Origin of the sequence: Acinetobacter sp. 1000160 (genome assembly GCF_000588715.1) — a bacterium.
Taxonomy (GTDB): domain Bacteria; phylum Pseudomonadota; class Gammaproteobacteria; order Pseudomonadales; family Moraxellaceae; genus Acinetobacter; species Acinetobacter courvalinii.
On the sequence record NZ_JFWP02000003.1, the window covers coordinates 115,344 to 173,014 of the forward strand.

The 57,671-nt window shown below is 43.0% G+C and carries 55 protein-coding genes (2 of these 55 cut by a window edge); 36 read left to right on the forward strand and 19 right to left on the reverse strand.

The genetic code is table 11. The features are described from left to right. The 4 genes in view from J699_RS11755 to J699_RS11740 are tightly spaced (at most 29 nt apart) and all read left to right on the forward strand, a layout consistent with a single transcriptional unit that may run on beyond the window. A protein-coding gene (locus tag J699_RS11755; RefSeq protein ID WP_032867764.1) for an SAM-dependent methyltransferase crosses the window boundary here: on the forward strand, positions 1–121 show its 3' end. Its footprint begins 1,079 nt before the window's first position; only the last 121 of its 1,200 coding nucleotides appear in the window; the start codon falls outside the window, past its left edge; it ends in the stop codon at positions 119–121. 28 nt (positions 122–149) lie between these two features. Further along, complete coding sequence (locus J699_RS11750) at positions 150–929, forward strand: DUF1295 domain-containing protein (RefSeq protein WP_032867763.1); 780 nt, start codon at positions 150–152, stop codon at positions 927–929. An 8-nt stretch (positions 930–937) separates the two neighbouring features. Then, positions 938–1,987 carry an SAM-dependent methyltransferase gene (locus J699_RS11745; protein ID WP_032867762.1) on the forward strand — a complete coding sequence of 350 codons (1,050 nt, stop codon included), beginning with the start codon at positions 938–940 and terminating at the stop codon, positions 1,985–1,987. A 29-nt stretch (positions 1,988–2,016) separates the two neighbouring features. After that, on the forward strand, positions 2,017–3,342 hold the full coding sequence (locus tag J699_RS11740) for a sensor histidine kinase (protein ID WP_032867761.1): 1,326 nt from the start codon (positions 2,017–2,019) through the stop codon (positions 3,340–3,342). Here J699_RS11740 and J699_RS11735 read toward each other — a convergent pair. The 3 genes from J699_RS11735 to J699_RS11725 form a co-directional block, all read right to left on the reverse strand. Next, positions 3,339–4,031: a response regulator transcription factor gene (locus J699_RS11735; RefSeq protein WP_032867759.1), complete on the reverse strand. Its 693-nt coding sequence runs from the start codon at positions 4,029–4,031 to the stop codon at positions 3,339–3,341. The genes J699_RS11740 and J699_RS11735 overlap by 4 nt on opposite strands. A gap of 13 nt (positions 4,032–4,044) precedes the next feature. After that, on the reverse strand, positions 4,045–4,539 hold the full coding sequence (locus tag J699_RS11730; protein WP_032867757.1) for a chalcone isomerase family protein: 495 nt from the start codon (positions 4,537–4,539) through the stop codon (positions 4,045–4,047). Between the two features lie 93 nt (positions 4,540–4,632). Beyond that, the gene (locus J699_RS11725; RefSeq protein WP_032868266.1) at positions 4,633–5,202 is read right to left on the reverse strand and encodes a nuclear transport factor 2 family protein; all 570 of its coding nucleotides are present in this window, start codon (positions 5,200–5,202) and stop codon (positions 4,633–4,635) included. Positions 5,203–5,449: 247 nt separating this feature from the next. Here J699_RS11725 and J699_RS11720 point away from each other — a divergent pair, with 247 nt between their 5' ends. The 3 genes from J699_RS11720 to J699_RS11715 all read left to right on the forward strand — a co-directional run bounded on the left by J699_RS11720 (position 5,450) and on the right by J699_RS11715 (position 8,295). Beyond that, on the forward strand, positions 5,450–5,788 hold the full coding sequence (locus J699_RS11720; RefSeq protein WP_032867755.1) for a hypothetical protein: 339 nt from the start codon (positions 5,450–5,452) through the stop codon (positions 5,786–5,788). Positions 5,789–6,282: 494 nt separating this feature from the next. Further along, positions 6,283–6,438 (forward strand): hypothetical protein, encoded by a 156-nt coding sequence (locus J699_RS19620; protein WP_153561898.1) that lies wholly within the window; start codon positions 6,283–6,285, stop codon positions 6,436–6,438. An 84-nt stretch (positions 6,439–6,522) separates the two neighbouring features. After that, positions 6,523–8,295, forward strand: coding sequence for an amidohydrolase (locus J699_RS11715; protein WP_032867753.1), 1,773 nt, complete (start codon positions 6,523–6,525; stop codon positions 8,293–8,295). A gap of 953 nt (positions 8,296–9,248) precedes the next feature. Here J699_RS11715 and J699_RS11710 read toward each other — a convergent pair. Further along, positions 9,249–10,760: a hypothetical protein gene (locus tag J699_RS11710; RefSeq protein WP_032882790.1), complete on the reverse strand. Its 1,512-nt coding sequence runs from the start codon at positions 10,758–10,760 to the stop codon at positions 9,249–9,251. Positions 10,761–11,112: 352 nt separating this feature from the next. Beyond that, entirely contained in the window at positions 11,113–11,640 is a 528-nt protein-coding gene (locus J699_RS11705; RefSeq protein ID WP_212750248.1) for a GNAT family N-acetyltransferase, read from the reverse strand. A 168-nt stretch (positions 11,641–11,808) separates the two neighbouring features. Between J699_RS11705 and J699_RS11700 the strand changes: the two genes are divergently transcribed. Continuing rightward, complete coding sequence (locus tag J699_RS11700) at positions 11,809–13,164, forward strand: PQQ-dependent sugar dehydrogenase (RefSeq protein ID WP_032867747.1); 1,356 nt, start codon at positions 11,809–11,811, stop codon at positions 13,162–13,164. A gap of 155 nt (positions 13,165–13,319) precedes the next feature. Next, positions 13,320–13,760: a hypothetical protein gene (locus tag J699_RS11695; RefSeq protein WP_005229162.1), complete on the forward strand. Its 441-nt coding sequence runs from the start codon at positions 13,320–13,322 to the stop codon at positions 13,758–13,760. 499 nt (positions 13,761–14,259) lie between these two features. On the opposite strand, the gene J699_RS11690 is transcribed toward J699_RS11695, so the two are convergent. Next, positions 14,260–14,619, reverse strand: coding sequence for a hypothetical protein (locus J699_RS11690; protein ID WP_005229164.1), 360 nt, complete (start codon positions 14,617–14,619; stop codon positions 14,260–14,262). 249 nt (positions 14,620–14,868) lie between these two features. Then, positions 14,869–15,573 (reverse strand): FMN-dependent NADH-azoreductase, encoded by a 705-nt coding sequence (locus tag J699_RS11685; RefSeq protein WP_032867744.1) that lies wholly within the window; start codon positions 15,571–15,573, stop codon positions 14,869–14,871. Positions 15,574–15,696: 123 nt separating this feature from the next. On the opposite strand from J699_RS11685, the gene J699_RS11680 reads away from it, so the two are divergent. Next, the gene (locus J699_RS11680) at positions 15,697–16,548 is read left to right on the forward strand and encodes a LysR family transcriptional regulator (RefSeq protein ID WP_032867742.1); all 852 of its coding nucleotides are present in this window, start codon (positions 15,697–15,699) and stop codon (positions 16,546–16,548) included. Between the two features lie 69 nt (positions 16,549–16,617). Here J699_RS11680 and J699_RS11675 read toward each other — a convergent pair whose 3' ends face one another. Continuing rightward, complete coding sequence (locus J699_RS11675) at positions 16,618–17,010, reverse strand: hypothetical protein (protein WP_032867740.1); 393 nt, start codon at positions 17,008–17,010, stop codon at positions 16,618–16,620. Between the two features lie 401 nt (positions 17,011–17,411). On the opposite strand from J699_RS11675, the gene J699_RS11670 reads away from it, so the two are divergent. The 4 genes from J699_RS11670 (at position 17,412) to J699_RS11655 (ending at position 22,034) form a co-directional block, all read left to right on the forward strand. Further along, complete coding sequence (locus tag J699_RS11670; RefSeq protein WP_005284157.1) at positions 17,412–18,755, forward strand: spinster family MFS transporter; 1,344 nt, start codon at positions 17,412–17,414, stop codon at positions 18,753–18,755. 86 nt (positions 18,756–18,841) lie between these two features. Further along, the gene (locus J699_RS11665) at positions 18,842–19,852 is read left to right on the forward strand and encodes a helix-turn-helix domain-containing protein (protein ID WP_032867736.1); all 1,011 of its coding nucleotides are present in this window, start codon (positions 18,842–18,844) and stop codon (positions 19,850–19,852) included. 84 nt (positions 19,853–19,936) lie between these two features. Next, positions 19,937–21,043 carry an NAD/NADP-dependent octopine/nopaline dehydrogenase family protein gene (locus tag J699_RS11660; protein ID WP_032867734.1) on the forward strand — a complete coding sequence of 369 codons (1,107 nt, stop codon included), beginning with the start codon at positions 19,937–19,939 and terminating at the stop codon, positions 21,041–21,043. 1 nt (position 21,044) lies between these two features. Then, positions 21,045–22,034, forward strand: coding sequence for a 3-hydroxybutyryl-CoA dehydrogenase (locus J699_RS11655; protein WP_032867732.1), 990 nt, complete (start codon positions 21,045–21,047; stop codon positions 22,032–22,034). Positions 22,035–22,091: 57 nt separating this feature from the next. On the opposite strand, the gene J699_RS11650 is transcribed toward J699_RS11655, so the two are convergent. Continuing rightward, positions 22,092–22,559 (reverse strand): MarR family winged helix-turn-helix transcriptional regulator, encoded by a 468-nt coding sequence (locus tag J699_RS11650; protein WP_032811936.1) that lies wholly within the window; start codon positions 22,557–22,559, stop codon positions 22,092–22,094. 148 nt (positions 22,560–22,707) lie between these two features. Between J699_RS11650 and J699_RS11645 the strand changes: the two genes are divergently transcribed. From J699_RS11645 to J699_RS11585, 13 genes are all read left to right on the forward strand, one after another. After that, positions 22,708–23,820 (forward strand): amidase, encoded by a 1,113-nt coding sequence (locus J699_RS11645; protein WP_032867730.1) that lies wholly within the window; start codon positions 22,708–22,710, stop codon positions 23,818–23,820. A gap of 18 nt (positions 23,821–23,838) precedes the next feature. Continuing rightward, positions 23,839–25,005, forward strand: a complete 1,167-nt coding sequence (locus tag J699_RS11640; RefSeq protein WP_032867728.1) for an acyl-CoA dehydrogenase family protein — start codon at positions 23,839–23,841, stop codon at positions 25,003–25,005. Positions 25,006–25,046: 41 nt separating this feature from the next. After that, positions 25,047–25,574 (forward strand): nuclear transport factor 2 family protein, encoded by a 528-nt coding sequence (locus tag J699_RS11635; protein ID WP_032867726.1) that lies wholly within the window; start codon positions 25,047–25,049, stop codon positions 25,572–25,574. Between the two features lie 30 nt (positions 25,575–25,604). Further along, positions 25,605–26,885, forward strand: a complete 1,281-nt coding sequence (locus tag J699_RS11630) for an aromatic ring-hydroxylating oxygenase subunit alpha (protein WP_032867724.1) — start codon at positions 25,605–25,607, stop codon at positions 26,883–26,885. 10 nt (positions 26,886–26,895) lie between these two features. Beyond that, on the forward strand, positions 26,896–27,381 hold the full coding sequence (locus J699_RS11625; RefSeq protein ID WP_032867722.1) for an aromatic-ring-hydroxylating dioxygenase subunit beta: 486 nt from the start codon (positions 26,896–26,898) through the stop codon (positions 27,379–27,381). Between the two features lie 9 nt (positions 27,382–27,390). Then, on the forward strand, positions 27,391–28,128 hold the full coding sequence (locus J699_RS11620; protein WP_032867720.1) for an SDR family NAD(P)-dependent oxidoreductase: 738 nt from the start codon (positions 27,391–27,393) through the stop codon (positions 28,126–28,128). Between the two features lie 34 nt (positions 28,129–28,162). Next, positions 28,163–29,116, forward strand: coding sequence for a PDR/VanB family oxidoreductase (locus J699_RS11615; protein WP_032867718.1), 954 nt, complete (start codon positions 28,163–28,165; stop codon positions 29,114–29,116). 66 nt (positions 29,117–29,182) lie between these two features. Beyond that, positions 29,183–30,142, forward strand: coding sequence for a p-hydroxyphenylacetate 3-hydroxylase reductase component (locus J699_RS11610; protein ID WP_171070846.1), 960 nt, complete (start codon positions 29,183–29,185; stop codon positions 30,140–30,142). Between the two features lie 143 nt (positions 30,143–30,285). Further along, positions 30,286–31,200, forward strand: a complete 915-nt coding sequence (gene feaR, locus J699_RS11605; protein ID WP_005229183.1) for a transcriptional regulator FeaR — start codon at positions 30,286–30,288, stop codon at positions 31,198–31,200. Positions 31,201–31,403: 203 nt separating this feature from the next. Next, the gene (tynA, locus tag J699_RS11600) at positions 31,404–33,719 is read left to right on the forward strand and encodes a primary-amine oxidase (RefSeq protein ID WP_165569293.1); all 2,316 of its coding nucleotides are present in this window, start codon (positions 31,404–31,406) and stop codon (positions 33,717–33,719) included. Positions 33,720–33,826: 107 nt separating this feature from the next. Further along, a complete protein-coding gene (locus tag J699_RS11595; RefSeq protein ID WP_104021892.1) occupies positions 33,827–35,080 on the forward strand; it encodes a hypothetical protein in 1,254 nt (417 codons plus the stop codon). Positions 35,081–35,146: 66 nt separating this feature from the next. After that, positions 35,147–36,754 (forward strand): GMC family oxidoreductase, encoded by a 1,608-nt coding sequence (locus tag J699_RS11590; protein WP_032867710.1) that lies wholly within the window; start codon positions 35,147–35,149, stop codon positions 36,752–36,754. Between the two features lie 43 nt (positions 36,755–36,797). Beyond that, positions 36,798–38,285 (forward strand): NAD-dependent phenylacetaldehyde dehydrogenase, encoded by a 1,488-nt coding sequence (locus J699_RS11585; protein WP_032867707.1) that lies wholly within the window; start codon positions 36,798–36,800, stop codon positions 38,283–38,285. Between the two features lie 62 nt (positions 38,286–38,347). Here J699_RS11585 and J699_RS11580 read toward each other — a convergent pair whose 3' ends face one another. The 9 genes from J699_RS11580 to J699_RS11540 form a co-directional block, all read right to left on the reverse strand. Beyond that, positions 38,348–40,762 (reverse strand): penicillin acylase family protein, encoded by a 2,415-nt coding sequence (locus tag J699_RS11580; protein ID WP_050441676.1) that lies wholly within the window; start codon positions 40,760–40,762, stop codon positions 38,348–38,350. A gap of 324 nt (positions 40,763–41,086) precedes the next feature. After that, positions 41,087–42,496 (reverse strand): MFS transporter, encoded by a 1,410-nt coding sequence (locus J699_RS11575; RefSeq protein ID WP_032867703.1) that lies wholly within the window; start codon positions 42,494–42,496, stop codon positions 41,087–41,089. Positions 42,497–42,629: 133 nt separating this feature from the next. Further along, positions 42,630–43,436, reverse strand: coding sequence for a 3-oxoadipate enol-lactonase (pcaD, locus tag J699_RS11570; RefSeq protein ID WP_032867701.1), 807 nt, complete (start codon positions 43,434–43,436; stop codon positions 42,630–42,632). A gap of 16 nt (positions 43,437–43,452) precedes the next feature. Then, a complete protein-coding gene (gene pcaF, locus J699_RS11565) occupies positions 43,453–44,661 on the reverse strand; it encodes a 3-oxoadipyl-CoA thiolase (protein ID WP_032867699.1) in 1,209 nt (402 codons plus the stop codon). A gap of 601 nt (positions 44,662–45,262) precedes the next feature. Next, positions 45,263–45,916, reverse strand: coding sequence for a 3-oxoacid CoA-transferase subunit B (locus J699_RS11560; RefSeq protein WP_032867697.1), 654 nt, complete (start codon positions 45,914–45,916; stop codon positions 45,263–45,265). A gap of 2 nt (positions 45,917–45,918) precedes the next feature. Next, positions 45,919–46,602 (reverse strand): 3-oxoacid CoA-transferase subunit A, encoded by a 684-nt coding sequence (locus tag J699_RS11555; protein WP_032867695.1) that lies wholly within the window; start codon positions 46,600–46,602, stop codon positions 45,919–45,921. Positions 46,603–46,723: 121 nt separating this feature from the next. After that, a complete protein-coding gene (catA, locus tag J699_RS11550) occupies positions 46,724–47,644 on the reverse strand; it encodes a catechol 1,2-dioxygenase (protein ID WP_032867693.1) in 921 nt (306 codons plus the stop codon). Between the two features lie 120 nt (positions 47,645–47,764). Beyond that, on the reverse strand, positions 47,765–48,055 hold the full coding sequence (catC, locus tag J699_RS11545) for a muconolactone Delta-isomerase (RefSeq protein ID WP_005229200.1): 291 nt from the start codon (positions 48,053–48,055) through the stop codon (positions 47,765–47,767). A gap of 14 nt (positions 48,056–48,069) precedes the next feature. After that, positions 48,070–49,179 carry a muconate/chloromuconate family cycloisomerase gene (locus J699_RS11540; protein WP_032882792.1) on the reverse strand — a complete coding sequence of 370 codons (1,110 nt, stop codon included), beginning with the start codon at positions 49,177–49,179 and terminating at the stop codon, positions 48,070–48,072. 104 nt (positions 49,180–49,283) lie between these two features. On the opposite strand from J699_RS11540, the gene catM reads away from it, so the two are divergent. Together catM and J699_RS11530 are read left to right on the forward strand one after the other, a co-directional pair. Then, complete coding sequence (catM, locus tag J699_RS11535; RefSeq protein ID WP_005229202.1) at positions 49,284–50,201, forward strand: cis,cis-muconate-binding transcription regulator CatM; 918 nt, start codon at positions 49,284–49,286, stop codon at positions 50,199–50,201. 292 nt (positions 50,202–50,493) lie between these two features. Next, positions 50,494–51,759: an OprD family outer membrane porin gene (locus J699_RS11530; RefSeq protein WP_032867688.1), complete on the forward strand. Its 1,266-nt coding sequence runs from the start codon at positions 50,494–50,496 to the stop codon at positions 51,757–51,759. A gap of 65 nt (positions 51,760–51,824) precedes the next feature. On the opposite strand, the gene J699_RS11525 is transcribed toward J699_RS11530, so the two are convergent. Next, positions 51,825–52,724, reverse strand: coding sequence for an ATP-binding protein (locus J699_RS11525; RefSeq protein WP_032867685.1), 900 nt, complete (start codon positions 52,722–52,724; stop codon positions 51,825–51,827). Positions 52,725–52,820: 96 nt separating this feature from the next. Between J699_RS11525 and J699_RS11520 the strand changes: the two genes are divergently transcribed. The 7 genes from J699_RS11520 to J699_RS11495 form a co-directional block, all read left to right on the forward strand. Next, complete coding sequence (locus J699_RS11520; RefSeq protein WP_032867682.1) at positions 52,821–53,510, forward strand: FadR/GntR family transcriptional regulator; 690 nt, start codon at positions 52,821–52,823, stop codon at positions 53,508–53,510. Positions 53,511–53,526: 16 nt separating this feature from the next. Beyond that, positions 53,527–53,742 (forward strand): hypothetical protein, encoded by a 216-nt coding sequence (locus J699_RS11515; protein WP_032867680.1) that lies wholly within the window; start codon positions 53,527–53,529, stop codon positions 53,740–53,742. Then, entirely contained in the window at positions 53,729–54,442 is a 714-nt protein-coding gene (locus J699_RS11510; RefSeq protein WP_050441678.1) for a metallophosphoesterase, read from the forward strand. The genes J699_RS11515 and J699_RS11510 overlap by 14 nt, the downstream gene beginning before the upstream one ends. Positions 54,443–54,765: 323 nt before the next feature. Next, positions 54,766–55,113 (forward strand): hypothetical protein, encoded by a 348-nt coding sequence (locus J699_RS0218615; protein WP_032873115.1) that lies wholly within the window; start codon positions 54,766–54,768, stop codon positions 55,111–55,113. Positions 55,114–55,117: 4 nt separating this feature from the next. Continuing rightward, on the forward strand, positions 55,118–56,815 hold the full coding sequence (locus tag J699_RS11505; protein WP_032867675.1) for a PepSY-associated TM helix domain-containing protein: 1,698 nt from the start codon (positions 55,118–55,120) through the stop codon (positions 56,813–56,815). Further along, entirely contained in the window at positions 56,815–57,150 is a 336-nt protein-coding gene (locus J699_RS11500) for a DUF3325 domain-containing protein (RefSeq protein WP_032868262.1), read from the forward strand. Before J699_RS11505 ends, J699_RS11500 begins: the two co-directional genes overlap by 1 nt. A 474-nt stretch (positions 57,151–57,624) precedes the next feature. Beyond that, positions 57,625–57,671, forward strand: partial view of an acyl-CoA dehydrogenase gene (locus J699_RS11495; RefSeq protein WP_032867673.1) — the 5' end (the start) only. It continues 2,422 nt past the right edge of the window; 47 of the gene's 2,469 nt are visible here — the first part of the coding sequence; it begins with the start codon at positions 57,625–57,627; its stop codon lies off the right edge, out of view.

The window sequence follows — 57,671 nt, forward strand, 5'->3', positions numbered from 1 at the left end:
TTTAGGTTTTGATGAGACCTTTATTCGCATGTGGGACTTTTATTTGTGTTATTGCGAGGGAGGATTCAAAGAGGGAGTGATTAGTGATGTTCACCTGTTATTTGAAGCAAGCCCTTATTGAGTCTTTTGGATAGATCAGGGAGGCAGTGATGTTGTTGCAATTGTTTTTACTTGATGCCGTCGTGATGACCATTTGCTGGTTTTGGGCAAGCTATAATCGTCGGGCAGGCATCGTTGATGTGGCCTGGAGCTTCTGTATTTTCATCAACATCGTGATCACGGCTTGGTATATCGATGTCGCGCCGACGCAGGTCAGATGGTTTATTGGTGTTTTCAGCTCCGTCTGGTTCTTGCGTTTGAGTCTACACCTGTTTCGTCGCTATGCCTTGGAGCACGAAGAAGATCGCCGTTATGCCAATATGCGTGAGGCCATGGGTAAATTCCAGCACTTAGGTTTTCTTGCTTTTTTTATCTTTCAAGCGGGTCTGGCCATATTATTTACAGTTCCCATGTGGAGTTTATTAAATGTACCCAGTTCTATCTGGTTAGCCGAAACAACAGATTATCTGATCATTGCTGGTTTGATTATCGGGCTTGCATTTATTGGCGAAGTGGTTGCAGACCAGCAACTCTATCGGTTTAAACAAAACATGCAGAATCGTGGCAAAACCATGGATCAGGGATTATGGCGTTACTCACGTCATCCCAATTATTTCTTTGAGTGGTTGCATTGGTTTGCATATCCAGTCATCGGTATCGCAGCAGGCTTATATAGCTTATGGATTTATCCTGTGTTGATGTGGTTTTTTCTGTATTACATTACCGGAATTCCATTTAGCGAACAGCAGGCATTAAAAAATCGGGGACAAAATTATCTCGATTATCAAAAAAGAACTTCGATGTTTATTCCGTGGAAACCCAAAGAGTAGGTACGCACATGGACTTTATTATTCAAAAATCATTAAAACTTGTAGAAAGTGGTCTGGTGCCAGACCCGGCAATTCGTGCTGCAATTCGCTCGTTAAGTAAAAAGCGTCTGATTCAGGAAGGGCGTTATGATCCTGAACAAGGGGCTCAACGCTATATGGATGTATTGCATATGCTCAAGCATAGCGCAATCGCCATTGAAACAGACAAGGCCAATGAACAGCACTATGAACTACCGACAGCATTTTTTCAGGCCGTACTGGGTCAACATCTCAAGTATAGTGCATGTTTTTTTGCAAACGACCAAACCACATTAGATGAGGCGGAAGCGCTTGCCCTACAAATTTATAGTGAGCGGGCACAACTGAAAAATGGACAACATATTCTGGAACTGGGTTGTGGTTGGGGCTCGTTTACATTATGGATGGCAGAACACTATCCTGACTCGCACATCACTGCAGTTTCTAATTCCAGCACTCAGCGACACTATATTTTGTCTGAAGCAGCAAAGCGTGGGCTCAGGAATGTTGAGATCGTGACCTGTGATGTCAATGTACTTGAATTAAAACCACAGACATTTGATCGTGTGGTTTCAGTTGAAATGTTTGAACATGTTCGAAATTATCAACGACTTTTTGAGAAAATCCAATCCTGGCTAAAAGCTGATGGTATGTTGTGGTGTCATATCTTCTGTCATAGATTCCTGCATTATCCATTTGAAATAAAAAGTGAATATGACTGGATGTCACGTTACTTTTTTACCGGCGGATTGATGCCTGCAAGTTCTACTTTCCTGCATTTTCAAGATCATTTGGAGTTGGCACAGCATTGGCAGTGGTCCGGCATACATTATGAAAAAACAGCCAATGCCTGGTTAGACAACATGGATCGCCATGAGCAACAGCTCAAACCACTTTTTGATGAGGTTTATGCTCAAGAAGCGGGGATCTGGTGGCAACGTTGGCGTATTTTCTTTATGGCATGTGCTGAACTGTTTGGGTTTGAGCAGGGGCAGGAGTGGGTTGTGGGGCACTTCCTGTTTAAAAAGAAAAACGTATAATTTAAAAACAACACCAAGTAGATCAGCCTATGTTTAGACAGAATAAAAATGGTGAGGATAATCATCCGCTGAGCGAGATGTTTAACCGCCATTATTGGTTGCAAATTGGGCTGATTGCGTTATCCATCATTATTGGTATTGCCTGTAGTACATGGGTGATTAAAGGTTCTTTACTCAAAACTGCCCTTGAGCAGGAGATGGAACACTATTGGATGCGCGTTGAGCGTAATCCGAAAGCTGATTTACCGGATACTAAAAATTTGTATGGTTACCGGTGGCAAACCGCGATGCCTCCACCTGCTTTCCAGAATCAGCATTTGGAGCAGGGCGTCCATCGCGTGTTTGTCGATGGAAAAGATAGGATGACAGTTTACGGCGAACGTAACGGACAACACGTATTACTGGTGTTCGGTGAAAGTAATGTCAACAAGATCGTCTGGCTATTTGGTTTGGCCCCGTTAATGTTCAGCTTAATTGTGCTGTACAGTATTTTGTGGTGGTCAAATCGCCGGGCCAAACGGTATTTCTCACCTATTACCCGTTTGGCAAATGCCTTGGAGGATATTGACTGGGCACATCAAAATGCAGCAGCATCGCCGTTTCAGGACATCTATACCAATGGCAATCTGGAAGCCGAGTATTTAAAGCGGGCACTTGAACGCTATCATCAGGTGTTGAGCGAGTTTATTAATAGGGAAAGGGAATTTACTGGAGATGTCAGTCATGAACTGCGCACGCCTTTAACCATTCTGAAAGGCAATGTACAGCTTTGTCAGGCACGTTATGGGCAGAGTAAGGCTTTGGATCGTATTGCCAATACCATTGAGGATATGCAATTACTGGTCGATACCTTATTGGCGATCGCAAGAAATAACACCAGTACCTTAACGGCCGAATATTTGCCTTTATCTCCTCTTATTCAGGATCTGGTTAGCGATTTAGAGCCTTTTAACCGTAGTCAGGAAATTGAGATCTGTGTTCAGATAGAGACTCCAGACTCAGTAAAAATGATCTATCCATCAATGACGAAAATGGTCCTGAGCAATATACTGCGTAATGCATTAAATTATTCGCAAGGTACGAAAATTCATATTATTCAACGTCAGAACAGTGTGGTTATCGCGGATAACGGGATTGGCATCACGATGCCTGATGACCTTAAAGTACAACAATTAAGTTCACAGCTCCAACTCACTCCCAAAGGTCACGGTATCGGTTTGCAGCTTGTCAGGAAGTTATGCGTTCAGTTGGGATGGAGAGTTGAGTTATTCGACCGTCAATACTACTTAAGTACGCATCCTGATCTGCAATTAGAAAAAACGACAGGTCTGATTGTGGTGGTTTATCTGAATTAGTTAGGCTCTGTATCTAAAGCTATTTTTAAGCCTACCCCCGAGACGGTATGAATCAGTTTTTCCTGATACGGTTTATCGATCATTTTTCGAAGGTTATAGATATGACTGCGTAAGGCATCACTCTCAGGCTCTTCATCCCCCCAGAGCTCGATAATGATTTCTTGTTTGGTAATCACTTTTGGCGAGTTTCTCATCAAGATTTTAAGTAATTTAAATTGTATTCGGGGGAGGTCAATTGTTTGGCCTGCACGGGTTATGGTCTGCGTTGAGCTGTCTAAAATCAGATCATGAATTTGGAATTTAGTGGTGGTTACCTCGCCACGAGCGCGTTTGATCAATGCACGAATACGCATCACCAATTCATTGAAATCAAAAGGCTTAACTAAATAGTCATCGGTGCCAGCAGTAAAACCTTTTAACTTATCATTCAGCGTATCCCGTGCAGTTAACATAAGGATAGGCATATCTTTGCCTTCTGCTCTGAGCCATTCACATAAATCATAGCCCGAGCCATCAGGTAAATTAATATCCAGTAATAGCAGATGATAAGGCTGGGCTAATAAAAAATTTCTTGCCGAATTCAAGTTACGTGCATGATCAACAATAAAACCATGCTCTTCTAAAAACTCGCATACGGTGGCAGCAAGTTCATAGTGATCTTCCACCATTAGGACAAATTGACTGCTCATATTTATATTCAAGTTATTGATGAAGTAATTGTTGTTTCAATTTAGCATTAAATGGTGAATCACCAAACCAAATTTTAAAATATTGATTTGCCTGAGGATTAGTGATCGAACCTAATTTTTTTTGATTTAAATGCAGGCTTAGGGTACTGCTGGATTGCGTATAATTTAATGAATAAAGATCTCCCTTTTTGACGGGCTGATACAGCATTGTAATTTGATTTAATACGGATTGATCTGAAAAATTGGCCACATTCTTTCTTAGAAAGTAAGTGGCCGCTTTTTTGAATGCCCATTCAGGAATATCCCGTTGATAGAAAAAATCTAAACGAATACTTTGAGTTTCCCAGTTTTGCTGGCAATCATCGGCATAATAGCTTACGGAACCGACCTTTTGTGCAGTGACCAGCAGGGGAGCTATTTGACATAGTTGCGTATTTGCATGAACCTGGCTTAAAGATGCGATAAAATAGAAGAGGCCGAGTCCAGCTTTTGTTAAGTGATTGTGCATTTCCAACCTCAACGATTTCTAGGCTATATATTTCATATTCAACAGACTTAAGTTTGTATAATTATGTGCTACTACGCTTTATTTATTTGATTTTTAAGGTTTCTTAAAGGGTAAAAGTAAAGCGTAAGCATTCCCGACATAAGGTAAAGATCGGAACAAGCCATTCGCGGGGTCCCAATAATCTTGTTGAAAGACAATTAAATCCTTGTCATTGATCTTAATTTGACTAATACCATAAGAAGACATGGTCTTTTTACGCCCCAACATTTTGAAGTCATATACCATATGCCAATGGATATAGGCAGAATCTTGTCGATGCGTTGCACTTATTAATGTGACAGAGACATTGCTGACGTGTTCGTTCATTCCTTCAAAATGTTTGATCAATTCTTTTTTGGTAGAGAACTGCGACAGCGTATCATTAATGTACAGATGATCTGCATAGAGTTGGCTGGCATTTTCGATAAAAGCAACCGTACCCATGGTATTGAATGCTGATACAAAACGTCGACCGATAAGCTGGGCTTGCTCATCATTTAATTCAACGCCTGAAATTTCTTTATTGGCCTTATTATAGTCAGCGCTGTAGCTGGGTAAGCTTTTACAGGCAGCCAAGGATAATAGGGTCAGTGTGGATACGGTTACGGCTCTTAGAAATTTCATATTCACAAACCTTTTCATTTTTTTATAGCTTAAAATCTGAAGTGTGAATATGTTGTGAAATATGCGTGGTTGTGCATTATCTTCATTCATGCAGCAAATCATAATATTTATCTAGGTACGAGTGAGGGCTACCCACCGAAATGTGTAAGCTTGCATATGTGCCGTTACACTATGTATAAATTACTGGCTTCTCGCATGACATTGTTTCAGTATAGAAATAGACTTTCGAATTAATAGGACAATGATCATGGCAATGAAGCATCGTATATTTTTAAAATATCTTTCTGTTTTCGGTTTTGTAGCAAGTTCAGTTGTCACAAGTGTGACTTTCGCCAGCTCGGAGCAGGCATGGAATAAGCATGATCAGGAAATCAAAGCGGCGTGTATAAAAGCCAGTCAACTTAAAAATGCCAAGGCAGTGAGCAACGTCATGTTATTTGATGATCGTGTCGGATATTCTGCACTGTTGATTCAAGGGAAATATCCTCAAGCACATATGAAAAACAAAATTGGTCAAGAGCTGTGTTTATGGAATAAGACTTCAAAGAAAGCTTATTTAAGTGAAGCAAACATAAAAGTAGGTTAAAACGATAAAGGAAAAATTGGAAAAATGTGGGATTTTCTATAAATAAAACAATGCTTTATTTGTAGAATTTAACTAATGGCATCTCCATCAAAATATTATTCTGGATTATTCGATCTGATATAAAAAAGCCTTTAAGTTCAAAGCTTAAAGGCTTTTTTATTTGTCTATTTGTCCGATAGCATCTGAAATGATTTGATCTTGTTTTTACCTTCTCTGGCTATAATTATTGGAATATACGCTTTACCGTTCTTGGTGATCGGTTGCAATGAATAGAGATGAAATATCAAAAAATGGAGGCGGTCTCGCCCTTCTTCTGATCTATGAGCATTGATGTGAAGCGTAATAACTGAATTATATTAATAATGACTCAATATTAAATTTATTTTGTCCGGTTTTCGGACAAAAAACGCGTAAAGCGGTTTTTTTTCTATTCTCTTTATAGCTTTCAATAAACTTAAAAATTAGTTTATCCATTACCAGATGGAGATTAAGTTATGGAAAACTTAAAAATAAAAATTGCAATGATTGACTCAAAGTCAACGAGCATGCCCCATATTGAAATGGAGCTTGTAAAGGATAGTACTCAGCATGGTATTGAATCATCTAAAGCGATTGATATTAGGCAAACCGTAGTTAATCAATGGACCTAAGTGCTTAAAAGATTTGATTTAACTACATCTACAAGAAGATTGGAAAACGATTATTAGAATTTAAATTATGTTTTGGAGTGAAGTATGAGATTTAAAAAAGGATTTTTAGTATTCAGCCTGGGTTTGCTCTTTATAAATTTGGGATGCAAAGACAATGATAGGGCTGAAAATAGTGGTGCGGAAACTATTTATATGAATGGAAAAATTTATACTGCTAAAGATAAGGATTCTTTTCAGCAAGCTATCGCAATTGCCCATGATGGGACTATTATAAAAGTAGGTAATAATCAAGAAATTAAAAAAATTGCGGATAGCAATACAAAAATTATTGATCTTGAAAATAAAGTTTTGATGCCAGGTTTAATTGATAGCCATATTCATGCTTTAGCTTCCGGCGTGGAAGCCGTATTAGCCACCATGGATCGAGACGATACAAGCATCGATGTTTCCAGAGTAGAAGCAAAACTTAGACAATCGAGTCTGGATGGTACGGGTGTTGCTGGAGATGTGCTTTTTTTAAATGGCTTGTCGTCAGAATATTGGGAATTGTCTGATCAACTCTCCAATGTATTTAATAATAATGAATGGAAAAATCGCCCAATTGCATTAGTCGGTAGCGATCACCATACGGCATGGGCGAATCAAGCGCTCCTCAAAAAAGCAGGTATAGATGCGAATTTTATCCAGCAATTAAGTCCCGAAGATCAGCAAAATATTGCCCATGATGAAAAATTTGAGCCTACTGGATTTGTGATCGATTCTGGCTGGGATATGGTGAGTGATAAAATTCCCTCTGTGTCCCATGAACTGCTTTATAAAGGTTCTAAAGAAGCGATCCAATACTATAATCGTTTAGGCATTACCGCGTGGAGGGATATTGCTGCAAATGCCAGTCCCAATAAGGGAATTACCAATATTAAAAATACAGAACAAACACTCGGGATGATTCCGATGTATAAAGAATTATCTCAGAAAGGAGAATTAACTGCGCGAGTTTCCGGGTTGCATGTCATCAACTCGAAAAGTACGCCACAAGTGTTTAACATCATTGAATCAATCAATCGCAAATATAAAAATATAGATAATTTTAATCTCATCGGTGTCAAAGTATTTGCGGACGGCGTATTAGAGTTCCCAGCTCAATCCGCTGCATTATTGGGACGTTATTCTAATACTAATAAGCAAGGGACTTTGTTATTTGATCCAACTACTTTTAAGTTAGTTGTAGATGAAGCTGACAAGCGGAATATGCTGGTTCATATCCATGCAGTGGGAGATAGGGCAGTAAAGGAATCCTTGAATGCAATTGAATATGCGCGGTCAAAGCGTCAGAGCAATGTTCCTCATAGCATTACTCATCTCCAGCTCGTAGATCCGAAAGACTATAAGCGTTTTAAACAAAATAATGTCATTGCTTCTATGCAGTTGGCATGGGCTTATGAAGACAGTTTTAATAAAGAATTGGTAAAACCTTATATTGATGCTGTTTCTTTTAAGGGGATGTATCCTGCACATTCTTTACTGGTTAACGGCGCAACAATTGCAGGTGCAAGCGATGCACCCGTTTCAACAGCCAATCCTTTTGTTGCTATGGCGACTGCAATCACAAGAAAAGGAATTGAAGGGGATGTTTTAAACCCGGCCGAAGCGATTGATCGAGATTCTGTATTTAAGGCTTATACGATTAATTCAGCTAAAGCGCTGTATTTAGATAAAAGCATTGGCTCGCTCGAACCAGGCAAAAAAGCCGATATGATTGTAGTTGATCGAGATATTTTTAAAGTTTCACCGGAACAGTTGGCTGAAACAAAAGTGGTGTGGACCATTTTTAATGGGAAAAAAGTCTATCAACAATAACTTGGTTATTTAGGTATGGGATGGGCTGAAGAAAAGCAGTTCACCAAAGCTGGTAGCAAACACAAAATAGCTGAATAAGATTTCTGTTCACTGGCTTGATGTGGATTATCTAAACTTTATAGGCTATGCATTGTGTTTTAATTACATTGGAATAACTTAGGCAAAGGACTAAAAATAATAAAAAGATGAATTTGGAGGTAGAAGTAGTCAAAAAACTCACTCGTTAAGAGTGGGTTTTTGATGGTTTAAATAAATATGTTCTAAGGTATTGTCGGCATAGCTTTTTTAACGGCATTCACAATCTTGTCAATGTTAGCTGAATAGACGCTGGGATAATCCGATTTGTCATTGATAATATAATGAATATTGGCCCCTTTATTTTGAGCTACAGAGACTAACCCATCACTGCTTGTTTGGGGACAGTTGGATCTTGTGCAGGTTGAGAAGCTTTAGTCAGAAAATTATGCGCTAAAGATATCAAGTTGTGAATAGATCACAATTTACATAACTATATAGGGAAGCTTTAAGTTTTAACCACAATCTGGCATGAAATGATGAATGGTGGAGATTAGTGTCAATTTTTCATTAATTTACTATGCTAATTTTATTTCAGTTTTAAGGTGGATAGGTTGGGTTGGGTTGTTGATTTTATCAATGAACTCTATTTAAGCTATAAGGGGGTTAAAATGAGAAGCTTAATTTTGGTTGTAATCATTGCTTTATCTTTCACTGGCTGCTCGAATGCATCAAAAGTAGATCCTGAACTTGATAATATTGCTCATCTCATTTAATTGAAAATCAGCTTTAAATTGAAATTTTATTGCATTTGGTTTTTGAAGTTCATCATAAATATAAAACTCATAAAGAAGAGAGCCTTTATCAGCTCTCTTTTTAAGTTTGGTTATTTACTAAAGCAATAAAACCAAGAAGTTAGATTATTCTATTAAAATAAACTAAAACTTCTCTCTCCCCCAGCCATAAGCCGCAGCAAAGGGGAGTGCAGTTCTTGCTAAATAAGGTACATGCCACAAACCGCCATGATTGGCATTTTCCATAATCAGCGCTAAAGGATGTTCGAGCTGTGTTTCAGGATTGGTCGCACTCTCTGGATTATTTAAATCATGTACCCAGAGCGCTGCCATAATCGCATTTGTAGTTTCAGGACTAAAAGTTTCGACCTTAAACAGATCTGCACCTGAAAAAGCCGCTTTCAGGATCGGATTCTTCACCACCGAATGGGTGGTGGTAGAGGGCGCAATATTGATCACTGTTTTTTGACCACGCGCGCGGCTACAAATGGCAAACCACTGTTGCAGGCGTTTCGCGAGGGCATAGTTGGGCCCTTGCTCAATCACCATACAATCGGAAATACCATATTTTTGGCCATTATCCGATTCAATCAGCTGCTCAATATTCGACTTAAAAAAATGTCTTAAGGAAATATTGTGAATCGATTTGGTTAGTAACTTTTCAAGCAGTGGACGCTGCTTAATTTTTTGCTGGATCGACTGTACAACCGATGCTGGGATGGCATAAATATCGGTGGGCGTTAGCATAAACATGATACTGCTATCTGCTTTTTGACGACTCACCTGTTCCATGATGCTGATCATGGCGATTGAAACACGCACATGTTTCTCACCATCCAGATATGCAATCCCAGCCAGATCCAGGCTCTGCTCAAATGTAGTTAACCAGTTCGCAATTTCTGGTGTCTGAGTCAGGAGATTTGCACCGAGCTGCTTTTCACCATTTTCCAAGGTCATTTGTGGTGCAATAAGCGTGGCATTGCCTTGTTGAATGGTGCTGGTAATTTTTTGCCAGATTTTTGGATTCGGTAAATCAATCGCGACAATATTGGCACGCCATTTTGCTAACCAGCTTAAAGGCCCGGCTTCTGAGGCTGCACCGAAGAGCACCATGGTACGTGAGGACAAGTCAAACCATTCGGGATGAGCCTGTAACAGGCGTAGGGCTTTGGCATGACTAGGTTCGATAATGTGTTGCTGTTCCCAGCAGTCAATCTGCTTGAGTAAGGCTTGGCCTTGCAGTTTTTGCCCTTTAAAGGGGATAAACCAGGGTTCAATGCTAGGGTCGCCTGTTCCTTTGAGCACATAGCTTTCAAAAGGCTGATCTTTAAAAACGGCCATGGCCTGTTCTAAAGAAGTTTGCTGACCAGCACGATGAAAATTAAAGGACTTTTTCGCAGTATCCAGCCCGTGTTGAGCAATCCGTAGAGGATGTTGAACAGAACGGATACCTGTTTTCACCAGTTCTTCAAAATAAACCGGATATTTCTTTCTCCAGTTCTTTTCGGCTGTTAATTCAGAGGCATAAGGTGAATCGACACTTTTCAGTGCGGCATATAAGATATTCTTTGCGGTGGCTGTTGTGCTGGGCTTGTTTTTGCCAGATTGAATCGGAAATTGTATTCCATCCATATTTGACGATGATTTATTACTCAATGTGCTGCTCCAATCTACTGAATGCTAAAATTCAAAAAAGTAGAGGGACTCTTTGTCTCATCCATATTTATGTTTCCAGCATAAGTCGAAATGATGAAATTAAAAATAGCGGAAAATAGGGCAATTCATCACGATTTTGGAGCAGTATAAAATGGAGGGAAAAGACCAGATCACACATTAAAAATAGTAATTACAGGGGTTTATATGCAGGATTTGACTTGATTCTGTTTGACCCCGATAGGTAAAATGTTACTTTGGACATGCTACAAAAACTTTTAATTACCCCTTTAGAATAAAATATACAGCGTAAATGAGCATTACGTTTATACAGGACATGATTGCTCGAATCCCTTTAAATCTTGCATAGCAAATGAATATCTTCAGGCTCGAGTTGCCATAGCTGCTGATCGGGGTTATCCAATACTTCAGCGCCATGTTTTAGATAAAAATCAACGGTTCGTTTGCTAGGCGTTGCCGACATATACAGCTCGTTTCCACCTAGTTTTATTGCAGCGTTTTTTGCTGCCTGCATGAGTTGCGCACCTATGCCTTGGCCTTGCTGATCGGCATCAACATAAAAGTAGTGCAGAAGTCTGGCTGCGGGGTAATCTTGAATGTGTTGATTCGAGACCACGCAAATGCCGACCAGTCTTGCTTGCAGGTTAAAAGCTCCGATGAATGCGGCATGCTCATGGTAGAGCTGTTTTAATTTTGGCGGATCATTTTGTAGATGGTAAGCATCCCAATGTTGTACATCATAAAAGCAGTCGACCAGTTGTAATGTGTGTTGTTTGACATAATTTTGGGTGATCAGTTCTCGCCGATTAATCTGTTGCCAGATCAAGTCAATTTCTGAATATTGAAGCGGTCTTAGAATAATATTGATAGTGTTTTCCTTGTCATACTATTTATTTATATTTTAACGGCTAAGCTATGCTTTAAACAGTTTATTTACATTAGAGACAATCTGTTAAGCAAATCAGCTATACCTCTCCTATAGATCAACTTATGCTATCTGTAGTCATTAAAATAACAAGGAAAATCTCTGATGTCTTTACGGTTGATCTTCTCCCTGACTGGAACTAGTCTGATTTTGATGTTTTCAGGCTGTACGCCATCTTCAAGATATTCAATTGCCGATAGTTTCGGCCCACAGCCCATTTTACCAAAACCTCAAACCAGCCTGATCCCGACGGTTAATATTGCTCCGGCCAAAGGCTGGCCGAAGGGCAAAATGCCTACTACGGTTGAAGGGCTGAAAGTTCAGGCTTTTGCCAGTGGACTGGATCATCCAAGATGGCTGTATGTATTGCCAAATGGTGACGTGCTAGTGGCAGAAACCGATGCGCCGCCTAAACCGGAAGAAAGCAAGGGCATTCGTGGCAAAATCATGAAAATGGTGATGAAACGTGCTGGCTCATCATTACCCAGTGCCAACCGAATCCGCTTATTACGGGATACGAATGGTGATGGTATCGCAGATCAGAATACGGTTTTTCTACAGAATTTGAACTCACCCTTTGGTATGGCCTTGGTAGGAAATATGCTTTATGTGGCCAATACCGATACGCTGATGCGTTATCCCTATCAGGAGGATACCACCCAAATCACGGCAAAGGGCACCAAGGTGCTGGATTTACCTGCCGGTCAGCTCAATCATCACTGGACTAAAAATGTGATTGCCAATCCACAAGGAAGCAAACTCTATATCACGGTCGGCTCGAATAGTAATGCTGGTGAGAATGGTCTGGATCAAGAACAGGGACGGGCACAGATTCTGGAATATGATATTGCTACTGCCAAAGTAAGGCCTTATGCAACCGGACTGCGTAATCCGAATGGCATGGGTTGGCAACCACAGGGCGGACAACTCTGGACAGTGGTTAATGAACGGGATGAACTCGGTAGTGATTTGGTTCCAGATTATATGACCTCAGTCAAAGAGGGAGCGTTTTATGGCTGGCCATATAGCTATTATGGCCAACATGTCGATAAACGGGTCAAGCCACAAAATCCTGAGCTAGTCAAGCAGGCGCTTAAACCTGACTATGCCTTGGGTAACCATACCGCATCTTTGGGTTTGGCATTTTATGCGACCGAACTTATGCCACAGTATCGCGGTGGTGCATTCATTGGGCAGCATGGGTCATGGAACCGAAAACCCCATAGTGGATACAAAGTCGTTTTTGTGCCTTTCCGAAATGGACAGCCTTCGGGTCAACCGCAAGATGTGCTGACCGGTTTCTTAAGTGAGAAAGGCGAAGCTTATGGTCGTCCTGTGGGAGTGGCGATTGATTTTTCTGGTGCGCTTTTAGTCGCTGATGATGTCGGCAATACGATCTGGCGCGTCTCGCCTGTTGCACAAACCACTTATGAAAGCCCAACGCAAAACTATCGGCATTAAGTTAGATTTGTGATTTAAATTTTACTTGGTGCTATCCAAACTGTCGTTATTCATATAAAGTTTATATAAAATACATCTTCATTGTAAAACATTACAAATCTACTAAACTTTTCGTTCCATACTCAGTGGGACATAACAACACCAAGGATAGCGTCATGCCACAGTATTTGCGTATCGCTGATAATATTTACAGGCATTTTGAAGAGGAGAAAAAGTTTCATGCTCCGCTGCAAGATTGCCTAAATTTCATTGTTAAACAGTTACGTGAAGAACTTAAAGATACTGACTTAAAATTATTGTATAACTACATCGATTTCGTGGAAGGTTTTCAGGACAGGCCGACCAAAGACCATATTTGTATTGATGTCAGTTTAGTCCCCAACTATAAGAATAAAGATGAGTTTGTGTTGTGGTTAGCAGGATTTATTGAACGTATCACAGAAGGTGGGGTAAAGAGGCTGCCACCTATCCATGAAGAAATACCGGCAGAGTTTACATTTGAACGTGACCTGAGCATTATTCTGGATCAGTTGAAAACCAGTTCTGCTGAACAGATCAAATCCTATTTTGAAAGTGATGAATTTAAGAATAGTTAAATTTAAAAAGCATAGAGTAATCAGACACTGATTATTCTGCTAATTTTTCAAAAGGCTTCTAAGAGGCCTTTTTTTATTGTGTTATTTAAGAACTGATTTTTAACTTGCAGATTGCATCGACTACGTTATTTAAAATTTTGCATCTCGTACATGACAATAGGAGCTGTGAATCAGCGCTAACCATAAAAACACGAATAGATAGACAGTTATGTATAGTTTGTGTGACGTATTATGTATTTATAAAATAAAGCGTGATATAAATGGCGCATTAACGATGAGCTTCTTTGATGAATGTCTATATCGTAATCCCATGTTCTTCCCCAAGAGCTTGGGATTTTTTTTATGTGCAAATTAATCTATGGCAGAATCAGAAAGCACAGTGTGGATCAGGAGGGGGATATAAAGGAAAAGGATGAACAACTGTTGTCGAGTTGAATGAAAGCATCTGGAGAACTGGTCTAAACACGTATCCTCCAAATGAGTTCACTGGGATGAAATATTATTTTTTTTGCTTAAAACGGTATTTGCATTTCAGACAGCGATAGTCCTGAAAAATATTTTTGTCGACCATGACACCTGCCTTTTTCCCGAACATATTGCCAATCACGCCCCCTGTGATCCCTGCACTGATCGCGCCAACAAAAGTACCGACCGTACCGCCAACAATCACACCTAAGGGACCAGCCACTGTACCAATTGCTGCACCGATGGATGCACCACCTGCAGCACCACCGACCGTACCTGCTGTCGTTCCTGCGGCTGTCAGTAACACACCACCTGTAGTTTTCAGTAATTTGTCATGATTACGTGTTTCAACTTCGGTGGAACCACATTTTGGGCATAGTATAGGTTTGTCCATAAAACTATCCTGTTTTCTCTATTGATAACGACATTCAGTGTATTGAGCAATTGCCGATAGCACTGGGTCAGGCTCAATTCTAGCTGATCGCTGCAATAAGTATTTATAGTTCATGTAAATACTTTTACCCTTATCCTGACACCCCTGATTTGAGGCTTTTGAGTTCACAGTACAACTGCGGAAGAATAAGGTGAGAGAGGAGTCCTTATTCTTCAGTAAAAATAATAGCCCTATGCAACCTAAGCCGGATTAGTTCAGGACTACAGCGTTGGCTTCGATCGTTAGCTCTAATTCCTGACCCAGTTCGAGCGCAAGCTGTTCGGCTTTGGCATAAGCATCTGCGACAGACTGACGATGACGATCATCCGCAAATTCTTGATATTCGGAGGCAATTTCATAAATTTTATCGACCCCCAAATATTTGCTGACGGTATGCAGATGGGGCACCAGATGGCTCATCTGTGCTCTGATTCCACCTTGTTCAAAACCAAACTCACCACTTGAGGTGATAATCAGCAAGGTTTTACCAGATAAGGTGGGCTGCAAAGGAAAGTCACCCCGTGCAAGATCAAAATCAAAGGTCTTGTTCACTCGGGCAATTTGGTCAAACCAGGATTTGAGTTGAGCTGGCATGCCATAGTTATACATCGGTGATGAAATAATGATGAGATCAGCAGCGACAATTTCAACAATCAACTGATCAGAAAGCTGGAGTATGTCATGTTGTTGCGCCGTTCTATTTTTTTCTGGGGTAAATGCAGCTCCCATCCACTCCTGAGTAATAAAAGGCGGTGGATTGATACCGACATCACGATAGATATATTCATCTATGGCATATCGTGTTTTCCAGGTCTGGATAAAGTGATGGGCAATATTCTTTGAAATGGAATTATGGTTCGGGTTGGGATTACTGGCCGCACGGATACTGGCATCGATATGTAAAATGGTACTCATGTGATCGGACTCTATTGCGTTCATGATGACACCATTCTGGAATGAAACAGAACGCTAGACAAACGAATAAATCACAGCTATAGATGAGTTTGGTTCATCTATGTATTTCAATCGGAGTGATTCATGCAGGTTTCGCTACAGGCATTAAAAGCATTTGAGTCAGCCGCGCGTTTAGGTAGTTTTAAGCTGGCCGCTGAGGAACTTTCACTGACACCGACAGCGATTTCACATCATGTTGCCAAGCTTGAGCATCGGTTAAGCGTTGATTTATTCCATCGCGAAGTCAGAAAAATTGTACTCACCGAAGTCGGTGCAAAATTCGCGAAGCAGATTTCAGAGGGATTTAGAAGCATTGAGGAGGCAGTAGAGCAGATCAGTCTGGCAAGTCATGTGGTGAACGTGACCACGACCTCATCTTTAGCGGCTCTGCTTTTAATACCAGCCCTGCATGAATTTTCTTTGATTCACCCTGAGATTTCTGTAGAAGTTTCAACAGGGGAGAGCTTGGACAATCAAGTTTATTATTTGCCTGTACGTTTGGGCAATATTGCGTCAGTACCTACCTCCGAGATTATACGCTACGAAACATTTAATCTGTTCGGCCGAGCACAGCTTGATCTGCTTACTGCTGGCGATGAACCGATGCTGATTTTTACCACAACGTGGAAAAACAAGGCATTGGCTGCGCCCCCTTTGGAGGAGTGGTGTGCGCTAAATGGCATAGCGTCTTCAAATATTATCGTGAAAACTTTTGATCAGGAGCTGTTTGGTATTCAGGAAGCACTGGCTGGCAATGGATTTGTGTTTGCCTCTACCACCTTAGTGAGCCGATTGCTGAAACTGAACCAGCTCCAGCAATACCAGACCAAACCCATCCAGTCCGAACTATGTTATTACATCCCGAATAAAGCAAAAGTGAGCAATCGTAACACTCGCGATCTGATGGAGTGGCTGGAACAAAAATTAAATGAATGATTTCGGTTCAATCTCCATATTTGATGATTGCTCATCAATGATTGCGTTTAAACCCGTCACAGTCTGAATTCAAGGCAAGAAGGTTTCTTGTAAATAACTCCACAACATTTTGCCATCAATTTCTTCAATCAATGCACAAGAACGACGGATCAGAATACCTGAATCTTTAGTATGCTTTTCGGTGTAGGTGAGTACGATCGCATCAGGTTTTTGCATCAGGATCTGTTCATCATAGATTTCAATCTGGATATCAGGCATCTTGCCCTGATTGTTGGCAAATAGGCCTTTCACTTGTTCGAAAGAAATACGTTTACCGGCTGCACCGACCATTTCAAAATGATCAGCAAAATAGTCAATCAGTTGGGGAAGGTCTTGTTCCGAGTGTTTGCCGCTAAAGATTTTTTCGATCAAGACGTGCATGCTATGGATGCTTTCGATTGCCTGTTCTTTGTTAAGCGCCATGTTCATTTCCATTGAAAATTAATTATCTCGTGTTATTTTAAAACAAAAATAAATGTAAAATTCAATATCATTTTAAAATAAATTTAGATTTCCTCTATTCGTGCTAATTCTACATTTAATCTTTTCCTTTAAAGAACAGCTATTTTTTCAGTCGTTTAGCAGCATTTGAGCTGGTTTTAAATCCTGATTTTACCTTCAAATGAACAATATTGCGTGCTGAATGGGTAAAAAAGGTATAACTTTATACCTAAAATATTATGGAAAATTCCATGTAAAAATAATAATTATAGGAGGGAGAAATTAACCTTATTGAAGCTGAGCCAGAAAAGGAGATGAATTCTGGTGATTACACCCTTCAATAAGCAGACACATGAGAACAATGACATGGACAAGGAAGCAAAATGGATACGCACTCAACCGAGCCAGCACGTGCTCACTCAAATCTATACGCCTGGTATGTGGTACTACTGTGCATGCTGGCCTATATCTTTTCATTTATCGACCGGCAAATACTGGCGCTGATGATCGAGCCGATCAAGGCCGATCTGGGTCTTTCCGATACCCAGTTCAGTCTACTCCATGGTTTGGCCTTTTCATTGTTTTATGCCTTTATGGGCTTGCCGCTGGCCTATCTGGCGGACCGGTTTTCACGTCCAAAAATTATTGCCATCGGGGTGGTGTTCTGGAGTATTGCGACCGCATTTTGTGGTCTGAGCAAGAATTTTATCCAGCTTTTTTTAAGTCGTATGGGTGTGGGTGTCGGCGAGGCTGCTTTGTCACCCGCAGCTTATTCGATGTTTAGTGATATGTTTAGCAAGGACAAGCTGGGCCGTGCGGTAGCGGTGTATTCGATCGGTTCCTTTGTCGGTGGCGGTATTGCTTTTCTGGTCGGTGGCTATGTGATTGGCTTGCTGAAAAATATGGACAGCATCATAGTTCCGGTATTTGGTGCACTCAAGGCTTGGCAAGCAGCATTTATTATCGTTGGGCTGCCCGGGGTATTTATCGGTTTACTGGTGTTGTTGACGGTGAGAGAGCCGCAGCGTAAAGGCCAGCGTTTAAATGCGCAGGGGCAGGTTGAAAAGACCAGCATGAAAGATGCGTTTAAGTTTATCAAAAAGCATGGGCGTACCTTTAAATGCCATTATTTAGGTTTTACCTTCTACGCGATGGCGCTGTATTGCCTGATCAGCTGGTCACCCGCATTTTATATGCGTAAGTTTGGATTAACCCCGACTGAAGCGGGTTATATGCTCGGCAGTGTGTTACTGGTGGCCAATATTCTAGGCGTATTTTGTGCGGGTTGGCTGAATGACTGGTTTATTCAGAAGGGGCGTAAGGATGCACCGATGATCACTGGTGTGATTGGGATTGTCGGTTTAGTGATTCCAATCATGGTGTTTACGCAAGTGAATGAGTTATGGCTATCGGTGGTGTTTCTGGTACCTGCAATGTTCTTTGCTTCATTCCCGATGCCGATTTCTACCACAGCCATGCAAATGCTGGCGCCAAACCAGTTACGTGCACAAATCTCGGCAGTATTCTTGTTGATCAGTAATCTGGTTGCGGTCGGCATTGGTACCACATTGGTGGCATTGATTACCGATAAAGTGTTTGAAAATCCATTGATGGTCGGCACGTCTTTGTCGATTGTCGGGACGATTTCTTGTGTATTGGCCTTTATTTTATTGAAAAAAGGCTGTCAGGCATTTAGCGACAGTATGCAGCAGGAACATGCTTCTTGATCTGAACTGAGTGCAAGCACAAAGCCCATTCTTTTGTAATGGGCTTTGTGCTTTGCTGGCGAAACCCATAATAAGGGAGTGAAGTGATGCACGGGACATTTAAACTGGATCATTTGCATTATCTGGACGAGTTTTTATTATTTCAGTCCAGTGATTACCAGACCATTAAAGATCAAATCAGTCATTATCTCTGCCCGCATCGTTTTGATGTTGAGACCCAACAGTCGCTGAACACGCGCCTGAATGGTTTTAGCTTTGGCAATGCGGCGCTGTATGATCTGAAATATAGTGCACCGGTCGTCATCTGTATTGATGACAGTTCGAGTTTTTATCTGTTCAGGATCACCCTGGAAGGGCAATGTCAGGTCGGGGGCACAAATCAGCAACTGCTACAATCTGCAGGCATTATGTCGGTGACTCATCCGCATACCCGACAGCAGATTGTGACCAATCAGCATTGCCGCAATATTATTTTAAAATTACCCCAACAGGAGATCGAAACCCAGCTGTTTAAAATGCTGGGCCATACCAGTCAGGCGCCTGTCTGCTTCGATAGTGGTCTGTCCTGTACTGCAGAAGGGATGAGTGCCATTGTTGAAACGCTGAATTATCTCTGTCATGCCTATCATAATATCCAGAACTGGAGCTTTATCTCAGCCAGTTTTACCCAATACCTGATCGAGCTGATTCTGCTTAAAATCCCCAATAATTATAGTGAGCAGTTGAATGCACAGCGTCAGCAGCTTGTGCCAGGCTATATCAAAAAAGCGCAGCAGTATATTCAGGACAATCTGCATCAAGCGATTTCATTGGCAACGTTGAGTCAATATTGTGAGGTGTCGATCCGCAGTCTACAAAAGGGTTTTAGCCAATATCTACAGCAGACACCCGTTGAATATATCCGTGAGCAACGATTGGAACGGATACATTTGGCTTTGCAGCAGGCACAGACAGATGAAACCGTCACCGATATTTTACTGGATCATGGCATCCAAAGTTTTGGGCATTTCTCGACACTGTATAAAAAGCGCTTCGGCTGTCTGCCTTCACATACCTTAAAAATGAATCCTGTACAACTGGGTGAAATGCGGTCGTAAATGGAATAATCCCTACGCATTTGGATAAGCCCGTTTATGCTGACCGTTCTATGCTGAATGACAAATCAAGCAGCAGGAACGCACATGAAAATTACAGTACTCGGCGGTGGACACGGATGTTATGCAGCAGCGGTGGAAATGGCAGAAAAAGGCCACGAGGTGGTGTTATGGCGTCGTGATCGAGAAGCGTTGCAGCAGCTTGCCGCAACGGGCGAGCTTAAAATCAAAGATTTTCAGGGTGAGCGCGCAGTGAGTGTTGGCTTTGAAAATAGCCAGATTAATCTATCGGATCATTTACAACACGCCATCCAGCATGCCGAGCTGATTATTATTCCCTTACCCGCAACCACACATCTGGATTTGGCGCAGCAGGCAGCGCCTTTCTTTCAAGCAGGACAGGTGGTGTATTTACCGCCCGCAACCTTTGGTAGTTATATCTTTGCCAAAGCCATGCGAGAAGCAGGTAACACGGCTCAAGTGGCTTTTGCCGAAACCGGCACCTTACCGTATCTGGTACGTAAGCATGGCGTCAATCAGATCGTGGTGAGTGGCTATGCAACCCGTTTACCAACGGGGGTATTCCCAAGCAGCTTGTCCGAGCATGCATTTCAAATTTTGAAACAGGCCTATCCAAGTGTTGAGCCGATCGAAGACAGTCTCAGCGGTGCCTTGATGAATGCCGGGCCGATTATTCATCCACCATTGATTCTAATGAATGCGGGGCCACTGGAACATTTTGAGGCTTGGGATATTCATAATGAAGGGACACAACCGTCGATTCGCCGTGTTACCAATCAGTTGGATGCAGAGCGTATGCGTGTAAGGGAAGCATTGGGTTATTCTGCACCGCATTTTCCATTGGCTGATCACTACAATAAAGACGGTGAGGGTGATGAATGGATGTATGGGCGTGGCGCGCATGGAAAATTGACGGATAGTGGGGACTGGCGTGAGGACATTGACTTACAGACACACCGTTACATGCTGGAAGATACGCGTCTGGGGCTATCCTTTCTGGTTTCAGTGGGACGTTGGGCGGGTGTCGCGACACCTGTAGCAGAAGGGCTACTGAATATTGCGTCTGCGGTGACAGGCAAGGATTTGTATCAGGACGGACGGACGTTTGAGAATCTGGGACTCGCCGATAAAAGCAAGGCTGAGTTGCAAGCGACTTTGCAGCAAGGAGTCTGATATGACATCGATTCAACAGGTTGCAGTATTGGGTGCAGGACGGATGGGCAAAGCCATTGTAATTGCCTTTGCCTATGCGGGATTAAATGTGGCTTTAATCGATGCCCGACAACGTACCGAGGCTGAGTTTGAGCAATATCAGGCTCACATCCGAACAGACTTAAAACAAGAATTGCAGTTGCTGGAACGTATCCAGTTTATTCAATCTGAACAAAGCCTCTTTATTCTGGATCAGATTCAGATTTTAAGTCGCGCTGCTGCTATCCCGGTCTTGGCACACTGTGATCTGGTGATGGAAGGGGTGCCCGAGCTCAGGCAAGCCAAAGAAGATATTTTTACTTGGCTGGATCAATATATTACACCGACTTGTATTGTCGCATCGACCACGTCAACCTTTCTGGTCACTGATATTGCACAGATGATTTCTCATCCAGAGCGGGTGGTGAATGCACACTGGCTCAATCCAGCCTATCTGATTCCGCTGGTTGAGTTAAGCCGTTCCGAGCAAACTTCTGACAGGGTCGTTACACAACTGAAAAGCTTTCTACAGCTGATCGGCAAAGTGCCTGTGGTGTGTCATGCCAGAGCCGGTTATATCGTGCCGCGGATTCAGGCCTTAGCCATGAATGAAGCGGCGCGGATGGTGGAAGAAGGTGTGGCTTCGGCAGAAGATATCGATATCGCGATTCGGACGGGTTTTGGTTTGCGTTTTTCTGTATTGGGCTTGCTGGAGTTTATTGACTGGGGAGGTGGCGATATTCTGTATTACGCTTCCCAATATCTGGAAAAAGAGCTTGGTGAGCGTTATCGCACGCCAGAAATTATTGCCGAGAACATGCGACAGCAACGCAATGGCCTACGTGAACAGCAAGGCTTTTATGATTACCAGCAGGTCGATATTGCGGCCTATAAACAACAGGTTTTACATACTTTTGTAGACCGCATTGCCGCAAATCAGCTGAAACCACCGTTTAATATTCTAAATCCGTAGTCGGTTTGCTTCGAACTTTTGCCCATCTCTGTAGCGACATGGGCTTTTGTTGTTGCCTTAACTTGAAGGCATCAGATCAAACAGCTTTTTTAATTGACCGTTGAGCTGGTGTAGTTCGGCATCGTCAAATGCATTTAGAATCCCGGAGAGGGTGACCTGACTGATCTGGTTAATTTGTTCAACCATTTCTTTTCCTTTATCGGTCAGTTTCACCATCGAAATCCGTTCATCTGATTCAGATGAAAACACCTGCACAATATCATCTTCTACCAGTCGGTAAACGGCTTTGGTTGCCGTGGTCAGCTTGAGGGTAGAGAGGTTGGCAATCTCGGTAATACTGGCTTGTTCAAGTGCATTGGTACTTAAAATGATTTTACGACGGGTATTGTCGATTCCTAATTTTTTAATTGATTTTTCAATAAGTTGTGTGTATTTACCATTCACCTGCGAGATCCAGAAAAAAGGATAGCTTTGTAAGCTGCTCGGTTCATTGTTGGGTAGAAATTGTTCTAAATGCGTAAGCATAGCCAAGTCATTACTTTTATAAAAATGGACATTCAGCATTATACAAAAATTAGAAACATTTTCTTGATTCTTCGTATCGAAAAATACTTGACAATTACATTACTTTTTCCGATATTTGTATTAAGTATAAAAATACATGGAAAAGTGAATGAGTATTATTGTACAAGAGGTACAAAAAGGTACAGGCGCTTTGAAGGTGATGGTCAAGGATTCCATCGATATTCAAGGCATGAAGACCATGGCAGGCAGTCAAGCTTTAATGCAAAGCCAAGCCGCACCTGCCAATGCCGAAGTGGTGGATCGTATTCTGGCTGCAGATTGTCAAATTACCGCGAAAACCAATCTGCACGAACTGGCGTTTGGCATCACAGGGATTAACCATACCTTTGGTACGGCGATTAACCCGAAATATCCTGAACTGATTCCGGGTGGTTCTTCGAGTGGCTCTGCGGCAGCGATTGCGGCTGGGCTGGCAGATTTCACCTTAGGTACAGACACTGGTGGCTCCATTCGTATGCCAGCAGCGTGTTGCGGTGTGTACGGTTTAAAACCCACCTTTGGTCGTGTCAGCCGTGCTGGCGTACATCCCGCAAGCAGTTCACTGGATTGTGTTGGCCCTTTTGCAAACTCAGTTGAAATGCTTGAAAGCGCCATGCAAATCATTGATCCCACTTTTCATCAACACACTGAATTAACTCAGGCACCGAAACTGGCGTGGCTTAATGTCGCTGCTGATTCAGCCGTGGTTGAGACGATCCAGCAATATCTGACTAAAGCCAATCTGACAGCATCAGCTGTGACTCTGGAAGGCTTTGCAGCGGCCTTTGATGCGGGCATGCAGATCATTAATTATGAAAATTGGCAGGCTTACGGTGAGTTGACCCAAACAGGCTTGCTCGGTGCAGACGTCAATGGGCGTTTATTGAAATCCGCCGACACCACTTTGACCCAGGTCAAACAGGCGGAGCAGGTGAGAGCAGATTTTACCGCCGAGCTTGATGCCTTACTGACGCAATACGATGCCTTGATTTTACCGACTTTACCGCAGCTACCGCCCAAGCTGGCTGATGCTGAAAATACCGTGGCTTTTTTAAATCTCACCGCTTTGGTTCGACCTTTTAACTTGTCTGGACATCCTGCGATTTCAATACCGCTGCAAACAGAACAAGGTCAGCCCGTGGGGTTGCAGATCGTGGCAAAACGCAACGCCGATGAATATTTGTGTGCGGTTGCGAAATATATCGTGAAAGCTGCGCAATAAATCACAAGGAATAAGGGAATGAATCATTTAGCGACAAAGGAATTTGTAATGGATAGCAATACAACGCAATTAGATGCCTTATGTCAGGAAATTCGTGAACGTGCCTGTAGCGGAGAGTTTGATAATCAGGCCTATGTCAGTCAGGACATCATCGAGAAACTCAAACAGATTGGGGTATATCGTGCTTTGGTTCCAAAACGTTTTGGCGGCAATGAATGGTCACCCAAACAGTTTTGTGAATTGATTGAACAATTGTCCAAGGCCGATGGCTCAGTCGGGTGGGTCGCAAGTTTTGGCATGAGCCCTGCCTACTTGGGCAGTTTGCCAGAAGCAACACTTGAGCAGTTGTATAAAGATAGCCCTGATATTGTGTTTGCTGGTGGCATTTTCCCACCACAACCCGCTGAAATTACTGATGCTGGCGTGGTGGTGAGTGGGCGCTGGAAATTTTCCAGTGGTTGTATGGGAGCGGATATTGTCGGGGTCGGCATTTCTCCGCAAAAGGACAACGAAGCACAAGGTTTACCGCGTATGGCGGTGATGCCAGCCAGTAAAGCACAAATCGATATGACGTGGGATACTGTCGGCTTGAAAGGTACAGGCAGCCATGATCTGGTGGTGAAAGATGTGCTGGTGGCGAAGGAGTGGACTTTTGTCCGTGGTGAACCTTCAAAACTTCCTGAACCATTTTTTAAATATCCCTCTTTATCTTTAGCCACTCAGGTCTTAACTGTGGTGGGAATTGGTGTGGCAGCCGCAGCACTGGAAGAATTTCAAAAACTGGCACCCGGTAAATCTTCAATTACTGGCGGTGCTGAAATTGCCAGCCGACCTGTAACCCAATATGAATTTGCCCAAGCCGAAGCTGAGTTTAAGGCTGCACGCGTCTGGTTCTACGACACCATGCAAATCGTCTGGAATGAAGTCGTCGCAGGACGTACCCCAAGCGCAGAACAGATCAGTGATATGCGTTTGTCCTGCACCCATGTGGCCCGTGTCTGTGCCCGTGTCACGCGCAAAATCCAGATGCTGGCAGGCATGACCGCGATTTATACCCATAACCCGTTTAGCCGCTTTGTCAACGACACCAATGTGGTGACGCAGCATGCCTTTATGGGCGATGCCACTTTACAAAATGCAGGTCTGGTCAGCTTCGGTATGAAGCCAGCACCCGGTTATTTATAAGCCGGATTGAATTAAACAGTGTGATGGCAAGGATGAATGACATGAATACGCAAGTGGATTTAACGGTTTTGTTACAACGCCTACAACAGCTTGAAGCCCAAAATGCGATTCGTAACTGCATCAATCGTTATATGGAAATTTGTGATGCCTTGAATGCCGATACCGACCTGAACGAATTGATGGATTTATTTGATCAGGACAGCATCTGGGAAGGCATAGGCGAAAAATATGCCCAGTCTTTTGGTCGTTACGCTTCATGGCAAGCCATTTATGACATGTTCAAAAGCTATACCCAACAGCAGTCGCATTTTGTCATGAATGCGCATTTTGTCAGCTCAGAGCAAATCTATATCGAAGCAGATCAGGCCAATGCCAGCTGGTTGATGTTGCAAACCTCAACCTTCCGTGACGGGCGTAGCCATTTAAATGCCGCCAAACTCACGGTGCAATTTAAACAGCAACGCGATGGCCGCTGGAAGATCAAACATTTTCAGACTGAAAACATTTTTAGTCGCCCCGTATCTCACTGGGACAGTACAGCCACATTGCCAGTACCGTCTCAGCAATAACCAATGGATAGACCGAAAAGGATCGTGGATATGAACAGCAATATTATTCCAATGCAGAATATTGAGATGGATTATAGTAGCTTGGTGCAAAGTGATCGTGCGCATACCTCATTGTATAAAGATGAAAAAATCTTTGAAGATGAGATGGAAAAGATTTATTACAGCACCTGGGTCTGGGTGGCGCATGCCAGCGAGATTCCTGATGCAGGCAGTTATAAGACCATCAACATTGGCAAGCAACCTGTGGTGGTGGTACGTGATCGTAAGAAAAAAGTGCATGTCTTACTAAACCGTTGCCGCCATCGTGCCGCAACCGTGTGTGAGCATAAAAAAGGCAAAACCAACAGTTTTGTTTGTCCATACCATGGCTGGAGCTATGCACTGGATGGTTCACTTCGTGGCGTGCCTTCTCCTGAAAGTTATGGCGAATGTCTGGATAAATCTGAATTTCCATTAATCAGCCTGCGTGTTGAAGAATACAACGGCATGATTTTCGCCACCTTTAAACAGGATATTGAACCTTTGGAAGATTTCCTCGGCGCTGCGAAAAAATGGATCGACCTGTTTATGAAACAAGGTGCAGGTTATCCGATCAAGGTCTTGGGTGAGCATCGTTTCCGTTTCCCGGGCAACTGGAAAATTCAGTTGGAAAATACGACCGATGCTTATCATTTCCCATTGGTGCACAAGTCATTCCTCAGTTCAGTCGATGAAAAAACCGAAGAATTGTTTAACTTTGAAAATCAGCCCGGCTATGTCGAAGACCTCGGCAATGGTCACAGTGTGATGGTGATGATTCCTGAACTGGTTGATCTGGATGAAGAATTGATGGAACGTCCGATTCAGGAACGTTTTGAAGACCTGGCTCAAGCCTTACGTGATGAAGGACATGAAGAACTGGAAGTACGTCGTATTGTGCGTGCGGTGGGTGGTTCCGGATTTAACTTGAACATCTTCCCGAATATTGCCTGTTCGATGGCGTTTTTCCGGGTGATGCAACCGATTTCGGTTAATGAAACTGAAATTCATCACTCTGTGATTACCATGGATGGCGGCCCACAAATTGCCAACCAGTATCGTTTACGTCTACATGAACATTTCCAGGGGCCGTTTGGCTTCGGTACACCCGATGATTCAGAAGCATGGGAGCGTGTACAACATGGTGCCAATGCGGGGAATGATTTATGGATCATGCTGAATCGCGGTCTGCCCGGTGAAATCAAAACTGAAGATGGCTTAAAAAGCGATGTCAGTGCTGAAACAGGGATGCGTGCTGCTTATCAGCAGTGGAAAAAGTTGATGACGGTTTAAGGAGAGTGCCATGAAAACCGATTTAAATTTACTCAATGAAGTGACTGCATTTGTCTGGGCCGAAGCCGATATGCTGGACCATTCTGAACATGATAGTTGGCTGGACCTGTGGAATGAAAAAGGCGTGTACATCATCCCGATTGATCCGAAACTGACCGATTATGAAAATAATCTGAACTATGCCTATGACGATCATCACATGCGTAAATTACGCGTTGCCCGTCTGGAAAATGGTGAGGCGATTTCAGCTTCGCCAAAAGCCAATACGGTACGTAGTGTGTCACGTGTTCGTATTCTTAAACATGAAGATGGTGAAATTATCTTACGTTGCGCACAAAACCTGCGTGAGTTCCGCAAAGAAAATCTGAAACATTATACCGCTGATGTGACTTTCCATCTGGTTCGTGATGCAGAACAAGGCTTTAAGATCAACCGCAAAATTATCAATTTAGTGAACTCGACCGATAGCTTAGCGGGTATCAGCTACATTCTCTAGGAGCAAAAAATGAAACAGGTTGTTTTAGTCACAGGTGCCGCTTCTGGTTTAGGGAATGTCATTGCCGAATACTTTGCAGCGCAAGGGCATCAGGTGATCCTGTCTGCCAGTACTTTAGAGAAAGCAGAGCAAGCCAAAGCACGTAGTCCGCATGCAGAGAATCTGTTCCCGCTGAAACTGGATATTTCGGTTGAAGCCGATTTTCATGCCGCCGTGCAGTGGATTCAGCAGACATTCTCAAAACTGGATGTGTTAATCAACAATGCCACCATGACCAAGGCAACGCCTGTTTTAGACATTAGCGCGGCGGATTTTGACATGATCACGCAAGTGAATCAGCGTGGCACGTTCCAGTCATGCCAGATCATTGGCAAATATATGGCAGCGCAAGGTTATGGCCGTATCGTCAATATGGCGTCTCTGGCCGGTCAAAATGGTGGTACCGCAACTGGTGCGCATTATGCAGCCACCAAAGGTGCCATTATCACCCTGACCAAAATCTTTGCCAAAGAGTTTGCAGCCAAAGGCGTGACGGTGAATGCGATTGCGCCTGGGCCAATGGAATCACCGATTGTGCATAGCGTGGTCTCTGACGAGAAAATGGAACAGTTCATCCAGAATATCCCGGTCAAAGCACTCGGCAGCATGGCGTTTATTGCCGAGACCTGTGCTTTATTGGCCAGTCCAAGTGCAGCCTTTGTCACTGGGGCGACTTGGGATATTAACGGTGGATTATTTATGCGTTAAGCCTTGGGCGAGATGCATATCAGGGAGAGAAATCATGACGAAACTGTATAACGTGGTGGTAAAAAACCGTCATGTCGAAGGTGGGAATGTTGCAGTGATGGAATTTGAATCTGCAAATTCGAGCCTATTACCCAAAATTGAAGCGGGGGCGCATATTGATGTGCACCTTCCGAATGGCATGGTGCGTCAGTACTCATTGTGCCAGAACCCGAATGATGTCGGTAAGTTCCGGCTTGGAATTCTACGCGATCCGGAATCACGCGGCGGTTCAGTGTCGGCCTTTGATGATTTAAAGGATGGCATGCAGATTCAGGTCAGTGAACCGAAGAACCTGTTTCCTTTAGTCAAATCCAGACATGCGGTACTGATCGGTGGCGGTATCGGAATTACTCCACTGATTACCATGGCCTATCAGTTGGCACAGGAAGGCATGTCTTTTGAATTGCATTACTGTGGTGCAAGCCCAGAACGCTGTGCTTTTGTCGATGAAATTAAACATGGCATCTTGGCGCCTTTCACGACCTTTCATTTTAAATCGGAAGGGGCCAGCCACCGTGAGTTTTTCCAATCCGCTATTCAAGACATTGATAAAGACAGTCATATCTATACCTGTGGCCCGAATGGATTTATGGATTGGGTGATCAATTTAGCCCTGACACAGAATTTCCCTGAACAGCAAATCCATAAGGAATATTTTCAGGTTGAAGTAGAAACAGGTGGTGATGCATTTGAAGTCGTGGCACAGCAAAGTGGCAAGATCATTCTGGTCAATGCAGAAGAAACCATTTTGCAGGCTTTGGCGCGTGAAGGTATCGAGATTGAAATGTCATGTGAACAGGGCGTTTGCGGTACCTGTATGTGCGATGTGATCGAAGGTGAACCTGATCATCGTGACGTGTATTTTACCGATGAAGAAAAAGCCAGTAATGAGCAGATATTGGTGTGCTGTTCACGTTCTAAGTCAGCACGATTGGTACTGGATATTTAAGCGATTTAATCAGGATAAATTGGTAGCAAATATCGGCCCGAAACAGGATAAAAGATTCAGGAGAGAATAATGAATTCACTAAAATCAATGGATGAAATCACAATAGATCCAATGCGATTCAGACGTGCTTTGGGGAATTTTGCCACAGGTGTCACCATCATGACTGCGCAAAATGATCAGGGTGAAAAGGTAGGCGTAACTGCCAATAGTTTTAACTCAGTGTCTTTAGATCCGGCGCTGATCTTGTGGAGTATTGATAAGAACTCGTCCAGCTTCCCGGTATTTGAACAGGCTTCACATTTTGCCGTGAATATTCTATCGGGCTCGCAGATCGAGTTATCCAATAAATTTTCACGCCGTAACATTGATAAATATGAAGGTACCAGTTATCAGACTGGGGCAGGTCAGGCCCCGATTCTGGATCACTGTTCTGCGGTGTTTGAATGTGAACGCCATCAGATTATTGAAGGCGGTGATCACTGGATTATTATCGGCAAAGTGGTACGTTTCCGTGATGAAGGTCGTAGTCCGCTGGTTTATCATCAAGGCGCTTACTCTGGTGTAATTCCTCATCCGTTACTCCAGTTAAAAGACTCAGTGGAAGCTGAAGATATCGGTGAAATGCATCAGGGCCATTTATATAGCAATGTCTGCTATCTGATGAGTCGTGCGTTCAAGTTTTACCAGACCGATTATATTCCCAAGCAGTTGGTGACAGGATTCCGTACCAGTGAAGCACGTTTACTGTTGGTGCTCGGTAGTGGAACTGCTTCGAATAAGGCAGATTTGCCACGTGATATTGCCATGCCGATGCGAGAAGTGGAGCAGGCTGCATCGATATTACAAAAGGACGGTTTGCTGATTGAAAGCGAGGGATTTTTTAAACTGACCGAAAAAGGCAAGAAAACTGCCCACTATCTGTTTGATATTGCAGATAGCCATCAAAATGAGGTGTTTGAAAAATATTCTGATGAGCAAAAAGATGTTTTTATTACCATGCTCAGGGATTTTGCTGGTGTAGCATAAGCAGGATGAGGCTGATAAGTTGAACTGATTTATCAGCTTTCTGATATCAACTCTCTAAGCAATCAATAAAAAGAATGTGCAAGGACGTATATTTGACAGAAAAATTTAACGTGTGAATACCGTAGCAACAAGGACGTGAGCGGATGAACCAATATGTAAGTGATGCACTGTTAAGCTGGACGCATCATATTAAAAATGTATGCGGCAATTTTGAAACAGATTTTGATGGTACCCGTAATTTATTCATTGGTGAGGTGCAGTGTTTTTTATTGGGCGATACCGAGATTGCCTTCATTAAAAATAACGCCAATAAAATTGTCCGAAAGGCGGATGAAGTTGATCGGGTCAATAATCGCTTCTGTTTTTTGATTTTGCAGAATTCGGGCAAAATGCTGCTTGAGTATAAAAATGAAACCTTAACTTTGAATGAGGGTGATATCGTTTTACTTGATCCTGTTGAAACCATTTCCATGTTTCCACAGGGGTTGGTCAGTCAAATTTCGGTGCATCTGTCGCGGGAAAAGTTACTAAATGAGCATATTAGTTCGGAATATTTTGGCAAGCTGATTACCCAAAATATGAGCGGGTTTTTACTCAAGAATATTCTGAAAAATATGTCGCCTGAAAATATTAAGCTCTGGTATGCGAGTGAAGATGGCAATGCCTTTGAAGATGCGTTGATTGCCCTAATCAAGCCGACCATTAATTATAAAAATATGAGTCATGCCGATAATCTTTTAGAAAAAGCCGAGCGCTATATTATAGAAAACTTAGCCAAACCTGATCTTTCTCCCAAGCTCATTGCCGCACATATTGGTGTGTCGCTACGGCATCTTTATCGATTATTTGTGCAGGAAAACCTATCGATTAATAAATATATACAGCTCAAACGTTTGGAAAGAGTCAAAACAGATCTGCTAGATAAAAGGAATAAACAAAGTTCAATCACCCAACTTGCCTTGAAATGGGGCTTTTGGGATGGCGCACATTTCTCCAAAATCTTTAAAAAAACCTATGGCATCTCTCCGAAAGAATTTAGGGAAACGATGTTGGCTTAAGCATTTTTGATGTCATTTTTAGACAAGTTCGAGGTCATTCCTGAACAAGCTAGACCGATGCAACTGTGTTGAAATTAAATCAATAAGAGAAGGTTAGAACGATCAAAGAAAACCAAAATCGTAGGTTGATCTTACCTGTTTCACACATTGGAAAGTGCATTTTAACGGTCCATAAAAGATCGTTCAGGGACAGACAGAAAAGGATGAAGATGATGCTTAAACAACAGTTATTTAAAGATATACAAAAAATACTGGCACTTAACCTATCCATTGCTGCAAGTTTTTGGGGACTCAATACTCAAGCGTTTGCGCATGGTGGTAAGGCCGAAATGGTCTCACTTTATCAAAATATGAGTGAGCAGGGGGCCAAAGTCGTTAAAGATGATTTTACCAATAGCTATACCATCAGCAAAGGTTCCATGCAGGTCAGAGCCAAACCTAATTCAGATCAGGTCTTGGTGAATGGAAAACCATTAAAACTGAGTGTCCCGTTACTCATTAAAGATGGCAAACCTGTTATTGGGAAAGACTTTTTCAATGAAGTGTTCCAGTCGGGTTTAGATCAAACTTTTAAAATCGAAAATACCTTTCATCCACTGAATAGCCTCAATACAGATGAAATCAAAAAGACTTTTGATGTGATTAATCGCTCAAAGTACGCCTATAAAAATATGCGTTTTGCCGAGTTAAAACTGAAAGAACCTGAAAAAGCCAAAGTCTGGGATTTCTTTATCAATCATAAAGAATATAAAGATGATCGGGTGGCATCATTCATTTTATTGAAAGGCAATCAGGCGATTGAAGGTGAAGTGAACCTGAATACACAGCAAGTCACGAAATGGAATGTCCTTAAAGATACGCACGGTATGGTGTTACTGGATAACTTCGAGACGGTTCAGCGTGTGATTGAGGCCAGCCAAGAATATCAGGACGCTTTGCGTAAACGTGGCATCACCGATGTCAAGAAAGTGATTACCAATCCATTAACTGTTGGCTATTTTGGCGGTAAAGATGGCTTGGACAAGCAACTGAATGTTTTAAAAGTAGTGTCTTATCTGGATACAGGAGATGGTAACTATTGGGCGCATCCGATTGAAAATCTGGTCGCTGTGGTGGATCTGGATAAAGAAAAAATTATTAAAATCGAAGAAGGGGCAATGATTCCTGTGCCAATGGTAGATCGTCCTTATGCGACTAAAAATACCAGACCGCCAAAGATTAAGCCATTGAACATCAGTGAACCCGAAGGCAAGAACTTTACCATTACCGGACAAACCGTACATTGGGGCAACTGGTGTTTCCATGTCGCGCTCGACTCACGTGTCGGCCTGCAACTTTCAACCGTGACCTATAAGGATAAAGGTGTAAAACGCAAGGTCATGTATGAAGGTAATCTGGGCGGGATGGTGGTTCCTTATGGTGATCCAGATATGGGCTGGTACTTTAAGTCTTATCTGGACTCAGGTGAGTATGGCATGGGAACACTCACATCAGCCATTCAACTGGGGACTGATGCACCGGAAAATGCGGTGTTACTGGATGCGGTCATTGCTGACTATAAAGGCCAGCCACAAGTGATTCCAAATGCCATCGCCATTTTTGAGCGCTATGCAGGGCCAGAATATAAACACCAAGAGATTTTTGGTGATCAGGATGCCAGTGAAGCCCGCCGTGAACTTGTCGTGCGCTGGATTAGTACGGTGGGTAATTACGATTATATGTTTGACTGGGTCTTTGCCCAAAATGGTGTAATTGGAATTAATGCGGGTGCAACGGGTATTGAAGCGGTGAAAGGGGTTAAAGCTCGTACCATGCATGACAGTACCGCTAAGGAAGATACCAAATATGGGACTCTGATTGACCATAATATTGTCGGTACTACCCATCAACACATCTATAACTTCCGTTTAGATATGGATGTAGATGGTGAGAACAACAGCTTTATGCATATGGACCCTGTGGTGAAGGCCAATGATCGAGGCGGTGTGCGTACAAGTACGATGCAAATTGACAGTAAAGTGATTAGCAATGAGCAAAACGCGGCTGAAAAATTTGATCCATCTACCATTCGCTTACTCACCAATTTCAATAAGGAAAATAAATTAGGCAATCCTGTTTCTTATCAATTGATTCCGTTTGCGGGTGGCACTCACCCAGTGGCGAAGGGTGCCAATTTTGCCCCAGATGAATGGTTGTTTAAACGCCTTAACTTTATGGATAAACAGATTTGGGTAACGCAATATAAGCCTGAGGAACGTTATCCAGAAGGTAAATATTCTAACCGTTCTACTCATGACACAGGCTTAGGTCAATTCATTAGCAACAATGACAATATTGAAAATAAAGACCTTGTAGTATGGATGACTACAGGAACCACCCATGTGGCACGTGCTGAAGAATGGCCGATCATGCCAACAGAGTGGGTTTATACTTTGATCAAACCGTGGAATTTCTTTGATAGTACCCCGACGTTGAATTTGGGTGAAGAAGAGCAAAATACGCAGCACGACCATCACTAAAAGTGCAGATGAGCCAGAAAGGGTAACCTGAGGTTACCCCGAGCTGAGCGTCCAGCAGTCCGCTGACAAAAAAGGAATTTTGTATGAAAACGCTACTTTCTCAAGTTATGAGAGGGACTCTCTTTGTCTCATTTTTTTCAACTGCACATGCAGGTGAGCTAGAAGTTAAACCGACTTTTGAAGCAACTTTCGGGGCTTTTAGTAGCGCTAAAAGCTATAACGGTGAAAACCTTGATGATGAACGAATCAATTGGCAAGAAGGTCATCTTAAATATGGTGCGAAAGGACAATACACCTTTAACAACAATCAGCTCTATGCAAGCTTGAGCGGGATCAGCTCGGCAACATTTGGTGATGGTGATGCCGGCCAAAACAGTAATGGCAAAGAACGTAAAACAGATCTGAATGAATGGATCATTGGTTTTAAAGATGGTACCAATAAAGATGAGTTGACGACTTATGATTTAAGTATTGGTCGACAAAATATCATGATTGGTGACGGGTTCTTCATTGCGGGTGATGCGTTAAACCTCGGTAAAGCACCTGCGGATGGGGCACTGGATCGGGGCGGAGCATATTATCTGGCAGCCCGTCGAAGCTTTGATTTTACAAGTTTGCTTCAATATAAACCGCAAGAAAATACAACCCTAAAGCTGGCTTATTTAAAGTCAGACAATAAAGCACAATTTTCACCTGAACTGTTTGTGACCGATCTGATGTATCAGCTTAAAGATAAGGGCGTTGGGTTTACCTATTTAAATGTATTGGATCTTGAAGATGCTGAGCAAGTTTCAGGGCGCGAAGATCTTAAGAATTATGCTTTACGCTTGAATTATCAACCTTTGCCGGAACTACAAGTTAAAACTGAGTTTGTGGTGCAAGATAAAAAAGAGGGTCATGAAAATGCTGGCTATTTGGCACTGAACTATAACTTTTTATCCTTAAAATATACGCCGTCACTAGGTTATCGTTTTAGCCATTTTTCCGACCAATATGATCCGATGTTTTATGGCAATACAGTTGGGTTCGGTACCTGGTTTCAGGGCGAAGTTGCTGGAAACTATGCTGGTCCATTCAATAAAAATGCAGATATTCACCAAGTTTCTTACAGTATGAATCTAAAAGAAAATTTTATGCTGGGTGCTTTGGCCTATAAGTTCAAAACAGTCAATAGGTCTTTAGGCCATGTCGATGGGCATGAGCTGGATGTGTTTTCGGTCTGGTCGGTCAATCAAAAATTCAACGTTATTCCTTTAATCGGTCTCTATAAACCGAAACAGGATATCCATAGCGGTGGTACTCAAAACTACGATGACAAAATCAATGTGTATGCGCAGTTGATTCTGCAATACATCTATTAAATCAGGGCAAAGCAGAGCATGTTTATTGGCGGTGCATTGATAGAAATAAAATGAGGATGAAATCAGATGAATCAACAATATGACTATATCGTCATTGGTGCTGGCTCGGCAGGGTGTGTGGTTGCAGCACGACTATTAGAAGCCAAGGCAGGGCGTGTTCTTGTATTAGAAGCAGGAAGCCGAGATAGCAGTCTATTCCATACCATCCCTGCGACAGTGGTTAAGGTATTCCAGCAAAAATCATGGCAATACATGACTGTTCCGCAGAAATATTGTAATCATCGTGAAATGATCCTTGCACAAGGAAAAGTGTTGGGAGGTGGAAGCTCGGTTAATGGCATGATCTATTGCCGAGGCCAACGTCAGGATTATGATTTATGGGCCTCAGAATGGGGATGTAATCAATGGTCTTATCAGGATGTGCTGCCTTTTTTTAAGAAAGCAGAAAAAAATGAAAGTCTTGCTGATGAATATCACGGACAAGATGGCATTTTACCTGTCAGTGAAAACCGCTATCGCCATCCTTTAACGCTTGCTTGTATTAAAGCAGGTCAACAAATGGGCATGAATTACGTCAATGATATCAATGGTTGGGATCAGGCGGGTGTAGGGTTCTATCAAACGACTACTCAAAACGGTTCTCGGGCCAGTACCTCAAAAACTTATTTAAAGTCAGTCGAAAACCACCCAGAACTTACGGTTATTACGGATGCCTTGGTCCATAAAATTGAAACTCAAGATGATCAGGTGACTGGAGTGACTTATAGTGTTGGCGGAAAATCATCAATTACGGTAAAGGCTCAAAAAGAAGTCATTCTGAGTGCTGGTGCAATTGGCAGTCCTAAGGTTTTATTACTTTCGGGAATTGGTCCAAAACAGCATTTAGATGAACTCGGCATTGAATGTATTCGTGACTTACCTGTAGGTGAAAATTTTCACGATCATTTGCATATGTCGGTTAATGCGACAGTAACAACCAATAATAGTCTGCTCGGTGAAGACCAAGGTTTAGCTGCAGTACGACATTTTTTACAATGGTGTTTTACGCGTTCAGGATTATTAACCACCAACATTCTAGAAGGTGGTGGTTTTATTGACACCAATAACAATGGTCGACCTGATGTCCAATTTCACTTTTTACCTGTGCTGGATAATTTCGATAATACCCCTGGTGAAAAAGCAGCGGCTCAGGCACATGGCCTGACCATTAAAGTCGGACATGTACAGCCAAAAGCTCGTGGGACTTTACGTTTAAGCAGTAAAGATCCAAAAGATTTACCTGTTATTGATCCTAATTATTTAGGTCATCAAGAAGATATTGATGCCAATATCCGTGCGGTACAGGCCGGACTTCGCTTATTACAACAACCAGCATTGAAAGCAATTGTCAAAGAAGTGATTGAGCCTGCAAATATCGATCCTGATGATATTGAAGCGATTGATCGATGGATGCGCCAGAACATTAAAACGGTTTATCACCCCGCGGGTAGCTGCAAAATGGGCAATACTCCGCAAGATTCGGTCACCGATCAGACCCTAAAAGTACATGGTTTTCATAACTTACGTGTGGTGAACTGTTCGATTTGCCCACAAGTTCCAAGCGGCAATACCAACGCAATTGCCATCATGATTGGTGAACGCGGTGCAGACTTTATTTTGAATCAGGTCGCCTAGTTGCTGTCATATCAATAGTTAGAAATGAAAAGAGGAAAAGAACATGAGTGAAGTTCAGGTTTTAGCAAGCGTACAGCAATTTATGGCACGTCAACATGGACATTTTATTGATGGAAAATCAGTTGCTGCCGAGCTTTTAGAGAAAGTGGATATTGTGAATCCATCAACTGAACAAGTGGTTGCTCAAGTTAGTATTGGTAGCCAATACGATGTCGAAAGCGCTGTGAAAAGTGCTGAACATGCTTTTCAACATGCTTGGGCTGAAACAACGCCGTATCAGCGTGGCGTTAAACTGAATAAGCTCGCAGATTTAATTGAGCAACATGGTGAAGAACTTGCTCAGCTCGAGACATTGTCTACAGGAAAACTCATTAATATTTCCCGTCATTTGGAAGTCGCACAATCCGTTATTTTCTTAAGATATTTTGCTGGTTGGGCAACCAAAATTAATGGTCAAACCATGCAACCGTCTATTCCTTCTATGCAAGGTGAACAATATACGGCCTTTACTTTAAGACAACCGATTGGTGTAGTTGCAGGGATTGTGCCCTGGAATTTTTCACTGATGATTGGCGTTTGGAAAATCGGTTCAGCGTTAACCACGGGTTGTACCATTGTGCTTAAACCAAGTGAGTTTGCCAGCTTATCTTTATTACGTTTAGCTGAACTTGCCATCGAAGCAGGTATACCTGCAGGTGTAATTAATGTGGTGACAGGTAAGGGGGAGACGGGACAATATTTAATTGAGTCACCCTTGGTTAAGAAAGTCTCATTTACAGGTTCAGTCCCAACAGGTATTGCCATTGGTAAACTTGCGATGAGCAGTGATTTAACCCGTGTCAGTCTGGAATTGGGGGGTAAAAATGCCATAGCCATCTTGGCTGATGCAAATATTGATGAGATTTTACCGACTTTGATCCAAGCAACTTTTGTACATCAAGGTCAGGTTTGTGCATCTCCAGAGCGTTTCTTTGTTCACCATACAAAATACGATGAACTGGTCGAGAAACTATCTAAAGCACTTTCTCAGTTTAAAATTGGATCGGCGATGGATGAGGGGAGTATGTTTGGCCCACTTGCTAACCAGCCACATTTTCATAAAGTAAAACATTATTTAGATCTGGCAAAAGCCAACAACCAGATTATTGCTGGAGGTGAGGCTTTAGATCAGACAGGGTATTTTGTACAGCCCACTTTAATTTCCTTTAAAAATACGGATGATCCTTTATTTTCAGAGGAAACTTTTGGTCCAGTGGTCGGGGTAATGCCATTCGAAACTGATGAAGAACTCGTTCAACTGATGAATCAGTCGCGCTTTGGTTTAACCGCAAGTATCTGGACAAATGACTTATCTAAAGCTTTACGTTTAATTCCTAAAATTGAAGCAGGGACTCTATGGGTCAATATGCATACGTTCTTAGATCCATCTGTTCCATTTGGCGGGGTAAAAGCTTCAGGAATTGGTCGAGAATTTTCAGATGCATTTATTGAAGATTATACCGAACTAAAATCAGTGATGATTCGCTATTAACTGAAAACGAGGTTTGTCATTAAATAACAAACCTCGTTTTTTAAGATCAGTTGAACTAAAAACTAATAATTTAACGTGATAGTTTGCTGGGCTGCTTGATCGATTTGCTTTTGGCTCACTGCATCCTCTTTACATTTATAATTTTCAAATAAAGGCAGTTGATCTGCAAAGTGAGCATCCGGTTTTCCATTTGGATGAATAAAGCCACTTTGACCCGGGGCCAAAATTGAACACATGCTGACCTGATTTGGATTTAACACCACTCTAAAGGTCGCACTTCCCGTATTTCCATAGGTACTGAGTTGTTGTTCATGTGAAGCATCCGCCCATGGAATACCGACCGAATTTTTGCTGGAAAAGCCCATGGTTGCCACTGGAATTTTCCAGTCATTCGGGTCAGTCGAATGATACTGTTTTGAAAGTTCAGTCAGTGCGTTTTCTAAAGCTTTTAACACCACATCATCTGCTGTTTGTCCTTTTAAGAAATCAACATTCTGAGGAACGCTTGACTGTTTTCCCTGCAATGCATTCCAGATTAATTTTGAAGCACTGGCTGGCTGGGCACTACGCGGATCATGATTGACCGGATAAAGCGTATCGGTATAACGCTGATAAATACTTTCAGACAAGTTCGGTTTTAACACCAGTACAATCATCTGATTCAGCCATGCACGCATAATCGCTGGTGCTGCACCCTGATAATATTTTGCTTCACGATCAGGACGTAATTTTAGATCCCATTCTGCCAACAGTGGTGCGACTTTTTTCGCTTGAGCCGAGGCTTTTTCGCTTTGTGCAGCCCTGATCATAGAGGGAATAAAATAGCGTGCATTCAGATCCGACCAGGCACCTGTTTTATTGATGTCCCAAATCTCTTGCTGGCTTAACTTGGGTTTGCTTTCCAAAGGTTCAATCAGTTCATTGACACGATCAACATAAGAGAAATTCGAAGAGTCAGAACGTAAACCGGCATATGCTTTATTATTCCAGCTACTGATATAACCTTTTTTGGGATTATATTGTTTAGGATTATATGAGAAATCGTAGAAACCCTGCCATTCCATTGAACCATCGCCAAGCGCTGGAAGCTGAATATGCTGGTTTTCAGACCGAATCGGTAAACGACCCAACGCAGCGACTCCGATATTATTTTGGGTATCGGCATAAAACCAGGTGATTGAAGCTGCGACACGTTTGGCTTGGGCAAGAAACTCATTCCAGTTGCTGGCTTTGGCTGCATTGGCCCAGCCTAATAAGCTTTCAATTTCTACACCTTCCCAACTTCGTTTTTGTGCATAGGCGGTATGATTCTTGTCATCCCATGTACTGACAAAGCCTTGTTTACTTTGATAAACATCTAAAATATGGTCGGCCTGATTTTTCACTTTTATTTTTACTTGTTTGTGCTCAAATGGAATATAAGCGCCTTTGTATAAATATTCTTTTGAATTGCTTGGATTTAAAGTGAGTTGGTAAACATCATTAGTATCCAGTGAACCGACGGTCGAGCCCCATGCAATTTTGCCATTGGTGCCAAATAAGATTGCTGGTAAACCCACCGGGGTAATTCCGGTTAAGTCATAGCCAGCGCCGTGTAGTCCAATTGCATAGGTGATGGCAGGGGTATACCAACCTTGTTGTGGGCCATTATATAAAACAGTCTGGCCTTCAATGGTTTTATCTGCCTTCACCACCCAGGCATTGCTGGCCGTTGGAACACCATCAATCACGCTTTTACCCATGGCAATACGGGCTTGGGCTAAATATGTTTCGGCCGCATGACTGGAGATCGGTAACACCTTTTTCGATAGGGCTTGCTGTCGTGCTGAAAACTGTGGGGCTTGTTCGGACTGAATAATGGTTGGCGCTTGAGGATCATCTAGCCAACGTAATTGTTGATAGACTTTAAGACCCTCAGCTTGTCCTTTTTCTTTTTGCAGTTGGGTGAGTAAATCCAGATTTGAAACTTCAGAACTTGCTGAAAAAAAGCGGTTGAGGATGAGGCCAACCCAAACCATGGCGATATCTTCTGATGCCCAGAGGGAGGGTTTAAAGCCATAATCAACAAATTCTTTGGGCATGAGTGCTGGATCGGCTAGTACTTCTTTGATCCGTTGATTAAAACCTGCTGCATAGCCCTCAAAAATTGCACGGTCTTCAGGGGAGAGTTGTGCAATTTGTTGTCTGATATTCTCTGGATTAAAGCGACTATGCGTGGCGATATCATATTGCAGATAGTCAGGACCCAATACTTCAGCGACCGTGCCTAAACCTGTGCGCTTCGACATCTCCATCTGGAATAAACGATCGGTTGCAACTGCATAGCCATAGCCGTAAAACAGGCCAAAGCTATCTTTGGCATAAATATGAGGTGTACCAAAGCTATCTCGTTTGATGGTGATTAAATTTTTGGGCGGTGTCACTTCTGAATTCGAAGATGAATGACAGCCGATGAGAAAGGTGCAACCTAGTGCCATGATTCCATTTTTCAGCACAGTCGGTTTATAAAAGGGGGAATGTGTGATCAATTTTAACGATCCTTATTGTTGCTATTGTTTAAATGTAATGTCGAGTCAATCTTCTGCTGGAAGCTGACGACCTATACCCATGAACATGCCTTGTTCATTAAATAAAATTATGATGATTTATCTATGTAATTTTCCATTACCTTATGGGTATATCTTTATACTTTATAAGACAAGGCTTTTATCGGTTGATTGAAAGATCGATATGAAAAAATCAAAACAAAAAACATTTAGGTCTGTTGAGCTGACTCAGATGATTTACGGATAAAACAATGATTAACGCAGTAATTTTTTAGCCAGCCGATCCGGGTTGAGAAAGGCCATATTGAGGATTCCCACCACAATCAGATAAACGCCTATAGCGCTAAATCCCTGATTCATGCCTATCGTTAAATTTTCTATCATCTGTGGACTAAGCGGAACGCCTTTACCCGGGTTGATATAACCTGCATGATCCATCAAATATCCAATCATGGTTGGGGAAATGATTCCGCCTATAGATGCGATTGCCACCAGTGTTGCCATAACTTCGGCACGTTGCTGCGGGCATACACTATAACTGACGGTCATGGTCGCCAGCGGAAAACACATCGAAAATCCGGCTGCTACCGTAATCAGGATCAGATTAAGATTTCCCGTTGAGAAAGGGAGCATATAAAAGGCACCACCTGAACATAACAGCAGTAAGCCAAAAATAATCCCAAAAGCGACATGAACACTTTGGCCTTTTTGTAGAAGTACCTTTGAAATATAGCCAGCAAGTGCCAAGGTGATGGCGCCTAAAATCCACGGAAAGCTGGAAATAAAAGCAATCATTTCAGGTGCGAATTGATGAGTCGATGCAATATATTTAACTGCCCAAGTGGTTAAAAAACCTAAAGACCAAAAACATCCTAAACCGGCAAGCAAGGCAGCAATAAACATTTGAGAAAAAAATACGTTAAAAATCGGGACAGGTTTTAATTGATCTACAAAATCTATGATGCTTTGGCGACTGGTCTCAGCTTCTTTGCTTTCAGGAATAGAGGAAGCTGCTGAAGTTTGGGCTTGATGAAAATGACTATAAGGGCCTTCTTTACAGATACAACGCCATAAAATACTCCAAATGATGCCGACAATACCGAGAAAGCCAAAGGCCCAACGCCAGCCCCAATCCGGATGTGCAATGATATAAGCTAAAATAGGCGCCGCAATAATGGGGCCAAGCATGGTTCCTGAAGCGACCAGACTGCTTGGGAAACCACGGGCACTGGGTTCAAACCAACCTTGGACATGCGTCAAAGATATGGAAGAAGCAGGGCCTTCTGCTGCACCGAGTACAATCCGAGTAATCAATAAGGTGGTTAAACCACCACCCAATAACATAGGGAACTGTAATAGTGCCCAACTTGCGCCCATGATCAAAAGTAGCCAGCGAGTTTGAACTTTTTCTGCGAGAAAGCCCACCGCAATTCCTGAGATTGCAAATAAAAAGAAAAAGGCACTGCCGATAAAACCAAATTGAGTTGCCGTGAGTCCCAACTCAGCCATGACGGGTTCGGCAACAAGCGCTAAAACAGCTTTATCTGCGAAATTAATCATCTGAAACAGCACCAGCAGGGCGGTAATGAGCCAAGCCCGTTGCCTATTTGCAGAAAATAATAAGGATGCTGAAACCGTTTTATTTTGTGAATTGTTATTATGCATTGCATGATCCTTATGCAGAGACCCAAGACATATTGGTCAAAAATAATGGCTTACCATTGATTTAAATAAATATATTTCTTTGACAACGCTTATTCAGGCGGTGCGTGTTTTTAGTTCTGCGATCAAGCGCCGCTTATGAAGCAGCGCTTGATTTCAATTCGGTAGTGGTTATAAAGCTGAATACTGCCTGGTTAAATGCATCGGCCTGTTCAATATTGGAAATATGTGAGGCACTGATTTCTACCAGTTGGGCATCCGCAATCTGCTGTTGCATAAACTGTCCATCTGCGACGGTAGTAACGGGGTCTTGGGTTCCGGCAATGATCAAAACAGGGAGATGGATGTCTTTGAGTTGCTTTCGGACATCCACTTTAGCCAAAGCCTCACAACAATTGGCATAACCGTCTGCGCTGCCAGCACTTAAGTCGTTACACAGATTATTGACAATGGCAGGATGACTTTGGATAAAGGGATCTGTAAACCAGCGAGAAGCTGCTGTGGTGGCGATAGGACCTAAACCTTGCTTTCGAACCAGCTGGACACGATCCAGCCAGGCCTGTTCCTGTCCAATTTTTGCTGCAGTATTGGCAATCACTACGTGGCTAAATCGTTCTGGATAATGAATTGCCAGCCATTGACCAGTTATCCCACCCATGGAAATCCCACAAAAACTGGCTTTTTCTATTTTTAAATGGTCGAGCAGGTGGATGACATCTTCACCCAGTTGTTGCAGGCTATATGGACCTGATGGGGTAGAAGAAGACCCATGACCACGGGTGTCATAACAGATCACATAAAAGCGTTGTTTAAAATAATTGAATTGCTGTTGCCACATCCCGTAGTTGGTCCCCAAAGAATTGGAAAAAACCAGTGCCGGCGCGTTGGGATCGCCAAAGGTTTGATAGTGAATTTGCGCATCGGCAGACTGAAAAACTGACATGTACTATTCCTTTATTTTAATCAATACGTTGAATAATCAAGGCAATCCCTTGACCGACACCAATACACATCGAACACAAGGCATACTGCCCCTTGATCTGTTCAAGCTGGTTTAAGGCCGTGGTCACCAGACGCGCACCAGAGGCACCTAAAGGATGACCCAAGGCAATTGCACCGCCATTCGGATTAATCCGTGCATCATCATCTGCCAAGCCTAAATCACGGGTTACCGCCAAAGCCTGTGCCGCAAAAGCTTCATTCAATTCAATCACATCCATTTGTTCTAACGTGAGATTGGCCTGTTTCAGCAGTTTCTTGATCGCAGGTGCAGGCGCAAAGCCCATAATCCGTGGTTCAACCCCAACTGTGGTAGCTGCAATGATTTTGGCACGTGGTTTGAGTTGGTATTTTTCTATAGCGTGATCCGAAGCAATCAATAAGGCAGCAGCACCATCATTAATTCCAGAAGCATTACCTGCGGTCACGGTACCTTCGGCTTTCACCACACCTTTGAGTTTGGTTAAGACTTCCAAAGTGGTTGACGCACGTGGATGCTCATCACGATCCATCACAAGAGCATCGCCCTTACGCTGAGGAATGGTCACCGGGATGATTTCATTGCTGAAGAAGCCTTTGGCTTGCGCCGTTGCAGTACGTTGTTGGCTGTTGAGCGCAAAATGGTCTTGGTCGGCACGGTTGATATTGAACTGTTCCGCCACGTTTTCTGCGGTTTGTGGCATGCTGTCGACGCCATACATGTCTTTGAGCTTTGGATTGATGAAACGCCAGCCCATGGTGGTGTCTTCAATCTTTTGACTACGGCCAAAGGCACTATCCGATTTACCCATCACATAAGGCGCACGGCTCATGCTTTCTACGCCACCTGCAATAATCAGGTCGGCTTCATTGGCTTTAATCGCACGGGCAGCCATGGCAATGGCATCCAGTGATGAACCACACAAACGGTTAACCGTGGTGGCAGGCACCTGATAAGGTACCCCTGCCAATAAGGCTGACATACGTCCCACATTACGGTTATCTTCACCCGCTTGGTTGGCACAGCCATAGATGACATCATCCACCTGTTGCCAATCCACAGTTGGGTTACGTTGCATGAGCGCCTGAATTGGAACTGCTCCCAGATCGTCGGCACGTACAGGAGCAAGACCGCCTGCATAACGACCAAATGGGGTACGGATGGCATCAATGATATAAGCGTTTTTCATTTTAAATCTTGTCCTTTACTTCAGGCCTTCCAGCCATTCTCCGTAGGTATCTCGCGGTGGCGGCATGGATGCCGCCCGTTGGACTGTGGTATATGGATATACCATCAGTCCTACAAAGGTTTTTGTTACTTTTGACCTTTCAAAAGTAAGGTATTGCCTATACAAACGGTTTTCGAAAATCACTTTCATTTATCGGCAGTGATGGTATTACTCGCTTTCATTCATAAGAGTTAGTCACGACGGAGTCTTAAGGTGCTTAATCCAATACACATCGCTAGTTCTCGTCACTTTTTTAAAAAAGTGACCAAAAACCTTTGTTACTCAGACACAACTTCCTTGTTGTGCTGAGTAACGGGGCGACATCCTTGTCGCCAATCACGATAGCAACTCTCAATTTATATTCGACTATGTGAAAATCTCGATCTGAGGCTTTCCCATAAGCATTTCGCGATGGCGGCATGGATGCCGCCCGTTAGACTGTGGTATATGGATATACCATCAGTCTAACAAAGGATTTTTGTTACTTTTTATCCTTAAAAAGTAAGGCAATGCCTATACAAAAAGCCTTTGCTTTAACCCGTAATTATTGGCTGTGTAAACATTATCCTTGCGTCGCATCAATCAGTTTCGCACCCGTCAACGCCTGTAACGCCTCAAAGCTCAGACCATCCACTTTTTCAATCACTTTTAAACCGTCTGTGGTCACATCAATCACACACAGGTCGGTATAAATACGATCGACACATTTCAATCCCGTTGCTGGATAGGAAAGCGCTTCAACAATCTTCGGCTCACCTTGCTTGGTATTGTGATCGGTGGTGATAAACACTTTCTTGGCGCCGACCGCGAGATCCATGGCACCGCCTACCGCAGGAATGGCATCCGCGGCTCCAGTATGCCAGTTGGCCAGATCACCATTGGCTGCTACTTGGAAAGCACCGAGTACCGCAATATCCAGATGACCACCACGCATCATGGCGAAGGAGTCACCATGATGGAAAAAGCTACCACCCGTCAGCATGGTCACATATTCTTTACCTGCATTGATCAACTCAGGATCTTCCTCACCTTTGACAGGAGGTGGACCAAATGCAAGTAGGCCATTTTCCGAATGCAGGAATACATCTTTATCGGCTGGAAGATAGTTTGAAATCTTGGTGGGCAGGCCGATGCCGAGATTGACATAAGCACCATCTGGAATATCTTGTGCGACACGTTCAGCGATCTGGTCACGGCTTAGTTTTTGATAGCTCATGTTTATGCTCCTGTGCCATTGGCTGCATCGACAGCGACCACATGCTGGACAAAAATCCCGGGGGTAATAATGTGTTCAGGATCAAGTTGACCGAGTTCAGCCAGTTCAGAGACCTGTGCAATGGTGACATCTGCGGCCATCGCCATGATCGGGCCGAAGTTACGGGCAGATTTGTTATAGACCAGATTGCCCCAGCGATCACCTTTGTGGGCCTTGATCAGGGCAAAGTCTGCTTTGATCGGATATTCCAGTACATAGTCTTTACCATCGATATGGCGGACTTCTTTGCCTTCTGCCAATAAAGTACCAAAGCCAGTTGGGGTAAATACGGCACCGAGCCCCATCCCCGCAGCTTGAATACGACAGGCCAGATTGCCTTGCGGCACCAGTTCCAGTTCAATCTTGCCGGCACGATACAGTTCATCGAACACCCATGAATCTGACTGGCGCGGGAAGGAACAGATGATTTTACGAACCGCACCTGTTTTAAGCAGTTTGGCCAGACCGTAATCGCCATTGCCTGCATTGTTATTGACAATCACCAGATCCTTGATGCCGAGTTCGATCAATCCATCAATCAGTTCAGCGGGTTGTCCTGCAGTGCCAAAGCCACCGATCATGATGGTTGCGCCATCCTTGATCTGTGACAGTGCCTCAGTCAATGTGAGCGTACTTTTATCAATCATAAGGCCAACCTTTTATTCATGTTTTCAAATTTCTATACATACCGGTTTCGCTATAAACGGATATGCATAGAAATTTAAAAACCGTGAGCTAATGAATAGCTCACAGTCATTTTTTAGAGAATTAAGCACCAACGCGACGACGTTCTACCTCTGAACTTGGTGCACCGGCATGTTCCTTCACCAGTTCTACATTGAAGGTAATGTGTTTGAATGGTTTATTCACACCACGACGGGCAATTTCAGCTTCATCGGTTACGTCTACCGCAGTTGCGATGAGGCCTTCACGTGTTGCAAATGCGAAGTCATCCCATAGGTATTGATCGCCTTCGATATTGAACTGTGTGGTTAATTTGCGATAACCCGGCGCAGACACAAAATAATGCACATGAGAAGGGCGGTTACCATGACGACCTAACTGATTTAATAATGCCTGAGTGGTGCCTTCTGGTGGGCAGCCATAACCGACAGGCATCGTGGTTTGCGCGACATAGTGACCGTTGGCATCAGACAAAATGGTACGGCGCAAGTTAAAGTCTGATTGTGACTTATCAAAGAATGAATAATTGCCTAAGCTATTGGCATGCCACACTTCAACTTTAGCGCCTTCGATAATATTGCCTTCAGGATCAGTGACCGTTCCTTCAATAAATAAGGTATCGACTTTATCCGATTCAGAACCGTCATCCATACGGGCAAAACCGACTGATTCAGGCGCGCCTGCAACATAGAGTGGACCTTCAATGGTGCGTGGTGTGCCACCGGTAATGCCTGCTTTGGCATCGGCTTCATCGGCACGTAAATCCAGATAATGTTCAAGACCCAGACCTGCCGCCAATAAACCCAGTTCATTGGCCTGACCTGCATCGGTAAAGTATTCCAGACCTTTCCACAGTTCACTTTGTGAGATGTCCAGATCTTCAATCGCCTGAAAAAGATCACCGAGCAGACGAACCACAATTTGTTGGACACGTGGATTGACTTCACCTGTCGCGGTATCCACATTCATTTTTTTAACCAGTGCATCGATTTCTTGACGGTTCATACATATTCTCCTGAAGTATGATAATTTTTGGTGGCTCGCGGACTTGCTGTTTTTACTGCTTGCTTGGCTTGCCACATTCCTTGTTCAAATCCTGTTTTTCACTTTACCGGCTAGACGTGTTTAGCTGTCATCTTCACGAATGGCAGAGGGATGACGGTTCAAGGCCATCACTTCGATATTCATGTAAGGATATAAAGGCAATCCCTGCAAAATATTGTGTAATTCCTCATTACTTTCCACATCAAAAATACTGATGTTTGAGTATTGTCCCGTGATGCGCCAGATATGACGCCATTTGCCCTGACGTTGTAAATCTTGAGAATAAGCCTTTTCTACGGCTTTAATTTGATTGGCTTGTTCAACTGGCATATCCAGCGGGATGTTTACATCCATTCGTACGTGGAAAAGCATGTCAACTCCTTGAATTATTGACGACGCAGGTTGTCGATTTTGTCTTGATCCAGCTCAATGCCGAGGCCGGGACCCGTTGGAAGCTTGAGCTCAAAATTGCCATATTGAAGCGGTGTTTTTAAAATTTCTTCCGTGAGTAATAATGGGCCAAACAGTTCAGTTCCTGCTGCAAGATTACTAAAAGTAGAAAATGCATGTGCAGAAGCGATCGTCCCTACAGGTCCTTCCAGCATGGTGCCGCCATACAGGTCGATCCCTGCCAGATTGGCAACTTTGGCAACATCACAGGCTTCAATCAGACCGCCAGATTGGGCAATTTTGACTGCAAACACTGAGGCTGCATTAGTCTTTGCCAGTTGATAAGCGCTTTGCGGACCGGTTAAAGATTCATCCGCCATAATGGCAATATCGAACTTACGGGTCAGACGTTGCATGGCATCAATATTGTGAATCGCACACGGTTGCTCGATCAGATCAACACCGCCATCCTGAAGCATTTGAATCCCTTTAATGGCATTGAGTTCAGACCAGGCACGATTGACATCGACACGGATTGAAACATCCTTACCTAATGCCTTTTTAATGGCCAGCACATGTTCAATATCTTGCTCCACCGGACGTGAACCGATTTTTAACTTGAAAATATTATGGCGTTTGAGTGCCACCATTTTTTCTGCTTCAGCAATATCTTTTTCGGTATTGCCCGAAGCCAGTACCCACAGCACAGATACGCTATCACGTAAGCGTCCACCCAGGACTTCACTGAGCGGCAAACCCAGACGTTGTGCCTGAATATCTAATAGGGCTGTCTGGATGGCACATTTGGCAAAACGGTTACCATTAATATTTTGCTGGATGGTTTTTAGGGTTTGAGCCACATTAAAACCGTCCAGTGTTTTTAACAATGGCGAAAAGTATTGCTCAGTATTGGTTTTGACACTTTCAGGACTTTCTTCCCCATAACCTAACCCTCCAATGGTCGTTGCTTCGCCCCAACCGGTAAAACCATCTGCTGTGGTGATTTTAATCAGTACCAAGGTTTGGGTCTGCATGGTTGCAACCGCCATCTTATGCGGACGGATGGTTGGAATCTCGACAAGTAAGGTTTCTATGGATTTATACATCTTTGGTATTTCTTCAATCTTTGCCTGTTTACATACCCTAAATTAATGTAATATTTAGAACTAGGCTGAATTTGGTATTTTTAGATACTTAAAAGGTATATTAAATGGAATTAAGACATCTTCGTTATTTCGTGACGGTGGTCGAGGAACAGAGCATTACCAAAGCGGCGGAAAAGTTATGCATTGCGCAGCCCCCTTTGAGTCGTCAGATTCAAAAGCTGGAAGAGGAACTGGGCATTTTGTTATTTGAACGGGGCTCACGTCCAGTAAAAACCACCGAAGCGGGACAGTTCTTTTATCAGCATGCGGTGCAGATTTTGACCCATACCGCCCAAGCGGCTTCCATGGCAAAACGCATTAGCACAGTCAATAAGATCGTGCGTATTGGTTATGTCAGCTCCTTACTGTATGCGCTATTACCGCAGGTGATTTATTTATTTCGCCAGAATCATCCCGAGATTCAGGTCGAACTGATTGAACATGGCACCAAAGACCAGATTGAAGCGTTAAAACTGGGTAAAATTGACTTGGGTTTTGGACGCCTCAGAATTAGTGATCCTGCGATAAAACGGATTTTATTGCGTAAAGAAAAGCTCAAATTAGCCATCCATAAAAATCATCATTTAACCCGGTTTATCGATCAGGGGATTTACCTGTCGCAGATTATTGATGAGCCTATTTTTTCTTATCCCGCCACACAAAAACCGAATTTCTCTACGTTGATCCAGTCAATTTTTACTGACTTGGGCTTGGTACCCAAAGATATGGTCGAAGTACGTGAAATTCATATGGCCTTAGGGCTGGTGTCTTCTGGCGAGGGTATTTGTCTTATTCCTGAGAGTGCCAGCGATATTGGCATGAAAAATCTGGTCTATATTCCGATTCTGGATTTGGAAGCCTATACCCCGATTTCACTGGCGGTGCGCAATATGGATCAGAGTCCGTATCTGCCGCAGATACTGGAATGTATTAAACAGGTATTTGAAGAAGAGGGAATACCGATACAACTGGATGGTGATTAAGGCAGATCCGAAAATTAATTATGTTTAAGCGGTCCTAAAGACCGCTTTATTAATGCGATACGATGGTCTACAGCTAAAACCAGACTTAAAAGGTATAACTATATACTTCGTTATCTATGGAAAATTACATTAATTATTCAAATAATAAATCCAGCCTGAATCTTTCTCTAAAGATATTTTCTTGAATTTTCGGATATTTAAAAGAAATGGAACTCAGGTCTGCAGGACTAGGCAAGTTGTGAAACTTTATTTGCAGCAACAAGAATTTTAAAAACTCAGGAAAGGATTTCCCATGTTAATACCGAATAGGCTGTATAAAGCCCAGCGCGTGGCGTTATATACGCTTTTTGGCTGTCTGAATGTCAATGCGGCTTATGCCGACTTTCTAAAGGACAGTGAAAAGAGTATTTATTTACGAAATTTCTATGTCGAACGTGATTTTGAAGGCACCAATCAAGATCTGGGCAGTTGGTCACAAGGCTTATCAGGGCGGTTTGAGTCAGGCTATACCGATACACCGCTTCAAGTCGGTCTGGATTTAGGGTTTCAATATGCATTGCGTTTGAATGACCATAATGATAAACGGCTGGATACTGTGTTTAAATATGATCAGCATGAACGACGTCAGGAACGTGATTACTTAAAATTGGGTGCGACCTTAAAATTGAAATATCACAATACCGAACTGAAAGTGGGGGAACTTTTTCCTAAAACACCGGTACTGTTTATTGATGACTCACGGCAACTGGTTACCACCTATGCTGGTGCAATGCTGGAAAGCAAAGAGATCAAGAATTTAAAAGTATCTGCGGGCCGTTTTACCCATGTCAATGCCCGTGATGATGACGAGTATCGAAAATTCACATTAGGCAACTCGACTGATCCGGCAAAAAGAAGTGATGGACTCAATTTTCTAGGTCTGGACTATAATTTCACGCCAAATTTATCCGGGGCTTACTGGTTTGGACAACTGCAAGATATTTATCAACAACAATATATCAATGCGGCCTATACAGAGCAGATTAAACACAGCAAGTTAAAAGTAGATGCCCGCTATTTTAACTATAAAGAAGATGGTGACGCCTATTTCGGCGATATTGATGCGCAATCAATTGGTGTGCAAGCCAGTGTGCAGAATGGTCCGCATACCATTCTGACCGGTCTGCAAAAGCATATGGGAGAGGACAATATTCCTTTGTTAAACGGTTATGTGCCACAAGCCTATTTACAAAGCTGGTCTGCGCTTGCCTTTTACAAAGCCAAAGAATTGACCTGGCATATTTTATATAGTTATGACTTTAAAGAGCAGGGTATCCCCGGATTAAAACTGACTTTGCGCTATTTAAATGGTAGTGAAATCTATCGGGAAGGTTTCAAGGACAATAAAGAAACCGAGAAAAATGTCATTCTCAATTACAGCATCCCTGAAGGTAAACTCAAAGGTCTCGGCTTTGAATGGCGACATATTCGTGCCGATATCAAATATGGTGCAGGCAACAATCCTGGAACAGATTTTGTTGAAAACCGCATCATGACCACCTACACGCATAAGTTTTAATGATCTGTTGCCCACCTGAGCAAGAGCATTGCTGTTCAGGTGGGGATGCTGCAGTGCTACAGGATTTAAGACAGATTTTGCGATTGCAACATTTCCTGGCCGACAATCATTTTGGCAAATTGATTGGCAATTCGACCAGAACGATTGCCTTGTTGGGTGGCATATTGAATGGCCTTTAACTGTAAGCTGTCCCAGTTTTCCTGTTGTTGCCAGTGGTATTCATTTAACCAGAACTGCACGGTTTTCAGGTATTCGGGCTGACTGAAGGCATAGAAATTGATTTGCAGACCAAAACGGTCAGCCAGAGAAATCTTTTGTTCCAGACTATCACCCGGACGCAACTCACCATTTTCGCTCTGATTGATCTCGGTATTGTCCTTGTTATATTCCGCGACCATATGTTTACGGTTCGAGGTGGCATAAATCAGGGTATTGTTTGAACTGGTGGCCAGCGAGCCATCCAATACGGTTTTCAAGGTTGCATAACTGCTATCGCCTGCTTCAAAGGCCAGATCATCACAGAAAATAATATAGCGTTCATCGCGTTCATTGAGCAGATTGATAATCTTGGGAAGATCTTCAAGATATTTTTTTTCCAGCTCAATCACACGTAAGCCGTACTGGTGATATTCATTTAAACAGGCTTTCACGATTGATGATTTTCCTGTTCCTCGTGAACCGGTCAACAGCACATTATTGGCCAATAATCCTTTGGCAAAGGCCTCTGTGTTCAGCTTTACTTTGGCCAATTGGTTGTCAATATTACAAAGATTCTCAAACGAGAGCAGTTGGGGTTTACGGATTGGAATCAGGTGACCTTTATTGTTTTCTCTTTCCCATCGGAATGCGATGGCCTGATCCAGTACTTCCAGTGAGATTTCCTGATGGTTGGCAATTTTCTCAATCGCCTGGGTCAGTTTTTGAATTTCACCGATAAGACTGAAAATCGTCTGATTTAATTCCATAAGTTTTACCCTGAGAGATGACACGGTGTGCATTTGAAAATTTAAACATAGGATGATAGTATCATTGGATGTTTTTGAGTGCCAGTAGAAATTTTAATGATCGAACAAATCCAAAAAAGATCGCTTGTTGACGAAGTGATTGCGGTTGTCCGTCAGAATATCCAGACCGAACTGTGGAAGGTCAATGATAAAATTCCGACAGAACCTGAACTGGTTCAAGGGCTGGGGGTGGGACGCAATACCATTCGAGAAGCCATTAAAATATTGGAATATCTCGGCATTCTGGAAGTTAAACAGGGTCATGGAACCTTTGTTCGCAGCAAACACGATTTCTCCAGTATGATTCACTCCATTCAACAGTCAGCGTTGTATGAGCATCTCGAAGTCAGATGTGTTCTGGAAATTGAAATTGCAAAACTTGCAGCCAGAAACCGCGATGCAACTGACCTGCTGAATATTCTGGCATGCCTAAACACACGGGCTGGAACGGATGCCAGTGATGTGGCTGAGTTTATGCTGAACGATAAAAAGCTGCATTTGGCTATTGCACAGGCCACCCATAATCAGGCGCTGTATGCCACCTATGAATATTTTCTCAACTCCAGCTATCAATACACCTTTGAACTGGTGACCAATAGCCAGTTACCCGATCCGGATCAAACTATTCATGCTCAACTGGTCGATGCCATACAGGCACAGTCCGAGTCGCAGGCGGCTGAAATTGCCAAAGCCATGCTTGATCCTTTATTGCTGTCACTACAGACCAGTGATTATTCAGTCCGCTGAGTCGATCGAAACAGTTATGCAAGATTTTATTATTGTATCCCGGCATTTTGGCAAATCGTATTTTTTAAATCAGCGGCAACAAGGTGGCATGACCGCCTATTTCTGGTCCTTGGAGCAAACTCAACTGGCACGTTTTAACAGCTATGCCTTGGCCTATCAATTTTATTTTCCTTCACGACATCTGTTAATTCACAGTGAAATTGTGCAGCTCGGGGCAAATGATGAGCCCTAAAATCGCTGTATGTGGAGAAGCTTCTGAAGCATGGCCACTGGTGCAATATATCGCCCCAGATCATCAAAAAGTCTATGTGGTGGGTGATATTCACGGTTGCTATACGCTATTGATGCATCAACTCAAGCAACTGCAGTTTGATTTTGAAAAAGATCTGCTGATTGGCGTGGGAGATTTGATCGATAAAGGCCCGGAAAGCTGGCAATGCCTGCATTTATTGCAACAACACTGGTTCAGGATGGTACGCGGCAATCACGAGCAATTATGTATTCAGGGGAGTCAGCATCCTTATTTTAAAAAGCTGCATCAAAAATATGGTGGAGAATGGTTCTACCAGTTGAAGCCACAACAGCAGGCCCAGATTATCGCACGTCTCAAACAGTTGCCTGTGTTGATCCAGTTGAATCTAGCTCATAAAACAGTGGGCATCGCACATGGTGATATTGGCGTAGATGATTGGAACCTGCTTAAGCAAACCCTTGAGTTAAGCGATCATGCCGATCAGGCCAGTTATGCCCCTGTGTTATGGGGAAGGTCAAGAATCAGGGATGAGCAAAAATATGGCACGGTCCGCAATATTGATGAGATTTATCTGGGACATACCATTGTTGCCGAGGTGCTGCAAAAACATAATTGCTTCTTTATTGATACAGGCGCTTATCAAAGCCAGCAGTTGACGATCCTGCAGGTCAGTCCTTAAATCCCGAATCGACCTAAACCTCATATATTTTTTTCCTCAATTACCAAATTTTCTATTTCGATTAGCAAAATGCCTTAACATCAAGATTAAAATGAGATTAATTCTCATTATTATTGTTATTTTTGTTGATTTTGATTATGATGCCTTGATTTTTTTAAGGCTGATTTAAGCTTGGTCAGGTTTGCCCTTGGCATTACCGGATCAAATACCATGCACATGAGATGGGGTTTTACATAGGTTATCGGCTAAATCATCCGTATTTTCATGGCTCTATATAAAGGTGAACATCATTTCCGTTGATGTCATTTTGTCCGGTGTTGTATATGTCTATTGAAGCGTCTGTACCCTTGGTGAGCAGCACAAGGGTGGTAAAAAAGAAGGTTGCACCGTCCTCATTGATTCGATATCGATTGATGATTTTTTCACGTTTTGTACTCGCAATTTTTGGGGGCTATTATTTTGCTGCGATTGCGGCAATGCTGATCGGTTGCTTGTTTTCATCTGAGCCATCCAGAGCGAATGCAGTTTTTAGTGCAACCATGCTGGCTTTCGTGGTGCATTGCATCCTGTTTATCTGGATATTCATGGTCAACTCGACCCTGAAAGTCTGGTTGGGCGTCATTATTCCTAGCCTGATCATGACCGTCATGTATGGCTTGTTAAAAGGGTAAGGGCATGCGTGTTGATGGTAAAAATGAAGGCCCACGCCAATCGATGTCATGGTTACATACCTGGACCAGTCTGTTGATGGGTTGGTTGCTGTACGCTGTTTTTCTAACGGGGACACTCAGTTTCTTTCAAAATGAAATCACGGTATGGATGAAACCGGAACTGCATCAATCGGTGAATAGCACTTCGCAGCAACAACAATTAACTTATGCCTTGCAATATTTAAATCAGAAAGGCCAAGCTGCCGAGAGCTGGAATATCCGGTTTGCCAATGAAAGACAGCCCGCGATCATGCTGAATGTCCGTAAGCCGGGTGAGGGACGCCGCCGTGGCGGCGAAATCTATCTGGATGCGCAATCGGGGCAGGAAATTAAAGCCAGAGAAACCCGGGGTGGTGGTTTCCTTTATCGCTTCCATTTTGAACTGTATGGTATGCCGCGCATTTGGGGGCGCTGGATTGTTGGTATTGCAACCTTGTTCATGTTTGTTGCGATTATCAGTGGCATTATCACTCATAAAAAAATCTTCAAGGATTTCTTTACTTTCCGTCCAGCCAAAGGCCAGCGTTCATGGCTGGATGCGCACAATGCAACCGCCGTGTTTGCCTTGCCTTTTCATCTGATGATTACCTTTAGCGGGCTGTTGTTATTGATGCATCTGTTTATGCCATGGGCAATGAACACGCACTATGGCAATGTCCGGAACTTCTACCAGATTTTAAATGAACCTGTAGCGCAAACACCCGAACAGGCACGTTTACTGGCAGAGCAAAAACAGAAACAAGCCGCAGAAGAAGGACGTGGCAATCGAGGTGCTGGCCGTGGTGGCGAAGCTGAACAAGTGGTGCCCAAGCTTGCAGCAGCACCCATGGTCAACTTAGTGGCATTAAGCCAGCAGGTTCAACACGGTTGGGGGGATAATCCGATTGCCTCGGTTCGGGTGAATCAACCGAATACGGTGAAAGCGGATGTACAATTTAATGCAACCCATACCACGACCTTGCTGGATCGGGAAAGTGTGCCTTCACTCAAGTTCAATGCGCTAACAGGACAACTGATCGATGAAGCCCAGCCTGTAAATTCGGCATCCAAAGCTATTTATACCTTGGTGACCTGGCTGCATATGGCTCGGAGTGTCGATTCGGTCTTACGCTGGTTATTATTTCTATCAGGCGTCTTAGGCACGATGATGATCGCTTCCGGATTGATTTTGTGGGTGGTAAAACGTATTCCAGAGGTACAAAAACTAGGTTATAAACCCTTTGGCCATCGTGTGGTTGAGGTCCTGAATATTACGGCGATTACAGGGCTACCGATTGCCTGCGCAGCGTACTTTTTTGCCAACCGTGTTATCCCTGCCGAACTCGCAGAGCGTTCTCCGCTGGAAATTAATGTGTTCTTTAGTGTCTGGTTATTATGTTTGATACATGCAACTATTCGTGCACACCGTCCAGCGTGGCTAGAGCAACTTGCGTTGGCAGCTGCCATGTTCCTGTTTATACCGGTCTTAAACGTTTTTACTGGTGGACAGGCCTTATGGATGAGTATTTATCATGGACAATGGATGATTGCCAGTTTTGATCTGGTCTGCATTATTTTAGGTCTGATTTTTATCTACTCTTATTACAAATTAAAGCGTTATCAAGGTCTACCCGTTAAGCAGAAAAAACAGCCTAAGGTTCAGTCGGCACAGGAGCAGGCATGATGGCAGCATGGATGTTGTGGTGTGTTGCCGTGGTGGCGCTATCGAGTCTGGCGTGTGGAATGAATAAACATCAGCGCGATATCTTTAGCTCTCCGGTTTCAGCACAAATGAGTCGGGCTTTTGAAATTGCAGGCTGGGGAATTCTACTTATTTCTGCGTTGACCATGATTTATTTGAAAGGTGCTTCAATCGGTTTATCCGAATGGTTGGGATGTATCAGCTTTGCGGCTTTGGCAGTGGGACTTGTATTGACCTACCAGCCTAAAAAGCTTTTGCAGACTAATCTGATCGTGACGGTTCTATTTGCGCTGCTACTGATTGTGATATTGAGGTAAAGCTGGATCGCATAGCGTTCAACCAAAAGAGCAAACAGATGTTTGCTCTTTTTATGTCTGGACTAAAGGATCACTTTACATGATTTGGCCATTTTCCGGTTAAAAGATAGCGACCTCGGTGTGCTTGCCTGATCCATGGCAGCAAGATAGCTTGGTTATTGATGAGACAAACAGGAGGCTGGGCAGAAATTTGTTTAACTGTCCGCATGCAGCATTACGGTTATTGATGATTTTATTTTTGGATTTATTGCCACAATCATTACGATTTCTTTGTGTATTATTCTTGAGCAGGCCGCAATTCCAGTTTCAGTGTCATCTCAATGCGTTTATGTAAAATTTAGTAGTTAATCAAGCAAATAGCGATCTGATCTGTAGAATAAAAAACAGCCATTTTATCCAAGAATTAACTTAAACATAAAACAACTCAGATCTTTATTTTTCCTCTTCATCCCAATCTGAGATAAAGGAGCAAACATGATTGTACTATTAATATTGCTTGGTCTACTGATACAACTCTTTGT

Bases quoted from the DNA above. Each gene is read 5' to 3' on its own strand.
- J699_RS11530 (WP_032867688.1), top strand. From the start codon at position 50,494: ATGTTAATACCGAATAGGCTGTATAAAGCCCAGCGCGTGGCGTTATAT.
- J699_RS11590 (WP_032867710.1), top strand. From the start codon at position 35,147: ATGAATCAACAATATGACTATATCGTCATTGGTGCTGGCTCGGCAGGG.
- J699_RS11715 (WP_032867753.1), top strand. From the start codon at position 6,523: ATGAGATTTAAAAAAGGATTTTTAGTATTCAGCCTGGGTTTGCTCTTT.
- catA (WP_032867693.1), bottom strand. From the start codon at position 47,644: ATGAACCGTCAAGAAATCGATGCACTGGTTAAAAAAATGAATGTGGAT.
- J699_RS0218615 (WP_032873115.1), top strand. From the start codon at position 54,766: ATGTCTATTGAAGCGTCTGTACCCTTGGTGAGCAGCACAAGGGTGGTA.
- J699_RS11690 (WP_005229164.1), bottom strand. From the start codon at position 14,619: ATGGACAAACCTATACTATGCCCAAAATGTGGTTCCACCGAAGTTGAA.
- J699_RS11685 (WP_032867744.1), bottom strand. From the start codon at position 15,573: ATGAGTACCATTTTACATATCGATGCCAGTATCCGTGCGGCCAGTAAT.
- J699_RS11730 (WP_032867757.1), bottom strand. From the start codon at position 4,539: ATGCACAATCACTTAACAAAAGCTGGACTCGGCCTCTTCTATTTTATC.
- J699_RS11700 (WP_032867747.1), top strand. From the start codon at position 11,809: ATGTCTTTACGGTTGATCTTCTCCCTGACTGGAACTAGTCTGATTTTG.
- J699_RS11740 (WP_032867761.1), top strand. From the start codon at position 2,017: ATGTTTAGACAGAATAAAAATGGTGAGGATAATCATCCGCTGAGCGAG.
- J699_RS11725 (WP_032868266.1), bottom strand. From the start codon at position 5,202: ATGAAATTTCTAAGAGCCGTAACCGTATCCACACTGACCCTATTATCC.
- J699_RS11680 (WP_032867742.1), top strand. From the start codon at position 15,697: ATGCAGGTTTCGCTACAGGCATTAAAAGCATTTGAGTCAGCCGCGCGT.
- J699_RS11630 (WP_032867724.1), top strand. From the start codon at position 25,605: ATGAACAGCAATATTATTCCAATGCAGAATATTGAGATGGATTATAGT.
- J699_RS11640 (WP_032867728.1), top strand. From the start codon at position 23,839: ATGAATCATTTAGCGACAAAGGAATTTGTAATGGATAGCAATACAACG.
- J699_RS11620 (WP_032867720.1), top strand. From the start codon at position 27,391: ATGAAACAGGTTGTTTTAGTCACAGGTGCCGCTTCTGGTTTAGGGAAT.
- J699_RS11665 (WP_032867736.1), top strand. From the start codon at position 18,842: ATGCACGGGACATTTAAACTGGATCATTTGCATTATCTGGACGAGTTT.
- J699_RS11595 (WP_104021892.1), top strand. From the start codon at position 33,827: ATGAGAGGGACTCTCTTTGTCTCATTTTTTTCAACTGCACATGCAGGT.
- J699_RS11540 (WP_032882792.1), bottom strand. From the start codon at position 49,179: ATGTATAAATCCATAGAAACCTTACTTGTCGAGATTCCAACCATCCGT.
- J699_RS11585 (WP_032867707.1), top strand. From the start codon at position 36,798: ATGAGTGAAGTTCAGGTTTTAGCAAGCGTACAGCAATTTATGGCACGT.
- J699_RS11515 (WP_032867680.1), top strand. From the start codon at position 53,527: ATGCAAGATTTTATTATTGTATCCCGGCATTTTGGCAAATCGTATTTT.
- J699_RS11525 (WP_032867685.1), bottom strand. From the start codon at position 52,724: ATGGAATTAAATCAGACGATTTTCAGTCTTATCGGTGAAATTCAAAAA.
- pcaF (WP_032867699.1), bottom strand. From the start codon at position 44,661: ATGAAAAACGCTTATATCATTGATGCCATCCGTACCCCATTTGGTCGT.
- J699_RS11655 (WP_032867732.1), top strand. From the start codon at position 21,045: ATGACATCGATTCAACAGGTTGCAGTATTGGGTGCAGGACGGATGGGC.
- J699_RS11580 (WP_050441676.1), bottom strand. From the start codon at position 40,762: ATGGCACTAGGTTGCACCTTTCTCATCGGCTGTCATTCATCTTCGAAT.
- J699_RS11720 (WP_032867755.1), top strand. From the start codon at position 5,450: ATGGCAATGAAGCATCGTATATTTTTAAAATATCTTTCTGTTTTCGGT.
- J699_RS11505 (WP_032867675.1), top strand. From the start codon at position 55,118: ATGCGTGTTGATGGTAAAAATGAAGGCCCACGCCAATCGATGTCATGG.
- J699_RS11575 (WP_032867703.1), bottom strand. From the start codon at position 42,496: ATGCATAATAACAATTCACAAAATAAAACGGTTTCAGCATCCTTATTA.
- J699_RS11750 (WP_032867763.1), top strand. From the start codon at position 150: ATGTTGTTGCAATTGTTTTTACTTGATGCCGTCGTGATGACCATTTGC.
- J699_RS11510 (WP_050441678.1), top strand. From the start codon at position 53,729: ATGATGAGCCCTAAAATCGCTGTATGTGGAGAAGCTTCTGAAGCATGG.
- pcaD (WP_032867701.1), bottom strand. From the start codon at position 43,436: ATGTCAGTTTTTCAGTCTGCCGATGCGCAAATTCACTATCAAACCTTT.
- J699_RS11695 (WP_005229162.1), top strand. From the start codon at position 13,320: ATGCCACAGTATTTGCGTATCGCTGATAATATTTACAGGCATTTTGAA.
- catM (WP_005229202.1), top strand. From the start codon at position 49,284: ATGGAATTAAGACATCTTCGTTATTTCGTGACGGTGGTCGAGGAACAG.
- J699_RS11555 (WP_032867695.1), bottom strand. From the start codon at position 46,602: ATGATTGATAAAAGTACGCTCACATTGACTGAGGCACTGTCACAGATC.
- J699_RS11615 (WP_032867718.1), top strand. From the start codon at position 28,163: ATGACGAAACTGTATAACGTGGTGGTAAAAAACCGTCATGTCGAAGGT.
- J699_RS11520 (WP_032867682.1), top strand. From the start codon at position 52,821: ATGATCGAACAAATCCAAAAAAGATCGCTTGTTGACGAAGTGATTGCG.
- J699_RS11500 (WP_032868262.1), top strand. From the start codon at position 56,815: ATGGCAGCATGGATGTTGTGGTGTGTTGCCGTGGTGGCGCTATCGAGT.
- J699_RS11735 (WP_032867759.1), bottom strand. From the start codon at position 4,031: ATGAGCAGTCAATTTGTCCTAATGGTGGAAGATCACTATGAACTTGCT.
- J699_RS11645 (WP_032867730.1), top strand. From the start codon at position 22,708: ATGAGTATTATTGTACAAGAGGTACAAAAAGGTACAGGCGCTTTGAAG.
- J699_RS19620 (WP_153561898.1), top strand. From the start codon at position 6,283: ATGGAAAACTTAAAAATAAAAATTGCAATGATTGACTCAAAGTCAACG.
- J699_RS11675 (WP_032867740.1), bottom strand. From the start codon at position 17,010: ATGGCGCTTAACAAAGAACAGGCAATCGAAAGCATCCATAGCATGCAC.
- J699_RS11635 (WP_032867726.1), top strand. From the start codon at position 25,047: ATGAATACGCAAGTGGATTTAACGGTTTTGTTACAACGCCTACAACAG.
- J699_RS11625 (WP_032867722.1), top strand. From the start codon at position 26,896: ATGAAAACCGATTTAAATTTACTCAATGAAGTGACTGCATTTGTCTGG.
- catC (WP_005229200.1), bottom strand. From the start codon at position 48,055: ATGCTTTTCCACGTACGAATGGATGTAAACATCCCGCTGGATATGCCA.
- feaR (WP_005229183.1), top strand. From the start codon at position 30,286: ATGAACCAATATGTAAGTGATGCACTGTTAAGCTGGACGCATCATATT.
- J699_RS11560 (WP_032867697.1), bottom strand. From the start codon at position 45,916: ATGAGCTATCAAAAACTAAGCCGTGACCAGATCGCTGAACGTGTCGCA.
- tynA (WP_165569293.1), top strand. From the start codon at position 31,404: ATGAAGATGATGCTTAAACAACAGTTATTTAAAGATATACAAAAAATA.
- J699_RS11650 (WP_032811936.1), bottom strand. From the start codon at position 22,559: ATGCTTACGCATTTAGAACAATTTCTACCCAACAATGAACCGAGCAGC.
- J699_RS11745 (WP_032867762.1), top strand. From the start codon at position 938: ATGGACTTTATTATTCAAAAATCATTAAAACTTGTAGAAAGTGGTCTG.
- J699_RS11670 (WP_005284157.1), top strand. From the start codon at position 17,412: ATGGATACGCACTCAACCGAGCCAGCACGTGCTCACTCAAATCTATAC.
- J699_RS11660 (WP_032867734.1), top strand. From the start codon at position 19,937: ATGAAAATTACAGTACTCGGCGGTGGACACGGATGTTATGCAGCAGCG.